The following is a 50,574-nucleotide window of genomic DNA, read 5'->3' as shown; positions in this document are numbered from 1 at the left end:
ACTCCCCACCCCCCACTATCGTATTATCCATCACACACGCCTCGTGCTCTTGCCGGCCGGCACACCGCGGCGGGGCTTTAAATCAAAAATTAATGTCCGGCGCGGGGGGGAGCGCCCGCCCGCCCCCCCCCGCCCTGAGGGGTCTACTCCTGCGAACGCCCGGCGTCCAGAGGCCCGGCACCAGGAGGTCGGCCCGGAGGTCGGATCCGGAGGCCGGGCCCTTCGGATCAGGCGCCGAAGGCCTTCGCCTTGCCCTTCACCGGCTTCGCGCCCGCGCGCAGGTGCACCGGCACGAGGTCGAGGGCCGGCTCGCTGTACCCCACCGAGACGATCCGGTCGCCCCGGTACGTGAACGTGGTCAGCGAGGCCAGCGTGCACTGCCGGCGCCGCGGGTCGTGCCACAGCCGGCGCTTCTCCACGAAGCTGCGCACGATCCAGATCGGCAGCTGGTGGCTCACGCACACCGCCTCGTGGCCGCGCGCCGCGTCCTTCGCCGCGTCGAGCGCGCCCATCATCCGGACGACCTGCTCGATGTACGGCTCGCCCCAGGACGGCTTGAACGGGTTGGTGAGGTGCTTCCAGTTGCCCGGCTTGCGCAGCGCGCCGTCGCCGACGCCGAAGGTCTTGCCCTCGAAGACGTTCCCCGCCTCGATGAGCCGCTCGTCCGTGACCAGGTCCAGGCCGTGCGTCTTGGCGATCGGGTCCGCCGTCTCCTGCGCCCGCTCCAGCGGGGAGGCCACGACATGGGTGATGTCCCGGCCCGCGAGGTGCTCGGCGACCCGGTCCGCCATCTGCCGGCCGAGCTCGGACAGGTGGTAGCCGGTCCGGCGGCCGTACAGCACGCCGTCCGGGTTGTGCACCTCGCCGTGCCGCATCAGGTGGACGACGGTGATGTCGTCGGCGCCCGGGGTGCCGTTCGCGGCGCTCACGCGGTGGCCTCCGCGGCGGCGCGGGCGGCGGCCGGCAGCGCGGCGGCGATCCGCTCGACGGCCCGCTCGTCGTGGGCGGTCGACACGAACCAGGACTCGAAGGCCGACGGCGGCAGGTAGACGCCGTCCGCGAGCATCGAGTGGAAGAACGCGTTGAAGCGGAAGGCCTCCTGCTTCCTGGCGTCCTCGTAGTTCCGCACCTCGGTGGAGGTGAAGAACACCGAGAACATGTTGGACGCGGTCTGCAGCCGGTGCGCCACGCCCTCCTTCGTCAGGGCGTCCGTGACGAGCCCCTGGATCTCGGCCGAGACGGCGTTCACCTTCTCGTACGCGGCCTCGTCGAGCAGCCGCAGCTGCGCGAGGCCGGCGGCGGTGGCGATCGGGTTACCGGAGAGCGTGCCCGCCTGGTAGACCGGGCCCGCCGGGGCGAGGTGGCCCATGACGTCGGCGCGGCCGCCGAAGGCCGCGGCCGGGAAGCCGCCGCCCATGACCTTGCCGAAGGTCATCAGGTCCGGCCTGACGCCGTCCACGCCGTACCAGCCGGCCCGCGAGGTGCGGAAGCCGGTCATGACCTCGTCGGAGATGAACAGCGCGCCGTTCTTCGCGCAGGCGTCCTTCAGGCCCTGGTTGAAGCCGGGCAGCGGCGGGACGACGCCCATGTTGCCCGGCGAGGCCTCGGTGATCACGCAGGCGATCTCGCCCGGGTACCGGTGGAAGGCCTCCTGCACCGCCTCCAGGTCGTTGTACGGCAGCACGATGGTGTCGCCGGCCTGCGCGCCGGTCACGCCGGGCGTGTCGGGCAGTCCGAAGGTGGCCACGCCGGAACCGGCCGCGGCGAGCAGCGCGTCCACGTGGCCGTGGTAGCAGCCCGCGAACTTGATCACCTTGGCGCGGCCGGTGAAGCCGCGGGCGAGCCGGATGGCGGACATGGTCGCCTCGGTCCCGCTGGAGACCAGCCGCACCTGCTCGACCGGCTCGATCCGCGCGACGATCTCCTCGGCGAGCGCGACCTCGCCCTCACCGGGCGTGCCGAAGGACGTCCCGCGCGCCACCGCCGTCTGCACCGCCGCGGTCACCTCGGGGTGCGCGTGGCCGAGGATCATCGGTCCCCACGAGCAGACCAGGTCGACGTACTCGCGTCCGTCGGCATCGGTGAGGTACGGACCGGTACCGGACACCATGAACCGGGGCGTTCCGCCCACGGCCCGGAAGGCCCGTACCGGTGAGTTCACGCCGCCGGGCGTCACAAGGGAGGCGCGGTCGAAAAGCGTCTGTGAGACTGGGGCTTCGTATGAATACGGCACTGTGATCCTGACCTGATCCTGACCTGCGAGGACGACGTCGAGTACGTGGGGACGGTGTGGGCACCCTGTGAATTACGCCGGGGCGTGTCTCCGTCGCGTCTGCGAAACTGGGGCGTCATAAGGATGGCTCACGGAATCCATGGTGTCAGAGGCCACGGCGATCTTGCGGACAGGTGTTTCACCGTACGACCGTGGGGGAGGTCACTGTCACGATGATCGGGCCGCACGCGGAGACGGCGGCCGGAACAGCAGTCGGGTGGAGATATGCATCGCGGTGGCGGACCGGGCGAGGGGACTGACGACCTGGGTCCCGACCCTGTCCGGAGGGGGAGGCACCGGCGCCGGAGGACGGAAGAGCCGAGGGCCAACGAGCCTCGGACGGGCGGTGAGCCGCGCGCCGACGCGCGCGGCGGTGACGCACGTGGTGACGCCCGCGGCGAGGTGCGTGGTGACGCCCGCGCCGAGTCGCGTGGCGAGCCGCGGGCCGGCGAGCCCCGGAGGCCGGACGGCCCGCTCCCGGGCGGTACGGGCCCGGCGACGCACGGGCCCGCGCAGAGCCCGGCCCAGAACCACAACCAGAACCAGAGCCCTGGCCCCGGCTCCGGCCCGGCATCCGGTGCCTCTGCCGGTCCTGCCCCCAGTCCCGCCCCTGGCCCGGGTCCGGTGCCAGGTCCGGGTCCGGGTTCGGCCCCGGGTCCGGTGCCGAGCCCGGTCGCGGACGAGTCGCGGCTCGGCCGGGCACGCGCCCGGCGCGCCGCCCGGGCACGCGAGTCCGGCCCGGTCGAGGGACCGGCGACGCCGGGGAACGGGGGCGGCCGCTTGGGCGTGACCTACAAGTACTTCGGCGCGCCCAACAGCGCGACCGCGGCGCAGGTCCCGATCTCGATGCGCCCCGAGGAGCTCGGCGGCGACGAGCTCGGCATGGGCGGCATGTTCACCAAGATCAAGCCGGAGACCATAGCCGCGATGGTCCTGACCGGCATCCAGGGCATGCCGCTCCACAAGGTCCCGCCGCTGGAGCTGGTGGTCCTGCACCCCGACTACGCCGTGGTGAAGCTCCCCATGACCGTCGTCGACCCGCTCCGCGGCATCGGCGAGGAGTCGGTCGGCGCCGCCGCCTTCATCTGGTCCACGGTCCCCGACCGCGGCGGCCCGCAGGACGCCTTCAACGTCTACCAGCTGCTGCACGAGTGGCAGGACTTCAGCCACCGGCTGCACGAGGCGGGGCACCAGCCGTACTGCCTGGTCTGGCCGTAGGCCGGCGCCCCTCCCCTCCGGGGGCCGGCCGCTAGGCGCCCTTGCCGTGGGCCTTGCCCGTGGCCTTCCGCGCGTCGTCGACGATGCCCTCGGCCAGCTCGGCGGCGAGCAGGAACGGCAGGAAGCGGTTGCTCGGCGTCTCGTGGTCGCGGTAGCGGGCGAACGGCAGCAGCGAGGCGAACAGGGCCCACCGGTACTCGAGGTCGGTGAACGCCCAGTTGGGCTGCTCACAGCCCTTGAGGATGGCCCGCAGCCGCTTCACACAGGTCAGGACCCGCCGTACCTCCGGGTCGGCCTTCTCGGGGATCTCGGGGTCCCACAGCGACTCCGCGCGCAGCGCGTCCGCGAACCACGGCCGGATCTCGGCCAGCTGCTCGGGCGTCCAGGCGAAGGTACGGGACCACAGCGCGGACTCGAGACGGGCGAAGTCCTTGCAGATGTGGCCGCGGTGGGTGGTCTCGAAGTCGATGATGTAGAGGTCGGGGACGTAGAGCTCGCGCTCTTCCCGGCCCGTGCCGCCCACCAGGACGTTCTCGCAGTGCAGATCGCCGTGCGAGACACAGGTGAGGTAGGAGCGGGTGGTCAGGCCCTCGTCGCGGTTGTACAGCAGCCATTCGAACAGCTCGGACGGGTCTTCCTCGGCCTCCGCGGGCTCCCCGGCCCCTCCGGTGCCGGTGCCGGGCCTGGCCACCTCGGCGATGTGCGCCACCAGCCACAGCGGGTTGGTCAGGTCCGCGTCGCGGTCGGTGAACATCGGGCCCGCCGCGAAGGAGGACCCCGCGAACAGCGCCCCCAGGGTGCGAGGCCGCCAGGTGAGCCCGCCCTCGACGCCGAAGACCTCGGCGACCTCGGCCGCCTCGAAGTGGTCCAGCTCCGTGCCGGCGTCCTTGCCCGGGGCGTAGCCGGTCCGCTCGTAGTCGTCGGGCCGCAGCGCCGGGTACTCGCCCCGCAGGTCGCCCATGGCGCGGCTCGCGTTGCTCAGCCACGGCCCGAGGGCCTCCAGGAGGAGTTCCCTGACCACCTTCCGGAGCGCCTTGTCCTCCAGGCCCTCCGTCTTGACCAGCCAGGCCCGCAGGGTGGTGGGCTCGTCGCGGTTGCGGAACACGTACGAGGTGAGGATGCCCTGGTAGCGGACGCCGTTGGTGCTGTTGATGACGGTCGCGGTGGACACCGTGCACTTGCTCGACCGGACGGCGGGATGCAGCAGTTCGCCGTACGCGTCGAAGTTCCGCTTCTCCCGCTGCACCTTCGCGGCCTCGTCGATCTTGAGGACGCCGATGGGCCCGAAGACGTTGGACGCGAGGAAGGTCGGCACGGGCCGGTCGGCGAACAGGGCGCCCTGCATCACGGCGCCGTTCGCCTTCGGGGCCAGCTCGACGGCCATGCCCTGGAGCAGCCGGCTCGGCAGCTCGACGACGGCGTCCCGCTCGTTCAGCGACATGGAGGTGGATGCCGCTCCCCGCGCCGAACCCGGCTCCCACGCGTTGCGGATGACGCGGACGCCACGGGCGGCGCCGAGCATGTCGAGGGCGCGCTCCCGCCAGAACTCCTGGACCTCGTCCTTGGTGTCCGGGCCGCTCGACGACTCGTTCTGCTTGGAGTAGTACAGGGCGGCGAGGAGGCGCTCGAGCCCCTCGGCCTTCCAGTTGGAGAGCAGCAGCAGGATGAAGGCGATGCTGTTCCAGCGCTCGGGCTCGCCCGCCCACTGCCGCAGCAGCTCCTCCGCCCACGTCGCGGGATTGGGGTAGCCGCCGGTCGCCGCCTGGTTCTTGACCCTCCGGTGGGCCCTCATCCCGCCTGGCTCGACCGGTTCGGGACCGCCGACGAGCAGCTGGATGCCCACGGCGTGCCGCAGCCACCGGCACACGAAGTCGATTTTGGACAGGTGGTACTCCTGGAGCTCGCCGACGGCGACGAGCGTGGTCGCCTCCGAGACGGCGAGCAGCAGTTCACGCTGGTCGTTGTTGTAGCGATGCTCGACCTGGAGGGTCTGGAGGTAGCCGAGGACGTCGGCGACGATCTGGTGGTCGTTCTCCGGCAGGTGCACCCGCAGGGAGAGGTTGTGCAGTGCGGTCGCCAGCCACTGCAGCCGGATCCGCTGCCCGTCGTAGGCCGTCCCGCCGCGGGTGAAGTTGTAGAGGGTGCGGGAAGCGACCTGCCGGACCTCCTTCGCCCGTTCGTGCAGCGGCGCGAAGACGTCGGTCGGTACGGAGGCGCCGGCGAGCGTCTTCCTGAGCAGGCTCAGGTCCTTCTCGAGGATCGTCCTGAGCCGGTCGGCGGCCATCGGCGCGTTCCGGCCGATCATCCCCGTCACGTGCCCGGCGAAGGCGTCGAACAGGTCCTCGGCGGGCGTCCCGTCCTCTCCGCCTGCCCGCCACTCCTCCAGGAGCTGCTCCCAGGTGACGTAGTCGCGGGATCCCGGTCCTTCGCCGTAGCCGTCGTCGGAGAAGTCGTCGGACGGGCGGCGCCACGAGGACGGCGGGACCGCCCGGGACGCCGGGAACGACTGCGGGGCGGAGGCCTGCTGCGGCAGCGGCGGCACGGAAGCCTGCTGCGGCAGCGGCGGAGCCTGCGAGGCGGGCGGCGGGGTCGGCGGGTCCTGCGGCGCGGGCGGGGCGGACTCCTCCGGTACGGACGTGCGGACCGGCGCCGTCGCCGCGGGAGCCGTCACGGCGGGCCGCAGGGCGTCCAACTGCCCCAGGAGCGCGCGGCACTGGGAGATCGACCCGGCGTACCTTTCCTGGTTGCGGAAGCCGTAGAGGCGAACCGCTATGTCGAGCAGCTCACGCGCCCGCTCCTGGTCGGTCCTCACGTAGTGGTTCTCCGCCACGGCGAGCGCCGTATTGGCGATCTTGAAGGCCGGGCCGACCAGGTTGCCCTCGGAGATCTCCGGCCCCGCCTGCGCCATGACGATGCGCGACTTGGCGAAGCGCGGGGCCAGATGCGGCTCGGCACGCACGGCCTCGTCCATGGCCGCGTAGACCGTCGTTAAGTAGTTCTCGAAGTCGTCCGCCGAGATGAATGGCGCCATTGCCACCATGCCCTTCCGTGCCGCGTGCGCTGGTTCGTTGCGCAAGGATCTATCGCAGATCCCGGAGGCACGGGGAGGCGCCATCGCGCCACGAGGGCGCAGGTTTCCCGGCGGCGCCCCCGGCCCGGCCCGGGACGTCCCGCGGGCCGTCCGCAGGGCCGTCCTCAGGCCATCCCGATGCGGCCTCAGGACACCGGCGTGAGGTCCTCCCGGAACCTCTTCTCGCCCGTCAGGAACGCCGACTGGGGCAGCACGACGTGTGCCTGGGCCCGCCCGCGGGCGATCTCGGCGCGGCTGGCGCCGATCACCGTCTCCGCGTCGCCGTCACCGGCGAGCTCGAGCAGCGCCTCGCGCAGCCGAGTCGCCTCCGGCTTGTCCAGGACCAGGTCGTAGACCTCGAAGAAACGGATCTGCCGATACGTCTCACCCGGAACCTTCAGCGGCCCGTCGATGACGCGGCGAACTGACCGAAAACCGACCTCCCGGGCCAACGGGATCAGTTCCTCGTGCCCCACCTCGCCCAGTTCCTCGACGAGTTCACGCCGCAGGCAGTCGGCCGCCGTCTCCCGGTCGACCTCCTTGTGCAGCCAGCGGGCGAAGCCCAGGACGCGCAGCGCACCCAGGAAGCCCCGCAGGTCGTGCCGCATCACGTCCCGGCTGCGCCCCTCCGGCTCGAAGCCGAGCCGCTCCAGGACACGCTTGGCCGACTCCTGGTACTTCACGACGCCGCCGGGCGGACCGAACGCGCCGGGCCGGTTGGCGGAGGTGAACAGCACGTAGTGGTCCTCCTCATGGACCCGCAGCAGCACCGCCACGGAGACCCGCGCCCGGCCGAACGGCGTGAGCAGCAGCCGCAGCAGCGTCAGATGCCTCCTGTTCTGCCACAGCAGCCGGCCCACACCGGTCAGCAGAGCCACGACGATGCCGCCAACGATCTTCTCGACCACGGGGTGCCCCCTCCGTCACACACCGCACCACGCCACGCCTCATCCCGAGCCCACCAATGTACGCGTGTGGCCGCGTGTCGACGGACCTCTCGGGGACTCTCGGAGACCTCGCAGGCGTTTCGCCGCACTTCCCGCTCTCATAAGTGCTGAAGTTAGGACGAATCGGATGTAATGCGTGCGCGGAGTACGTGTCAGCAGAGAAAGGACCCGATGTGGCGATCCCCGACGTCCTGAACACCGTGCGCCCCCGCCCCATGAAGATCGGCGAGGTCGCCGCACGGACCGAACTGTCCCTGCGCACCATCCGCCAGTACGAGGACAGCGGCCTCGTCGTCCCGTCCGCCGCGTCCGAGGGCGGCTTCCCGCTCTACACGGACGCCGACGTCGCCCGGCTGATGGTGATCCGCCGCATGAAGCCGCTCGGCTTCACCCTCGACGAGACCCGCGAACTCCTCGACGCCGTCGACCGCCTCGCCGCCGACGCCCCTGACACGCCCGCCGAACTCGACCCGGACACCCGCACCGCCCTCGTCGCCCGCGTCCGCCGCTACGAGCGGGCCGCGGCCGAACGCGTCGCCGAACTGCGCGCCCAGCTGGCCCGGGCGGAGGAGTTCGCGGACTCACTGCGGGCGCGCGTGCCGTAGGCGGCGCGCGGGCGGTAGACGGCGCTCGTGCGGTAAACGGGCTGCTCTGCCGTAGACGGGTGGTCTGCCGTAGGCGGCGCTCGGGTCGCAGGCGGCGCTCGTACGGCAGCGGCCGTCCCCGGCGATGCCCCTAGAGGTGGCCCCTAGAGGTGGTCCTCCAGCGCCGCCGTCAGGTCCTGGAAGAAGCGGGCGTACGCGGCCGGGCTGGGCGGCGTCTCCGGATTCCAGGGAGCGAGCCGGGCGCCCGGCGGGACCACCTGAGGCGGCACCGCGTTGGCCCGGCTGTCGAAGAGCACCAGGCCCGGCGCGAGCCCGAGGGCGTGCTCCCAGTCGGTGGTCAGCCAGCTCGCGCCCGGCCCCGGGCCCGGATCCACGAACCGCACCCCCAGCTCGGCGAGCCGGGCCAGCTCCGGCCAGGCGTGCGGCCGCGCCAGATGCACCTGCTCGGGACCGGCGCCGGACAGCGCGAGGACGCTGAGCCCGGTGCGCCCGGCGGCGCCCCGCAGCGCCGCCTCCGCGTCGTCCACCCGCCCGGTCGCCGCGGCCGTCGCCCCGAGGGCCCGGGCCAGCTCGCCGAACCGCGCCAGGATCGCCGACAGCGCCGGCTCGTTGCCGACGGACAGCGCCACGAGCGGCACCCCGAGCCGCCCGGCGAGCGCCTCGTCCAGCGCGTACGGGCTCTTGCCGTCGTACGTCACGTCCAGCACGAGGTCGACGCCGCCCAGCTCCCGTATCCGCGCCTCGTCCAGGGCCCGCCCGGCTCCCAGGTACGGGACGCCCGCCTCGGCGAGCCCGCCGGCCTTGGCCGGATCCAGCAGATCGCCGTCGTGCCCGGAGCCGTAGACCGCGACCGGCCGCACGCCCAGGTCGAGCAGGGCGGCCCCGGCCCGTACGTAGGCCAGCACCCGCTCCGGCCGGCGCACGGCCGCCGACGACGCGCCCCGGTCGTCCGTGAACTCCCACCCGCCGGGGCCGCCCGACGCACCGGCGCCGCCGGACATACCGGCCGCACCCGCCGCATCCGCCGAGCCCGCCGAGCCCGCCGTACCCCCCGTATCCGCCCCATCCCCGCCCGACATGTCCGTGCCCGTTGCGTCCGCCATCGCGGCTGCTCCCTCCCCGGCCGGAAATCTCCGTCCCCGCCACCTTGAAGCGGTTCCCAGGCCCGCACAAGAGGGCCTTCCCGGGGGCGCGGGGCGGGACCTTGGTCCCGGACCCCTCTGCCGAAAGACCCCCAGGGTGGTGTTAACTGAACGGGTCGGGAGGAAGCAGCAGGAATCGTCACGCCGTACGGGCGGGCGAGCGGGCGCCGCCATCTGCCAGTGGTAAGCCGCCGCCGTCGCCGTCGCCGTACGGGCACATGCCCCCGGAGTCAGCCATGACCTTGCCCGGCCAGTTCTCGGACCCCCGTGTGATCACCCTCGTCGGTCTGTTCGCCGTCTCCGCGGCCGTGTGGATGGCCGTCGGCATGCGGGCCCGCGCCCGCCGCACCCGCGCGAACGTCCCGCTGGAGCGGGTCTGGCACCCGCAGGAGACGGTCGAGCTCACGCCGGCCGAGGAACGGACCTTCGGCCAGGTCGTCTCGCGTCTGTCGCTGAGCGCGGCGGGCCGGCTGCGGTAGGCGGGAGCGCCTTCGCCTCCCTCCGACCGGTCTCCTGCGAGCACGCGAGACGGCGAGCGCGGCGAGTACGACTACCGCGGCAATAACGCGGCGGGTACGGCGGTCAGACCGTGGCCGCCCAGAGCCTCGGATCGCGCCCCGTCACCGCGAGCAGCCGCTCGAACGGGGAGGCGCCCTCGGGCAGCTCCACCTCGGCGCCGAAGACACCCATCTCGCGGGCCATCGGCGCCATCCGGGCCACCTCCCCGGCGAGCTCCGTCACGACCGCCGGGTCCGGCTCGTAGTCCCGTCCGGTGGCCCGGGCCAGGTCCCAGACGTGCACGGTCAGGTCGAGCAGCACCATCGCGCCGACCGTCCGCGCCGGCATGTCCATCGCACCGGTCGTCCCGTCCTCCGCACCGGGCTCGGCCCAGGCGGCGGCCAGCCGCCCGGTCTCCTCCGCGAAACGCGTCCGCCACTCCGGATCGGCGAGCCGGTCGGGATCGGCGCCGGAGAAGTCGGACGGCTGTTTGGCGGCGAGCAGCCGGAAGTTCTCGACGACCCGGAAGAGGTGGTTGAGCAGCCCGCGCACGTCGTACTCGGCACAGGGCGTGGGCGCTGCCAGCTCCTCGTCGGCCGTGTCCCGCACCAGGGGCACGGCGAGGGCGGCGGCGGAGCCGAGCAGAGGGGCGATGCGGTGATCCTGCTGTTGCTGATCGTCGTACGTCATGGATCCGACGTTAGGCGGGGCGCCGGCGCCGGTCTTGAAGAAACACGCCAGTGGCGCCCGGCCCTGCGGAGAGTCCGCCTAGCATCGGAGAATGACCGACTCCGGTCCCGCACCGCGCCGTGACACCCGGGGCATCGTGGACCCGGCCGAGCTGCTCGCCCGCGTCCGTTTCCGCCGGCACGCACCGGCGCCGGAGCTCCGCCCGTACCTGGAGCATTACTGGCTGATCGACTGGGACCTGGCCGAGCCGTACGCGACCCATGTCGTCCCGCACCCGTCCGTGAACGTCGTGTTCGAGCGGACGGCCGAGCCGGGCGTCGAGGGCCGGGCCGCCGCGAACTCGGCTGTCGTCTCGGACTCCGCGGTCGTCTCGGGCATCGGACTGGAGCTCTTCACGAAGAAGCTGACCGGCAAGGGCCGGGTCTGCGGCGTGCAGTTCCGGCCGGGCGGCTTCCGCCCGTTCGCGCCCGCGTGGCCGGTCTCGCACTGGACGGGCCGGATCGTCCCGCTGACCGAGGCCTTCAGGAGCGAGGGCGAGGGCGAGGGCGAGTGCGGGAGCGAGGACGGGGGCGAGGCTAAGAACGGGGACGAGGCCCCCAAGGGCACGGGAACGGTAGCGGGCACGGGCGGGGACGCGGGCACGGGCGCCGGAACGGGCACGGGCGGGAGCAAGGGCGGGGACGCGGGCACGGGCGCCGGAACGGGCACGGGCGGGGGCACGGGCACGGGCGGGGGCACGGATACGAAGCCCGCGCCACCGTCCGGGCTCCTCGCGCGCGTACTGTCCCCCGACGAGGACCACGCGCGCGTGGCGGCGCTCGACGCGTTCCTGCTGGCCCACGGTCCCGCCGCCGATGCTGCGGCCGAGCAGGCGATGGCCCTGGTGGACCTGGTCCGCACGGACCGCACTGTGCGCCGGGTGTCCGCACTGGCCCGGGCCGCCGGGCTCTCGCCGCGCTCGCTCCAACGGCTGTTCGCCTCCCACGTCGGCGTCGGCCCGAAGTGGGTCATCCTGCGCTACCGCATCCACGAGGCCCTGGAACGCGCCGAGTCCGGCTCCGCGGCAGCGCCGCCGGACTGGGCCGCGCTCGCCGCCGACCTCGGCTACAGCGACCAGGCCCATCTCGTACGGGACTTCACGGCGACGATCGGGGTGCCGCCGACCGCGTACGCGAGGGCGCTGTCAGTGCCCTGACCTAGGGTGCGGCCCATGAAGACGAGCGACGACGACACGGGCGGGACCGGTGGGACCGGCGGGGGAACGGTCCGCCTGGAGCCGTGGTCGGACGAGGACTTCGCACTGCTCAAGGCGGTGAACGCGCCGGAGTTGACGGAACATCTGGGCGGCCCGGAGAGCGAGGAGCAGCTCGTGGTCCGGCAGAGGCGGTACGTCGAGCTGAGCGCCGACCCCGACCGCCCCGGGTGCATGTTCCGGGTCGAGGCGCTGCCGGAGGGCCGCCCGGCCGGCGCGATCGGCTTCTGGGAGACGACCTGGGAGGGCGAGCCGGTGTACGAGACGGGCTGGACGATCCTGGCCGGTTTCCAGGGCCGGGGCGTGGCCACGGCGGCGACGCGCGCGGTGATCGTCAGGGCGCGGGCGGAGGGCCGGTTCGGGTCGCTGTTCGCCTTCCCGTCGACGGAGAACGGGCCCTCGAACGCGGTGTGCCGGAAGGCCGGCTTCACCCTGCTCGGCGAGCGGGACTTCGAGTACCCGCCGGGCCGGCCGATGCGCTGCAACGCCTGGCGCCTCGACCTGGCCCCGGCCGGCCTCACGGCAGGGGCTTGAGCTCCCGGGTGAAGTGGAAGGCGACGATGTCGAAGCGTTCGCGCAGGTAGAAGCGGTGGGCTCCGGTGCGGTGGGTGCCGGAGTCCAGGTTGAGCTCGTAGCAGCCGGCTTCGCGGGCGTGCGCCTCAAGGTGCGCGACCAACGCGTGCCCGACGCCGCCGGAGCGGGCGTTCTCGCTGGTCACCAGGTCGTCGACGTACAGCTTCTTCACCGAGCTGGTGTTGACGATGATCCGCCATCCGGCGGCCCCGACGCAGCGCCCGTCGTCGGCGTACGCCGCGCTGAAGCGCAGACCCTGGGCGTGCCCGGTCGCGTAGATGTCGCGGAACAGCTCCGCCGTGAGATGCGGCCGCAGCTCGCGGAGCACCGGCAGCAGCTCGGCCTCCAGACGCGGGTCACCGGGCTCAAGGTCAACGATCTTCATACGCTGACCGTACCGCGCACCCGGCGGAGGAGGGACGCCCGGGCAGCGGGCGGCCTGCGACGGCCCCGCAGCCCAGGCGGGCGGCAGAGATCGCGGGCGGGATCGCCAGGCGGGCGGCCGACGGGCAGGCCTATCGACAAGCAGGCGGCGGGAGCCGATGGGGCAGCCGGGGCACCGAGCCAGCGGCCCTGCCCGCGAGCGGGCGGGCGACTCGGCCGCGCACCAAGGCCGGCGGCAGAGGTGGGCGGCCCGGCCGGCGCGGCAGTTGATCGGCGCGCAGGCAGCCGGTTCCGCGGGCGGACGGAGAGCGCGAATGCCGGGTCCGCGGGCGGACGGAGAGCGCGAATGCCAGGCAGGCGGCGAGAGCCGCCGGGGCGGCCGGTCGGCAAGCCGACGGCCCGGCTGGCGCGGCGGGGCAGTTGGTCGGCGAGCAGGCGGCGGGGTCCGCGGGCGGGCCGGTCGGCAAGCGGGCGGCCTGGCCGGGGGCGGGCGGCGCCACGGCCGGGCACGGCAGACAGGCAGGCTGGCGGGGCGACCGGTCGGCAAGCCGGCGGCCCCGCCGATGAGGCGCGGCAGTTGGTCCGCGCGCAGGTGGCCGGGTCCGCGGGCGGGCCGGTCGGCAAGCGGGCGGCCTGGCCGGGGGCGGGCGGCGCCACGGCCGGGCACGGCAGACAGACAAGCCGGCGAGGAGCTAGCCAGCGAGCAGGCAGCCTGGTCCGCGGGCGGGCCAGTCGGCAAACGGGCGGCCTGGCTGCGAGGCGGGCCGGCCAGGCACGGCAGGCAGACATAGAGGCCAGCCGACGGGGCAGCCAGTCGGCGAGCGGGGCGGTCTGGCCGGGGGCCGGCGGCGCCACGGCCGGCCACGCCAGGCAGGCGGCCCGGACGACGGGCGGCCGACGGCCGACGGGCTGGTCGGCGGCGCGCTGCGGCCGGCACGCCCGGCGGCAGCGCCCGGGCTTACCCGGCCACACCCGCGCACGGCGCCGGACCCACCCGGCCACACCTCGCGGGCGGCCCCGCCGTTACCTGGCACACTCAGCGGCCGGCGCCGCCATCCCTGGCCGTACCTAGCGGGCGACGCCGCCATGCCTGGCCGCATCCCGCCGCCGACTGCGGAATTGCCTGGCCGCATCCCGCCACCGGCTGCGGAATTGCCTGGCCGGGAAGTGACGCGCGGTGCCATCCTGGCTGCGTGAACGGACCGGAGATCCAGATCAGCTTCGCCCCCTCCCTGCGGCTCTTCGTCTCGGCGGAACGGCGCGCCGGGCACACGGCCGTCGCCACGGACGGCGCCTCGTCGCTCGGCCATGTCGTGGAGTCGCTCGGCGTCCCGCTGACCGAGACCGGGCGGCTGCTCGTGGACGGCCGGCCCGTGGCGCCCTCGCACGTCCCCGCGGCCGGCGAGACCGTCGACGTGGAGGGCGTCGAGCGGCCCCAGCCGGTCCCGGGCGCCCCGCTCCGCTTCCTCCTGGACGTCCACCTCGGGACGCTGGCCCGGCGGCTCCGGCTGCTCGGCGTCGACGCCGCGTACGAGAGCGAGGACATCGGCGACCCGGCCCTGGCCGCGCTGTCCGCGAAGGAGCGGCGCGTGATGCTGTCCCGGGACCGCGGGCTGCTGCGCCGCCGCGAGCTGTGGGCGGGCGCCTACGTCTACAGCGACCGGCCCGACGACCAACTGCGCGACGTCCTGGAGCGGTTCGCGCCGCCGCTCGCGCCGTGGACCCGCTGCACGGCCTGCAACGGACCGCTCGCGGAGGCCGACAAGGACACGGTGCGCGAGCGGCTGGAGAAGGGCACGGAGAACACGTACGACGTCTTCGCACAGTGCACCGAGTGCGAGCGGGTCTACTGGCGGGGCGCCCACCACGCACGCCTGGAGGCGATCGTGACGGACGCGGTCCGGGAGTTCGGCGGCACGCCGGCCACTCGCTGACCGGCCACTTGCTGACCGCCGACCCTCCGACTCGGCACTCGGCACTCGGCACTCGGCACTCGGCACTCGGCAACCCTGCGACCCGCCACCCGCTGACCGGCGCTGACCGGCTTCCTACTTGCCCGGCTTCCTACTTGCCCGGCTTCCGGCCGACCGGCCTCCCGCCGACCGGGCTCCTCCCGACGGGCGCTGACCGGACTCCCGCTGCCCAGCCGCCCGCGGAGCGCACCCCCCCGGGGGCGCACCTTCGCGGAGCCCCCCGCGGACCGAGGACCACCCACTGACCGAGGCCGCCGCGGCCCCAGGGGCCCACCGCGGACCCGGGGCCACCACGGACCGGGCCACCCACTGACCGGCCGGCCAAGCCGGCCGCCGTCGTCAGTCTGAGTCGAACTCTCCGGCGCGCAGCCGCTCGATCTGGGCCGTGCTCAGTTCGATCGTGCGCCGCATGTAGTCGGTGAGCAGGGCGATCTCGGCGTCGTCGTACGCGTCGAAGAGCTCGCCCCAGGTGCGGTTGAGCCGCCGCCAGAACGCGCCGAGTTCGGCCATCTTCTCGGGCACCGACGCCACCATGACCCGGCGCCGGTCCTCGGCGTCGCGCTCGCGCCGTACGTATCCGGCGCGTTCGAGCCGGTCGACGAGCCGGGTGGCGGAGCCGGTGGTCAGGCCGGTGAGTTCGGCGACGCGCCCGATGGTGACCGGCTCCGCCTCCAGGCTCAGCAGGCTGAGGCATTGGACGTCGGTCGGATGCAGGCGCAGATGGTCGGCGACGGCCTGGTTGAACAGGGCGTACGAGGCCATGTAGCGACGTGCCTCGCCCTGCATGTCTGCCATCAGCGCGTCGCGCCCTCCGGCTTTCTTCTGCGTCATGCAGAAAGCGTACGGTGCAGCGAACGCACAGGGCAGCGTGCGCGCCAGCGACAGCCACAGCGCACCCGACCGGCAACGCACGCGACAGCGACAGCGTCGACATCGGCATCGGCGTCGGCAGCGGCAGCGACCGCTGCCGGGCTCACGGCGCCTCGGCGGTCAGATACCGCTGCACCGTCGGGCCGAGCCAGGCCACCACGTCCTCGCGGTCCATCTCGACGAGCGGCCCGAAGCGGAGCACGTAACGGGTGAGCGCCATGCCGAGTATCTGGGAGGCGACCAGCCCGGCTCGGCGCGGCGCGTCCGCGGGGTCGGGGCAGACGCCGGCGACGACCGGCCCGATCTGCTCCGCGAAGAGCCGCTGCATCCGCTCGGCGCCGGCCTCGTTCGTGACGCCGACCCGCAGCAGTCCGGTGAGGACGTCGTCACGCTCCCAGCGGTCGAGGAAGTGGGTGACCAGGGCGGCGCCGGCATGGCGGGCGGGCAGCGAGCCGAGCTCGGGAATCTCCAGCTCGATGGTGGAGGCGGCGGCGAACAGCCCCTCCTTGTTGCCGTAGTAGCGCATGACCATCGACGGGTCGATCCCGGCGTCGCGCGCGATGGAGCGGATCGTCGCGCGCTCGTACCCGTCCGCGGCGAAGCGCTCGCGGGCGGCGTCGAGGATCGCGGCGCGGGTGGCGTCGGAGCGGCGTGCGGTCGTCATGCCAACAAGTGTAGGCCAACAGGCGTTGACACCGCACCACGACCCGGTCTACATTTGCCAACAAGCGTTGACCAACACGCGTTGGCCAACGGACGTAGGCACCCTGGAGGCAGCGATGAGCACGACGGGCACCCCTGGAACCCCCACCTCCCCCGACAACACCCCCGACAACACCCCCAACAGCTCCCCTGGCACCTCCTCCCACCCCTCTCCCCATGCCTCCCCGAGCACACCTCCGACGCCTCCGAACCTTCCGACCCCCTCCGACACCGACGTGCTCGTCGTCGGCGCCGGCCCCACCGGCCTGCTCCTCGCCGGAGACCTCGCCGCCGCAGGACTCCGCGTCACGGTTGCCGAGCGCCGCCCCGAGGGCCGCTCCAACCTGACCCGCGCCTTCGGCGTCCACGCCCGCACCCTGGAGCAGCTCGACGCCCGCGGCCTCGCGGACGAGCTGATCGCCACCGGCACGCCGATCACCGACCTGCGCCTCTTCGGCCGGCTGTCCCTCGACCTCTCCCGGCTTCCCTCCCGCTTCCCCTTCCTGCTCATCACCCCGCAGTACGAGGTCGAGCGCCTGCTCCACCGCCGCGCGCTGTCCACAGGTGTGGAATTCCGGTACGGGACGGAGCTGCACGGCCTGAGCCAGGACGCCGACGGGGTCACCGCCGAGCTGACCGGACCCGACGGTCCGGCGACCCTGCGGGCCCGCCACCTCGTCGGCACCGACGGCGTGCGCAGCGCGGTCCGCTCCGCACTCGGCCTGCCCTTCCCCGGCGCCTCGGTGATCCGCTCGATCGTGCTCGCGGACGTACGGCTCGCCAAGGAACCCGGCCGGCTCCTCACGGTCTCCGCCTCTCCCTCCGGAGACGCCTTCGCCTTCGTCGCCCCCTTCGGCGACGGCTGGTACCGGGTGATGGGCTGGGACCGCCGCCGGCAGGTCGCCGACGACACCCCGGTGGACCTCGACGAGGTCAAGGCGATCGCCCGGAAGGCCCTCGGCGACGACTTGGGCATGCACGACGCCCGCTGGATCTCCCGCTTCCACAGCGACGAGCGCCAGGCGCCCGCCTACCGCCGCGGCCGGGTCTTCCTCGCCGGCGACGCCGCCCACGTCCACTCCCCCGCCGGCGGCCAGGGCATGAACACCGGCCTCCAGGACGCCGCCAACCTCTCCTGGCGCCTCACCGCCGTGCTGCGCGGCGAGGCACCCGACCCCGAGGCCCTGCTCGACGGCTACCAGGCGGAACGGCACCCGGTCGGCAAGAAGGTGCTGCGCAGCAGCGGCGCCATCGTCCGGCTCGCGATGGCCCGCACACCGCTCCAGCGGACCGCCCGCGACCTCGCCGCCCGACTGCTCGGCGGCATCCGCCCTGCCGCCGCCCGCGCGATGGGCCAGATCAGCGGAATCGGCATCGCCTACGGCCCCCGGACGCGCCGCGTCCCCGACCTCAAGCTGCGCGAGGGCCGGCTGTACGAGCTGCTGCGCGCAGGCGAGTTCGTCCTCATCACCCCCGAGGGCACCACCCCGACCCTGCCCGGCACGGCCCCCGTCGCCCCCGACCGCGTCATACACGCCACCTGGGCCAACCCGACCCGCCGCGACACCCTCCTGATCCGCCCTGACGGCTACACGACCCCGCTGTAGCCGAAGGGCCAGGGCGGGAAAGGAAGAGGTGAGAAGGCGCACTGGAGGCGTCGGGACGCATCCGGAGGGTGGAGTGGGCACGCCGGAAGCGTCGGGTGGGCACGCCGGAGGCCCGGGGCGGGCACCCGGCGGCGAGGTAGGCGCGCCGGAAGGCATCGGGAAGGCACCCAGGAGGGCCGAGAAGCCCCCAGCGGCGCCCAACCGGGCCCCCGCGAGGCGCGAGCCGCCCAGGGGCCGGGAAGCACCCAGCAGGCCGGAAAGCACCCAGCGGGCCGTGAAGCACGCACCCAGCGGGCCGGGATGCGCCAGCGGGCCAGGAGGCACACACGGCGCCCCGTATGGCCGCCCGGGCAGCTACTCGCGCCTCCTCCTCCCCCCGCCCCCGGCTGGTTGGTCGTCGAGGGCGCGCCGCTAGTCCTCCAGGACGTGCCGCAGATAGCTCCGGGGGTCGGCCAGGTAGCGGCGCCAGTGGTCGACCACGCCCAGCTCCGCCCAGGCCACCCGGCGCATCCCGTGCTCGCCGACCTCCACGATGTCGGCGCCCGGCAGGGCCGTCAGCAGCGGCGAGTGCGTGGCGCACACCACCTGGCCGCCCCGCTTCACCAGCTGGTCCACATGCCCCAGCAGCTCCAGGCACGACGTGAAGGACAACGCGGCCTCCGGCTCGTCCATCACGTACAGCCCGGGCTGCAGGAACTTCTCCCGGAACGCCGCCAGAAAGCCCTCGCCATGACTCACCGCATCGGGCGCGAAGCCCTCCCGGTCCAGCGCGTCGAGCGCCGTCTCGGCCCGCAGGAAGAAACCCTTGCGCGCCGCGCGGCTCCCCAGCATCCGGCGCCCGCGCGGCGCGGCGTCGAAGCGGATCCGCTCGCCCAGCACCGACCTGCCCCGCGAGGTGGCGTAACGCCAGTCGTGCGAGCCGCCCCAGGAGTCGAGGCCGAAGCCCTCGGCCAGCGCCTCGACCAGGGTCGACTTGCCGGATCCGTTCTCGCCGACCAGGAAGGTGACGGGCGCCTCGAAGCGCAGCCCCTCGGCCATGAGCTGGCGCACGCACGGCACCGACCAGGGCCACTCCCCCTCGTCATAGGAGGCGACATGGGCGTACGCGCGTTCGACGATCACGGATCGAGTGTCACACGACGCCCCCGCACGACGGCTCGCCAGAACCAAGCCCCCCGGAGCCGGCGCAGGAGCCTGCCCCGGAACCGGAGCCGGAGCCGAATCCGGCCCCGCAGCCGGTCAGAAGACGTACGGGTCACCGGTGGCGAGGACCAGGACGTGGTGCCGGTCGTTCCGCGAGTTCGCGTCCGCGACGCCGTCCCGCCAGACCGTACGGATGTCCACCGTCAGCTCGTCCGGCCGCCCCACCGTCCGCAGATCAAGGGCCAGCTCGTCGGCCACACCGGCCGCCCGCAGCTCACCCGTACGGCAGGACACCACCCGGTCGCTGCTCCACAGACAGGACGGCGGCAGCTCCTGGCCACCCGCCATGGGCGCGGAGAAGGCCAGGCGGACGGTCGCCTGGGAGACGTCCGAGGGCCCGTGGTTCTCGCTCACCAGCCAGACACCGAGCCGCCCGTCCCAGAGGGAGACATGCCCGTGGTGGGCCAGGTCCGCCTCGGCCCCGGCACCCGCCGCCACACCCGTACCCGCACCCGTACCGGCCACCAGGGCGGCCGTCAGGGCCGCACCGAACAGGACCTTGCGCATCACACTCATGTCCAGAAGATACCCATTACTCCCCATATTTTCTGACTACCAGTCAGCCGCGTGTCCCGACCCACGGCCCACCCACGAACACACCCCGCTCCCCACCCGCTCCCCGCCCGCGCCCTGCCCACTCCCCCACGGGCCGCCCCGCCCCCGCGCCAACCGACCACCGGGCCACCGGACCACCCCGCCTATCCTGACCACGCGATCGAACGATCGACACCCACGACCATCCGCGCGAGGAGCCCGTCATGACCGCCCCCGGCAAGCCCATCGCCGTCGTCACCGGAGCGAGCAGCGGCATCGGCGCGGCCACCGCCCGGCAGCTCGCCGCCGCCGGCTACCGCGTCGTCCTCACCGCCCGCCGCAAGGACCGCATCGAGGCCCTGGCCGCCGAGATCAACGAAGCCGGCCACCAGGCCACCGCCTACGCCCTCGACGTCACCGACCGCGCCGCCGTCGACGAGTTCGCCACCGCCTTCCCCACCCTCGGAGTCCTCGTCAACAACGCCGGCGGCGCGCTCGGCGCCGACCCCGTCGCCACCGGCGACCCGGACGACTGGCGCCGCATGTACGAGGTCAACGTCATCGGCACCCTCAACCTCACCCAGGCCCTGCTGCCCGCCCTCACCGCCAGCGGCGACGGCACGATCGTCATCGTCTCCTCCACCGCCGGCCACGCCACCTACGAGGGCGGCGCGGGCTACGTCGCCGCCAAGAACGGCGCCCGCGTCCTCGCCGAAACCCTCCGCCTGGAAATCGTCGGCACCCCGGTCCGCGTCATCGAGATCGCTCCCGGCATGGTCAAGACCGAGGAGTTCGCCACCACCCGCTTCCGCGGCGACACCGACAAGGCCGCCAAGGTCTACGCCGGCGTGGCCGAACCGCTGTCCGCCGACGACGTCGCCGACACCATCACCTGGGCCTGCACCCGCCCCCCGCACGTCAACATCGACCTCCTGGTCGTCCGCCCCCGCGCCCAGGCCTCCAACACCAAGGTCCACCGCGAACTCTGACCGGCGTACGCCCACCCGTTCGGGTGAACCACCCCGAACACCCCATCGGCGGACGAACCCGCGACCTACGGTCGAAACAACTCCATACAGAACGGCCCTCGGCCGGGACGGCAATCCCCACCGAGGGCCTCACCATCAGGAAGGGGCAACTTCCCATGGCTGAACACGACCCTAGCGCGCCCACACTCTTCGACCTCGCCGCGCCCACCCCGTCCTTCATGGACCTGGAGACCCCCGACTACGCATATATGTTCGGCTTCCTCCAGGCCGACGGACACCTGGCCCAAGGGCCGGGACGCAAAGGCAAGCTGTCTGTCGAGATCAACGCGCGGGACATGCACCTCCTCCACGAGTTCCAGCGCCTGACCCCGTACTACAGCTCCATCAGGGAACGGGTCCGCACCACCAACTTCGCCGAGCAACACCACTCGGCTACGTGGACCCTGTGCTCGCTCGAGGCCCGGACCATCGTCAATCAGCTCGGCATTCCCTACGGCAAGAAGTCCCGGGCCGTCCGACCGCCCCGCGTCGAGTTCTCCCGGCCGGACTACATCCGCGGCGTCATCGACGCCGACGGGTCGCTCGGCTGGACGGCCGACGGCATCCCGTTCCTCTCCTTCACGTCGGCCAGCACGGCGATGGCCGCGTACGTGTGCCATTACGCAAAGAAGATCACGGGCAGCGAACGCATCCCCAGCCGCAACGCCCGCGACCAGGTCTACGTCGTCACCTACTTCAAGGAGCAGGCACAGCAGCTCGCCAAGCACCTCTACTACCCCGGCAGCCTCGCCCTGGAGCACAAGAAGGCCAACGCGGCCGCCATCCAGACCTGGGTCCGGCCGGCGAACATGCGGTTCGCACCACCGCGCCGACGCTGGACCGAGTCAGACGACTGCGAACTGCTGCGCCTCAACGACCCTGCGGCCGCAGCCATCGCCCTCGATCGGACTGAGCAGAGCTGCGCCATGCGCCTGTGGCGCCTGCGGACGGGACAGACTCCAAGTCCCGCCGAATAGCCCAGCCTCAAACCAGGAACGGGGCGCCGCGCGGACGCGGCACCCCGTTCCTGGTTGTTCTCCTCACCCCTTCACGCAGATGACCTGCCTCAGCTTCGCAACCACCTCAACCAGGTCCCGCTGCTGCTCCATGACCTTCTCGATCGGCTTGTAAGCGCCCGGGATCTCGTCCACGACGCCCGAGTCCTTCCGACACTCGACGCCCCGGGTCTGCTCCTCCAGATCCCGGGTCGAGAAGCGCCGCTTCGCCGCGTTCCGGCTCATCCGGCGCCCCGCACCGTGTGAGGCCGAGTTGAACGACGCCTCGTTACCGAGCCCCTTCACGATGTACGAGCCGGTGCCCATCGAACCCGGGATGATGCCGAACTCGCCCGAGCCGGCCCGGATCGCGCCCTTGCGGGTGACGAGCAGGTCCATGCCCTCGTACCTCTCCTCCGCCACGTAGTTGTGGTGGCAGGAGATCACCGGATCGAAGGTGACCTTCGCCTTCCGGAACTCCCGGCGGACGACTTCCTGGAACAGCGCCATCATGATGGCGCGGTTGTACTTCGCGTACTCCTGCGCCCAGAACAGGTCGTTCCGGTACGCCGCCATCTGCGGGGTGTCCGCCACGAAGACCGCGAGGTCGCGGTCGATCAGGCCCTGGTTGTGCGGCAGCTTCTGCGCCACGCCGATGTGGTACTCGGCGAGCTCCTTGCCGATGTTCCGCGAACCAGAGTGCAGCATGAGCCACACCGAATCGGACATATCAACACAAAGCTCCACGAAGTGGTTGCCTTGGCCAAGGCTTCCCATCTGCCTTTCGGCTCGCTCGCGACGGAACTTCACCGCATCAGCGACCGAATCGAACCGCGACCACAGGTCCCCAAACCCCGCAGTGGAAAACTGGAACAGGCGACTCGGATCCACCATCTCCCGGTGCATCCCTGCCCCCACCGGAATCGCCTGCTCGATCTTCGACCGCAGCCGTGAAAGATCACCCGGCAGGTCGTTCGCCGTCAGCGAGGTCTTGACGGCGGACATGCCGCAGCCGATGTCCACGCCCACCGCAGCAGGGCACACCGCGCCCCGCATCGCGATCACCGAGCCGACCGTCGCGCCCTTGCCGTAATGCACGTCCGGCATCACGGCCAGGCCCTTGATCCAGGGCAGCGTGGCGGTGTTCTGGAGCTGCCGCATCGCGCCGTCCTCGACCGAGCCCGGATCCGTCCACATCCGGATGGGCACCTTCGCCCCCGGCACCTCTACGAACGACATACCTACCCACTTCCCCCGAAAAGTCTGATAACGCAAAAACCGGAGCCAAAGCCCGTACAGGTGACTACGGACCGGCGTCGACAGCCGCGCTTGCGATAGACATTGTGTTCACCGCGCCATGCGGAGCAGCAAACAGTTTTCGGGGGGACGCCCCCCGGAGAAGGGAGCCTGGGATCGTGCAGCGCAAGGCGTACGCACCGGGTCGCGCGCCAGGTCGGTCCGGGTCCGCGGCGCTCTCCGCGGCGGCTCTCGCCCTCGGTCTCGGGATCGGGCTGTCGGGCTGTTCCTCCGGTGCCTCTCCGGACGCAGAGGCGGTCGACTCGAAGGCGGGTCCGGCCGCGCCGGCGGCGGCTCCGGGGCGGTATCGCACGCTGTTCGAGCCGTGCGGCGCCGTGCCGTCGTCCACGCTGAAGGATCTGTTGCCGGGGGCGGCCGCGCTGCCCGAGCCCGAGCGGGACCGGACCTATCGCGGCACTGCGGCGCCCACCTTCGACACCGACCGGCGGGTGGGCTGCGGCTGGAAGTCCGATGCTCCCGATGCCACTCACCGGCTGACGCTCGACGTGGAGCGGGTGGTGTCGTACGACCCGGCGGTGAGCGACGACGACCGGGCGCAGGAGGTGTACGGCCGGAAGCAGGCGGCGGCGGGCATCGCGGCGGCGCCGACGGCTCCGGCGACCACGTCGCCCGCTCCGTCGGGTGGCGGCACCCCGCCCGGGAAGGCGCACGGCACCGGCTCCGGTGCCCCGGCGTCGGCGGGGGCGGGTGCGGGTGCGAGCTCTCCGTTGGCCGGTCATCAGCCGCAGGGCCCCCTGGCGCCTCGGCCGACGCAGGTGACTCCTTCGACGGGCGGCGGGACGGCCACGGCGCCTGCCTCGCCGGGCGCGCCGGTTGTGCCGGGCTCGCCGGGTGTGCCGACCACGGGTCTGGAGGACCGTGTCCTGGACGGTCTCGGCGATGTCGCGTTCCTCAAGGACACGCTCGCCACTCCGGGGCCGTCGGGTGCCAAGCGGCTCGTGAGCGTGGTGTTCCGCACATCGAACGTCATCGTGACGGTGTCCTACGAGGAGCAGACGACCACCTCCGCGGAGGTGCCGGACAGCAGGGAACTGCAGGAAAAGGCCCGGAACCTGGCGCGTCTGCTCGCGGAGCGGCTGGAGGAGTAGCCGTGTGGACCCGCTCCGTGAGCGGGTTCGGACCACGTAACGTGTCGGCGTATCCCGCCCGTCGGCAGCCTGCCGTCGGCCGCCCGGGCGACGCCGGCCGCCCGGACCGTACGACAAGCGACTGAAGGAACCATGCAGCGATCAGCTCAGCGACTCTCCCGCATACTCGCCTGTGCCGCCGTTCCGGTGATGCTCGTCGCCGCCGGCTGCTCTTCCGGGTCGGATTCCGGCGACAAGGGCTCGGGGGACAAGGCCGCGTCGTCGGCCTCCGCGACGCCGAAGGCGACGCAGTCGACGAAGACGGTGGAGCCGGCGAAGTTCGCGAAGCTGCCGGAGATCTGTGCGTCGCTGTCGGCGAAGACCGTCGAGGGCCTCGTGCCGAAGGTGAAGAACAAGAAGGGCACGGAGGCGGCCTCCAGCGACGCCGGCAGTCGTGGCGGCTGTTCGTGGAACGGTCTGGAGGACAAGGGCACGAAGGGTTCGCAGTACCGCTGGCTGGACGTTTCCTTCTACCGTTACGAGTCGGATGCCACGCTCGGCAGCGGTCAGGAGCGGGCTGCGGACAGTTATGCCAAGGAGCTGGCCAAGCTCCAGGCCACGGCGGGTGCGAAGAAGCTGCGGACGACGCAGGCCTCCGGTGTGGGTGACCAGGCGGACACGGTCACGTATGAGCTGCGGAAGACGGACGAGGACTTCCGTTACGCGTCGGTGGTGGCGCGTACGGGCAATGTCGTGGTGCTGCTCTCCTACAACGGTGCCGGTTACGCGGGCGCGGACACCCCGTCCGAGAAGTCGATCCAGGAGGGTGCGCTGAAGGCGGTGAAGGAGGCGGTCGCGTCGGTCGCGGCGGCCAACAAGTAGCCGACCTGGAAGCGTTTGTCCGTTTTGGCGCGGAGCCCGGCCCTCCCCAGAGGGCCGGGCTTCGCGCACATGTGCCAGTCTGTGCCCGCGAGATGTCGATTGACGGGAGGGATCGCGGGTGGCCGCGATGCAGCTGACACGCACGCACCGGATACTCATCGGCCTGGTCGTCGCGGGCGCGGTGATCATCGCCGGTATCGGTTTCGCCGGCTCGTACGCCGCGGTGCGCGAGCTCGCCGTCGACAAGGGCTTCGGCACCTTCTCGTACTTCTTCCCGATCGGCATCGACGCGGGCATCTGTGTGCTGCTGGCGCTCGACCTGCTGCTGACGTGGATCCGGATTCCGTTTCCGTTGCTGCGGCAGACGGCCTGGCTGCTGACGGCGGCGACGATCGCCTTCAACGGTGCGGCGGCCTGGCCCGACCCGCTGGGTGTGGGCATGCACGCGGTCATTCCGGTGCTGTTCGTGGTCGCGGTGGAGGCGGCGCGGCATGCGGTGGGGCGGATCGCGGACATCACGGCCGACAAGCACATGGAGGGTGTGCGGCTGACGCGGTGGCTGCTGTCGCCGATTCCGACGTTCCGGTTGTGGCGGCGGATGAAGTTGTGGGAGCTGCGCTCGTACGAGCAGGTGATCAAGCTGGAGCAGGATCGGCTGATCTATCAGGCGCGGCTGCAGGCGCGGTTCGGTCGTGGGTGGCGGCGCAAGGCGCCGGTGGAGGCGTTGATGCCGCTGCGGCTGGCGCATCTGGGTGTGCCGTTGTCGGAGACAGCGCCGGCGGGGCTGGCGGCGGCGGGGATCGAGCCGGTGTTGTTGCCGCCGTCTCCGGTGGCGGCCCAGGGCCAGGTGCAGGTGCAGGCCGGGCTCCCGGTGCAGGTTCCTGCCTCGGTGTCGGCGGGGGTGACGCCGGAGCTGGAGCAGTCGCGCCCGCAGGCTCAGGTGCCGGGTCAGGTGCAGCCGATGGCCGGCCAGGTGCCGGGCCAGGTGCCGGGTCAGGTGCAGCCGATGCCGGTGCCGGGCCAGGTGCCGGGTCAGGTGCAGCCGATGCCGCAGTCGGCGGCGGAGGGCACGGACGGCGGCAACCCGTGGTTCGTGGCGCAGCAGGTGTCGCCGGAGGCGTACCAGGGGACGTACGACCCGCAGATCGTCGAGGGTCTGGAGCCGATTCCGGTGCCGATCCCGCAGGGTCCGGACGATGTTCCGCCGCCGGGGCCGGAGCAGTTCGAGGAGTATCAGGAGTTCGTGGACGAGCAGCCGTCCGTGGACGAGTTCGCCGAGGCGGCGTACAAGGCGATGTGGAACTACGTCGAGGAGAAGCAGGAGTTCCCGAACTCGGAGCAGCTCGACATATGGCTGAGTGACACGTACAAGGTCACTCACCCGCGTAGCGCGTCGATCCTGCGGGAGCTGACGCCGCAGCTGCGCCGTCGTATCGAGGAGGAGTGGGCGGAGACCCACACGCCGTGAGGCGCGGCGCTTGCGGCGCGGATACGGATACGGGAACGGAAACCGCCCTCCTCCGAGTGCTTCGGAGGAGGGCGGTGCCGTTTCTCGGGGCTCAGGCGCCGAGCAGCTTGCGGACCCGGTCGGCTCCGACCGCGAGCAGCAGCGTGGGCAGGCGGGGGCCGGTCTCGCGGCTGACGAGGAGCTTGTAGAGCAGGGCGAAGAAGGAGCGCTGGGCGAGCTTGAGCTCGGGGGTGGGCTTGGCTTCGGGGGTGAGGCCGGCCATGACCTTCGGGACGCCGTAGACGAGGGTGGTGAGGCCGTCGAGGGACCAGTGGCTGTCCAGGCCCTCCAGGAGCAGCCGCAGCGACTCGCGGCCCTCGTCGTCGAGGGAGCCGAGGAGTTCGGTGTCGGGCTCCTCGCGGACGATGGTGCGCTGGTCGGCCGGGACCTGGGTGGTGATCCAGTTCTCGGCGCGGTCGAGGCGGGGGCGGACCTCGTCGAGGGAGGTGACCGGGTTCTCCGGGTCGAGCTCGCCGAGGATGCGGAGGGTCTGCTCGTCGTGGCCGGCGGTGATGTCGACGACCGAGGCGAGGGTCCGGTAGGGCAGGGGGCGGGGGGTGCGCGGCAGCTCGCCGGCGGCGGTGCGGGCGGCGCGGGCGTAGGCGGCGGCGTCGGCGGGGAGGACGGTGCCGTCGGCGACCTTGGCCTCCAGCTTGTCCCACTCGTCGTAGAGCCGCTGGATCTCCTGGTCGAAGGCGATCTTGAAGGACTGGTTGGGCTTGCGGCGTGCGTACAGCCAGCGCAGCAGCTGCGGCTCCATGATCTCCAGGGCGTCGGCCGCGGTGGGGACGCCGCCCTTGGAGGAGGACATCTTGGCCATGCCGCTGATGCCGACGAAGGCGTACATGGGGCCGATGGGCTGTACGCCGTCGAAGATTCCGACGATCTGTCCGCCGACCTGGAAGGAGGAGCCGGGCGAGGAGTGGTCGACGCCGGAGGGCTCGAAGATGACGCCTTCGTAGGCCCAGCGCATGGGCCAGTCGACCTTCCAGACGAGCTTGCCGCGGTTGAACTCGCTGAGCTTGACGGTTTCGGCGAAGCCGCAGGCGGAGCAGGTGTAGGCGAGCTCGGTGGTCTCGTCGTCGTAGGAGGTGACGGTGGTGAGGTCCTTCTCGCAGCGGCCGCAGTACGGCTTGTACGGGAAGTAGCCGGCGCCGCCGCCGGAGCCGTCGTCCTCGGCGGCCGCGCCGGAGCCTTCGGCGGCCTCGAGCTCGGCCTCGTCGACCGGCTTCTGGGACTGCTTCTTCGGCGCCTTCTTGGTGCGGTACTGGTCGAGGATGGCGTCGATGTCGCCGCGGTGGCGCATGGCGTGCAGGATCTGCTCGCGGTAGGCGCCGGAGGTGTACTGCTCGGTCTGGCTGATCGCGTCGTATTCGACGCCGAGCTCGGCGAGCGCCTCGACCATGGCGGCCTTGAAGTGCTCGGCCCAGTTGGGGTGGGGCGAGCCGGCGGGGGCCGGGACGGACGTCAGCGGCTTGCCGATGTGCTCGGCCCAGGTCTCGTCGATGCCGGGGACGCCGTTGGGCACCTTGCGGTAGCGGTCGTAGTCGTCCCAGGAGATCAGGTGCCGGACCTGGTGGCCGCGGCGGCGGATCTCGTCGGCGACCAGGTGCGGGGTCATGACCTCGCGCAGGTTGCCGAGGTGGATGGGGCCGGACGGGGAGAGGCCGGAGGCGACGACGACCGGTTTGCCAGGCGCACGTCGCTCCGACTCGGCGATGACCTCGTCCGCGAAACGGGAGACCCAGTCGGTCTCGGTGCTGCTCTGAGCCACGATCGGTTCGTCCTTCTTCCTTGGTCCTTGCTGACCTTGTTTCCCTCGCATCAGCCATTCTCCCAGACGGAAGGAGACACTCCGAGGTTGTCCACAGGGGAGAAAACACGTTGCCCACGCATGGGACACTTGACAAGCGAAATAGCCCGTAAGACTCCCATCACAGGAACGGAAGCTCATGGCCTCGGTCCCTTCCCTCGCTTCGACCGTGCAGCAGCGTCTCGCGGAAGGCCTTTCGGCAGCCCTGCCGGAGGCCGGTTCCGCCGATCCGCTGCTGCGACGAAGCGACCGGGCCGATTTCCAGGCCAACGGCATCCTGGCGCTCGCCAAGCAGCTCAAGGGCAATCCGCGTGAGCTGGCGACGAAGGTCGTCGAGGCGATCCCGGCCAACGACGTCCTGAAGGACATCGAGGTGTCCGGGCCTGGCTTCCTCAACATCACCGTCTCCGACGCGGCGATCGTGAAGACGCTGGCGGCGCGTGCCGCGGACGACCGCCTCGGCGTGCCGTTCAACGCGTCGGCCGGCACGACGGTGATCGACTACGCGCAGCCGAACGTCGCCAAGGAGATGCACGTCGGCCACCTGCGTTCCGCGGTGATCGGCGCGGCGATGGTGGAGATCCTGGAGTTCACGGGCGAGACGGTGGTGCGCCGTCACCACATCGGCGACTGGGGCACCCAGTTCGGCATGCTCATCCAGTACCTGATCGAGCACCCGCACGAGCTGGACCACAAGGCGGAGGGTGCGGACGGGGAGGTCTCCGGCGAGGAGGCCATGTCCAACCTCAACCGGCTCTACAAGGCGTCCCGTGCGCTGTTCGACTCCGACGAGGAGTTCAAGACGCGGGCGCGCGCCCGGGTCGTCGACCTCCAGGCGGGCGACGAGGAGACGCTGGCCCTGTGGCAGCGGTTCGTCGACGAGTCGAAGATCTACTTCTACTCGGTCTTCGAGAAGCTCGACATGGACATCCGTGACCCCGACATCGTCGGCGAGTCCGGCTACAACGACATGCTTCAGGAGACCTGCCGTCTGCTGGAGGAGTCGGGTGTCGCGGTCCGGTCCGAGGGCGCGCTGTGCGTGTTCTTCGACGACGTCAAGGGCCCGGACGGCAACCCGGTCCCGCTGATCGTGCAGAAGTCCGACGGCGGTTTCGGTTACGCGGCGACGGACCTGTCCGCGATCCGCGACCGGGTGCGGAACCTGAAGGCGTCGACGCTGCTGTACGTGGTGGACGCCCGTCAGTCGCTGCACTTCAAGATGGTCTTCGAGACGGCCCGGCGGGCCGGCTGGCTGAACGACGAGGTGAAGGCGCACCAGCTGGCGTTCGGCACGGTCCTCGGCAAGGACGGCAAGCCGTTCAAGACCCGTGAGGGCGAGACGGTGCGGCTGGTGGATCTGCTGGACGAGGCGATCGAGCGGGCGACGGCCGTCGTGTCCGAGAAGAAGGAGAAGGCCGGTCTCAGCGACGAGGAGGTCGTGGAGAACGGCCGGTACGTCGGCATCGGCGCGGTGAAGTACGCGGACCTGTCGACGTCGGCGGTGCGGGACTACAAGTTCGACCTGGACCAGATGGTGTCGCTCAACGGCGACACGTCCGTGTACCTGCAGTACGCGTACGCCCGTATCCAGTCGATCAAGCGGAACGTCACGGACGCCGAGCCGACGGCCCACCCGGAGCTGGAGCTGGCCCCGGCGGAGCGGGCCCTCGGCCTGCACCTGGACCAGTTCGGTGCCGCGCTGGCCGAGGTGGCGGAGGAGTACGCGCCGCACAAGCTGGCCGCGTACCTCTACCAGCTGGCGTCGCACCTGACGGCCTTCTACGACCAGTGCCCGGTCATGAAGGCGGAGACGCAGGAGCTGAAGGAGAACCGGCTCTTCCTGGTGGACCTCACCGCCCGGACCCTCCACCAGGGCATGGCCCTGCTGGGCATCCGGACGCCCGAGCGCCTCTGACGTCCACCGGTGCGTCCGGTGTGACGTGAGCTGACGGCCCTGCCCTGCGGCAGGGCCGTCGCTGTGTCACTGTCTGATCCACTCGCCCTTGTCGGGCCAGTAGCCGTACGTCGGCCGCCCCTCGATCGCGCTGGTGCGGAAGGGCTCCCCGCCGTCGTCGACGCGGATCCGGCCCTTCTTGTCGCCGCTGCTCCAGTCGAGCTCCAGGTACCAGGCGGTGGCGTGCTGTTCGGTGTGCACGTCCAGGTTGAGCACCTGGGGATCGCCGGTGGCGACCTTGTACGGGAAGTCCTTGGCCGGTACGACGCCGTCCCCGTCCTGTCCGGCGACCGGCTTCGCGTACGGGCGAGGCGCGTCGAGGTCGACGTCGAAGGTCTGCGGGGTGATCCCGCTGCCGCAGCCGTCGCCCATCGAGTACGCGGTGCGGTCGAGGGGCTTGTCCCGTTCCACGACTCGTACGTGGAGCTTGGCGAGCACCACGGGCGCCTGGGTGCGGCCGGTGACGGTGAGCTGGAGCTGCATGTGCCCGCCGTCGACGCCGCCGAGCGACCGGCCCCAGGTGCGGTTGTCCTGGGGCGGGGGAGGCGGCGGGACGTGGCCGGGGTCCTGGTCGAGCAGGAAGTACTGGCCGCAGGGTTCGGCCCAGTTGTACGAGCTGATGCCGACGCTCAGGGGTGCGGGAGCCGTGGTGGCGGGCGCGGCGGGCCTGTCGTCGTCGGGGGCGGTGTCACCGACGCGTCCCACGAGGTAGGCGCCGGGGACGGCGAGGACGACGACCGCGGCGGCGGCGACGGCGCCCTTGAGGCGGCTACGGGAGGGCCCGGAGGGTTGGCCTGGTCCGGAGGACCGGCCGGGTTCGGTGGGCTCCGAGGCGACGAGCAGGGTGGTCGCGGGCTCGGCGGGTTCGGTGCGCTCACGGGACTCCGCGGGCTCTGCCGACACCGCCGGCTCAGCCTGCGCGCCGGGCTCCGGCTCGGCGGTCCTCCCTCTCCTCCGCGCGTCGTCGGCGACGATCCAGGCGCGGTGCAGCTCGACGAGCTCGTCCCGGGTGGCCCCGCAGAGCCGCCCGAGCCGTTCGACGGGCGCGAAGTCGGCCGGGACGGCGTCGCCGTTGCAGTAGCGGTGGAGTGTGGAGGTGCTGACGTGCAGTTGCCTGGCCAGTGCCCCGTAACTGAGCCCGGACCGCTCCTTCAGACCCCTCAGCAGCCCGGCGAGGCCGTTCGCCCCATCCATCGGATCCCCCGTTCCGCATCCCGGGAACGCATTCCAGGGGACGGTCGTTTCCCCAGGTCACAGTATGTGAACGCGTTCCACCGTTCCCCATTGTCCCGTGCCGGTTGCGGGTGGATCACCCGGCACCGCAAGCTCTGAGCCATGCCGGACAGCCGCGTCATCGACGCAGTGGCCACGGCGGTGCTGATCGTCTGCGCCACGGTCGTGATCGTTCTGCTCAACCACCGCTGACACAGACCCCTGCCGCCTGACGCACAGACCACTGCCGCACACCGACCACTGACCACACCACGGGGGAAATCCACCATGCGCATCGCCGCCCGCCGTCTCGCCCTGCCCGCCGCCGCCCTCGCGGCGGCGCTCGCCCTCACCGCCTGCCAGTCGGACGACGCCCCGGCGGCGTCGCCGAAGGCACCGGACGCGTCGGCGTCGGCGGTCCAGAAGACCCCAGGGGCCACGGAGCCCACCGACGCCGCACCCACGCCGACGAAGACGAACGCGCCGAAGCCCCCCGCCGCCGGGACCGCCAGGCCCACGACGTCCGCCAAACCCACCACGCCCGCCGGGAGCAGCACCTCCGCCAAGGCCGTCACCTGCACGGCGGCGAACACCAAGATCGTCGCGAGCAGGGTGAGCCGGCCCGTCAACCACCTGCTGCTGACCGTCACCAACGTCGGTGGCCGCCCGTGCAACGCCCTGGGCGCGCCGATCGTCGGCTTCGACGACCCGCAGGCGCCGATCGCGGTCGTGGAGGACAGCAGGCCGCAGGCCGTCGTCACCCTGGCTCCTGGCGAGTCGGGCTACGCGTCGGTGATCCTCACCGGGGAGCCGGGTACCGACACGCACGGGCGCACGGTGCGGAAGATCCGCGTCGATCTGACCCCGGGGAGCGGCACGACGGTGGCGGCGCCGAGCGGCACGTTCGCCGACGCCGGCGCCGCCGTGTCGTACTGGCAGCGATCTCTTGAGGACGCCCTCACATACTGACCGAGGGTCACCGAGGGATGGGGTGGGAGGTCCGGCCCGACACCTCGTCGATCTCGGCGTGCGCCTTCTGCAGCATCTGCGAGGCGATGTCCATCAGCGCGCGGGCGCCGGCGATCTCCTCGCCGACCCTCAGCTGCTCCGGGTCGGAGGGGTGGCGATTGGCATTGCCGTGTCCGCGCATCTCGGTGCCGTCGGTGAGCCGCACCATCGCCGCGGCCCGCGTCCGGTCGCCCTCTTCCTTGAATTCCATCTCGACGTGCCAGCCGACGAGTGTGTTCATCATGAGGACCACCTCCAGAGAGGTACCTGTCGGGTACCTCTCCAGGGTGCATCCCAGGGTGGGCAGTCCGCGCGCCCAGAGCCCGCCGGGCGGGCGCGCCGGGGCCCGACGGGGCCGGTCTCAGAGGCCGCGGGCGAGCTTCTGGGCGACTTCGGTGGCCCAGTAGGTGAGGATCATCTGCGCGCCGGCCCGGCGGATGCCGGTGAGGGTCTCGAAGATCGCCTTGTCGCGGTCGATCCAGCCCTTCTCCGCCGCCGCCTCGACCATCGCGTACTCGCCGCTGATCTGGTACGCGGCGACCGGCACGTGCACCGACTCGGCGACCTTGGCCAGGACGTCGAGGTAGGGCCCGGCGGGCTTGACCATGACCATGTCGGCGCCCTCCTCGAGGTCGAGGGCGAGTTCCCGCAGGGACTCCCGCACGTTGGCCGGGTCCTGCTGGTAGGTCTTGCGGTCGCCGGACAGGGAGGAGGCGACGGCCTCGCGGAAGGGTCCGTAGAAGGCGGAGGAGTACTTCACGGTGTACGCGAGGATCCCCACGTCCTCCTTGCCGATGGTGTCCAGGGCGTCGCGGACGACGCCGACCTGGCCGTCCATCATCCCGGAGGGGCCGACGACGTGGACGCCGGCGTCAGCCTGGACCTGGGCCATCTCGGCGTACCGCTCCAGAGTGGCGTCGTTGTCGACGCGGCCGTCGGCGTCGAGGACGCCGCAGTGGCCGTGGTCGGTGTACTCGTCGAGGCACAGGTCGGACATGATCACGAGGTCGTCGCCCACCTCGGCCCTGACGTCGCGGATGGCGACCTGGAGGATCCCGTCCGGGTCGGTGCCCGCCGTGCCGGCGGCGTCCTTCTTGTCGTCCTCGGGCACGCCGAACAGCATGATCCCGGAGACGCCGGCCTCCACCGCCTCGACGGCGGCCTTGCGCAGGGTGTCCCGGGAGTGCTGCACGACGCCGGGCATGGCGGCGATCGGCACGGGCTCGGTGACGCCCTCCCGCACGAACGCGGGCAGGATCAGATCGGCCGGATGCAGTCGCGTCTCCGCGACCATCCTCCGCATGGCAGGCGTCGTCCGCAGCCGCCGCGGCCGCGCCCCGGGAAAGCTTCCGTACGAGTTCATGCACCCGAGGCTACGCCCGCGCGGGCCGTGCCCTTACCGACGCCTTGTGGGCATGCGGGAGGGCGTAAGCGCGCGGGGCGCGGGCCCTGTGAAGGACCCGCGCCCCGCGCGTACGGCTGATCTCGGAACACCCGCCCCGCGCGCACGACCGTTCCCGGCCACCCGCGCCCCGCGGCGTACGACCGTTCCCGGCCGTTACGTCGTGCGGCGCCGCCGGGCGCCCGGCCGTCGCTCGCTGGGGCGCGTCACCGGGTCGCCGGCCTCGAGGGCGGCGGCGCGGCGGCGCAGGCCGAACTCGGCCAGGGCCTCGGCCAGCTTGTGCACGGACGGCTCCGGCGACAGGACGTCGACCCGCAGGCCGTGCTCCTCCGCGGTCTTCGCGGTCGCGGGGCCGATGCAGGCGATGACCGTCACGTTGTGCGGCTTGCCGGCGATGCCGACGAGGTTCCGCACGGTCGACGAGGAGGTGAAGAGCACGGCGTCGAAGCCGCCGCCCTTGATCGCCTCGCGGGTGTCGGCCGGCGGCGGCGAGGCGCGCACGGTCCGGTAGGCGGTGACGTCGTCGACCTCCCAGCCGAGCTCGATGAGGCCGGCGACGAGGGTCTCGGTGGCGATGTCGGCGCGCGGCAGGAAGACGCGGTCGATCGGGTCGAAGACCGGGTCGTAGGGCGGCCAGTCCTCCAGGAGGCCGGCCGCGGACTGCTCGCCGCTGGGCACCAGGTCGGGCTTCACGCCGAAGTCGACGAGGGCGGCCGCGGTCTGCTCGCCGACCGCGGCGACCTTGATGCCGGCGAAGGCGCGGGCGTCGAGACCGTACTCCTCGAACTTCTCGCGGACCGCCTTGACGGCGTTGACGGAGGTGAAGGCGATCCACTCGTAGCGGCCGGTGACGAGGCCCTTGACGGCCCGCTCCATCTGCTGCGGGGTGCGCGGCGGCTCGACGGCGATCGTCGGTACCTCGTGCGGCACCGCGCCGTAGGAACGCAGCTGGTCGGAGAGCGACGCGGCCTGCTCCTTGGTGCGCGGCACGAGCACCCGCCAGCCGAACAGCGGCTTGGACTCGAACCACGCGAGCTGGTCCCGCTGCGCGGGGGCGCTGCGCTCGCCGACCACGGCTATCACCGGCCGGTGGCCCTCGGGCGAGGGGAGCACCTTGCCCTGCTTGAAGACCTGGGCGATCGTCCCGAGGGTGGCGGTCCAGGTGCGCTGCCGGGTGGTGGTGCCGGCGATGGTCACGGTGAGCGGGGTGTCCGGCTTACGGCCGGCCGCCACCAGCTCGCCGGCCGCCGCGGCGACCGAGTCCAGGGAGGTGGACACGACGACGGTGCCGTCGGAGGCGCCGACCTCGGCCCAGCAGCGGTCGTCGGCGGTGCGGGCGTCGACGAAGCGCACGTCGGTGCCCTGGGCGTCGCGCAGCGGCACGCCGGCGTACGCGGGCACGCCGACGGCGGTGGCGACGCCGGGGACGACCTCGAAGGGGATGCCGGCGGAGGCGCAGGCGAGCATCTCCTGGCCGGCGTTGCCGTCGAGGCCGGGGTCGCCGGTCACCGCACGGACGACCCGCTTGCCGCCCCGCGCGGCCTCCATGACAAGATTGGTCGCATCCCTCAACACGGGGACACCGACGGTTGTTGACGCCTCGTCGACAACCGTCAGCTCAGGCGTGCTCACGCCCGCGCGCGCATGGCCGCGGACGACTTCGAGCACCTCCGGCTCGGCGATCAGGACGTCCGCGCCTGCCAGGGCTTCGACGGCCCGGAGCGTCAGCAGTCCGGGGTCGCCGGGGCCGGCGCCGAGGAAGGTGACGTGACCGTGGCCGGGGAAGGCGGCGGACGCGGGGCTGGTGGTCGGGCTGGTGGGGCTCAAAGTGCTCGCTCCCCCATAAGACCGGCCGCACCCTTGGCGAGCATCTCGTCCGCGAGTTCGCGTCCGAGTGCCACCGCCTCGTCGTAGGAGGTGGGTACGGGACCGGTGGTGGACAGCTGCACCAGCGTGGAACCGTCGGTGGTGCCGACGACGCCGCGCAGGCGCATCTCGGTGACAACCTGCCCGTGACCGGGGCCGTCGGCCGGCAGGTCGGCCAGCGCACCCACGGGTGCGGAGCAGCCGGCCTCCAGGGCGGCGAGCAGGGATCGCTCGGCGGTCACGGCGGCCCGCGTGAGCGGGTCGTCGAGTCCGGCGAGCGCGGAGACGAGGTCGGCGTTCGACGCCGGGCACTCGACGGCCAGGGCCCCCTGGCCAGGGGCGGGCAGGACCGTGTCGACCGACAGGGGGTCGACCGACAGGGAGCCGGTCAGCTCCTCGGTCCCGCCGATGCGGTTGAGTCCGGCCGCGGCGAGGACCACCGCGTCCAGTTCTCCCTTGGATACGTAGCCGACCCGGGTGTCGATGTTGCCGCGGATCGGTACGGTCTCGATGGTCAGGCCGTGGCTGCGCGCGTACGCGTTGAGCTGGGCCATGCGTCGCGGGGAGCCGGTGCCGACGCGTGCGCCGGCGGGCAGCGTGTCCAGCGTGACGCCCTGCCCGGCGACGAGGACGTCGCGCGGGTCCTCGCGGCGGGGGATCGCGGCCAGCACCAGGTCGGGGTGCTGGGCGGTCGGCAGGTCCTTGAGGGAGTGCACGGCGAAGTCGACCTCGCCGGCGAGCAGCGCGTCGCGCAGCGCGGCGACGAACACGCCGGTGCCGCCGATCTGCGCGAGGTGCTCGCGCGAGGTGTCCCCGTACGTCGTGATCTCCACGAGCTCGACGGGCCGGCCGGTCAGCTGCCGGACGGCGTCGGCCACATGTCCGGACTGGGCCATGGCGAGCTTGCTGCGCCTGGTCCCGAGCCTCAGTGCCCTCTCGGTCATACTCGCCCTCGGTTCTTGACGTCGCCGTCGTTTCGGTCGGCCCGGCTGACGGAGGCAACCGTCTCCGGGTCGAGGTCGAAGAGTGTCCGCAGTGCGTCCGCGTACCCGGCGCCGCCGGGTTCGCTGGCGAGCTGCTTGACGCGCACGGTGGGCGCGTGCAGGAGCTTGTCGACCACCCGGCGCACGGTCTGGGTGATCTCGGCGCGCTGCTTGTCGTCGAGGCCGGGCAGCCGGCCTTCCAGCCGGGCGACCTCGCCGGCGACCACGTCGGCGGCCATGGCGCGCAGGGCGACCACGGTCGGCGTGATGTGGGCGGCGCGCTGGGCGGCGCCGAAGGCGGCGACCTCGTCGGAGACGATGGTGCGCACCTGGTCGACGTCGGCGGCCATGGGGGCGTCGGCGGAGGCCTCGGCGAGCGATTCGATGTCGACGAGCCGGACGCCGGGCATGCGGTGGGCGGCGGCGTCGATGTCGCGGGGCATCGCGAGGTCGAGCAGGTAGAGGGGCCGGTCGCGGCCCTGCAGGGCGGTCTCGACGGCTTCGCCGGTGAGGACGAGTCCGGTGGCGCCGGTGCAGGAGACGACGACGTCGGCACGTGTCAGTTCGTCGCCGACGGCAACCATCTCGACCGCGCGTGCGGCCACTCCGGTGCCGCCGGGCTCGGTGAGGATCTCGACGAGGCGGTCGGCGCGGGCGGCGGTGCGGTTGGCGACGACGATCTCGTCGACGCCGGCGCGGGCGAGGGTGGCGGCGGCGAGCGAGGACATGGAGCCGGCGCCGATGACGAGGGCGCGCTTGGCCTTGGCCCAGTCCGCGACGTCGGTGCCGTCGGCCAGCTGCTCCAGCCCGAAGGTGACGAGCGACTGGCCGGCCCGGTCGATGCCGGTCTCGCTGTGGGCGCGCTTGCCGACCCGCAGGGCCTGCTGGAACAGGTCGTTCAGGAGGCGTCCGGCGGTGTGCAGCTCCTGGCCGACCGCGAGGGCGTCCTTGATCTGGCCGAGGATCTGGCCCTCGCCGACGACCATGGAGTCCAGGCCGCAGGCCACCGAGAAGAGGTGGTGGACGGCCCGGTCCTCGTAGTGGACGTAGAGATAGGGGGTGAGCTCTTCGAGGCCGACGCCGCTGTGCTGGGCGAGCAGCGTGGACAGCTCGGCGACACCGGCGTGGAACTTGTCCACGTCGGCGTAGAGCTCGATGCGGTTGCAGGTGGCCAGGACGGCGCCCTCGGCGGCCGGTTCGGCGGCGAGGGTGTCGTGGAGCAGCTTGGTCCGGGCGTCCGCGGAGAGGGCGGCCCGCTCCAGGACGCTGACGGGGGCGCTGCGGTGGCTGAGGCCGACGACGAGGAGGCTCATGCCGGCATCACGGCGGGCATGTCCCCGTCAGGTCCCTTGCGGCTCGCGTCCTCGGCGGCGCGGGCGGCCGGCGGTACGGCGGCGGTCTCGGCGCCCTCGCCGGCGGCGGTCTCGGCGCCCGGCTCCTCGCCGGCCTTGCGCTGCTCGTGGAAGGCGAGGATCTGCAGCTCGATGGAGAGGTCGACCTTGCGCACGTCCACGCCGTCGGGCACGGACAGCACGGTCGGCGCGAAGTTGAGGATCGAGGTGACGCCGGCGGCCACGAGCCGGTCGCAGACCTGCTGGGCGACGCCGGCCGGCGTCGCGATGACGCCGATGGAGACGCCGTCCTCGCTGATGATCTTCTCGAGGTCGTCGCTGTGCTGGACGGGGATGCCGGCGACCGGCTTGCCGGTCATGGCGGGGTCGGCGTCGATCAGCGCGGCGACGCGGAAGCCGCGGGAGGCGAAGCCGCCGTAGCCGGCGAGCGCGGCGCCGAGGTTACCGATGCCGACGATGACGACCGGCCAGTCCTGGGTCAGGCCGAGTTCGCGGGAGATCTGGTAGACGAGGTACTCGACGTCGTAGCCGACGCCGCGCGTCCCGTACGAGCCGAGGTAGCTGAAGTCCTTGCGGAGCTTCGCGGAGTTGACCCCCGCCGCGGACGCGAGCTCCTCCGAGGAGACCGTGGGCACGGAGCGCTCCGACAGTGCCGTGAGGGCACGCAGATACAGCGGAAGGCGGGCGACGGTGGCCTCGGGAATTCCTCGGCTACGGGTCGCCGGTCGGTGAGTTCGGCCAGTTGCCACGGTGCTCCTGCGGGATGAGCGGGGCTGCAGGCGGCCGTGTGTCCCAGGACCGCCCCGTCGAATGCAGGCTATGTCTTTGTGAACGCGTGCACAAAGATGGTGTCCGTTTTGTCCGCCCAAAGTGACCGGGGTCACGCGGCCGGATCGTGGCGGTACGGAACCGCCGACGGCCTCAGAGCGTTGGGAACCCGAAGGGGGCAAAACCGCACACTCTCCTTTGGAAGCCGCCCCCGAAACCCAACAAAACGTCCACGATGGTAGCCCCCTTTCGGTCAGGCACCCAGTTCACGCCGGAGCCGCCCGGCGTCCACCCGCCAGAACGTGTGCTGCTCCCCGTCGACCAGAACGACCGGGATCTGCTCCCAGTACGCGCGGTACAGCTCCTCGTCCTGGGTGATGTCCTTCTCCTCCCAGAGTGCTCCCGTCTCGGCGCAGACGGTCTCGATCACCGCCCTGGCGTCGTCGCACAGATGACACCCCGGCCTGCCGATCAGCGTCACCGTGCGCGGCCCGCTCTCCCGCGCGGCGCTCTTCTTCCTCGTACGTCCGAACATGCCGTCCATTCTGCGGCCCGGAGCCGGCGGTACGCGTAACAGAGGAGTCCGTCACTGTTCACACCACGGCATCCTCACAAGTCGGGAAGGACCGAACAGACTGGCTATGCTCACCGCATGGCCCCTCCCGGATGGCTCACCCACCGTAGGCGCTCCGCCACCGCGCGCAGCGTCCTGGCAGGCGAGGCCGCCGCGGAGGCGGCGCGCAAGACCTCGCAGCAGCTCGAACAGGAGCGGGAGGAGGCCTTCGCCGCCGAAGCCGCGGCCGCGGAGCCGGAGTTCCCCGTCGTCGGCGACACCAGGGCCGCCGCCTTCTTCGACCTCGACAACACCGTGATGCAGGGCGCCGCGATCTTCCACTTCGGCCGCGGCCTGTACAAGCGGAAGTTCTTCCAGCGGCGCGAACTCGCCCGGTTCGCCTGGGCCCAGATCTGGTTCCGGCTGGCCGGCGTCGAGGACCCGGAGCACATGCAGGAGGCCCGCGACAGCGCCCTGTCCATCGTCAAGGGCCACCGCGTCTCCGAGCTGATGGAGATCGGTGAGGAGATCTACGACGAGTACATGGCCGACCGCATCTGGCCCGGCACCCGCGCCCTCGCCCAGGCGCACCTGGACGCCGGCCAGAAGGTCTGGCTGGTGACCGCCGCCCCGGTCGAGACCGCCACGATCATCGCCCGCCGCCTCGGCCTCACGGGCGCGCTCGGCACGGTCGCCGAGTCGGTCGACGGGGTCTACACCGGCAAGCTGGTCGGCGAACTGCTGCACGGCCCCGCCAAGGCCGAGGCCGTGCGCGCGCTGGCCGCCGCCGAGGGCCTGGACCTCGCGCGCTGCGCCGCGTACAGCGACTCGCACAACGACATCCCGATGCTCTCGCTGGTGGGCCACCCGTACGCGGTCAACCCGGACACCAAGCTGCGCAGGCACGCCAGGGACCGTGACTGGCGGCTGCGCGACTACCGCACCGGCCGCAAGGCGGCCAAGGTCGGCATCCCCGCCGCCGCGGGCGTCGGAGCCCTCGCCGGCGGCACCGCCGCGGCGCTCGCGCTGCACCGCCGCCGCCGCTGAGCCCGGCACACGGCGCGCCGCCGACGGATTCCGGAACGGGTCCCGCGGACGGATTTACCGATCATGCCGATACGTTTCGGCTGCGATCGGGCGAGACAACCCGCGACCAGCGACCCTCACCCGTCCGTGGTCGAACACGCCCCGCACACGGCATGCCCCGGGCATTCCGCACTCCCTACCCGGCAGCGGCCCCGGTCACTCCCCTCTACCGCACTTGAGCACAAGCGGGCCCCCGGTTGATCACAGTCGGAAGCAATCCGATCAACAACCGGTCATCAAGTGCGAGTGATCACGACCACAAGCAGTAACAGATCAGACTGAATCGATGATTTGAGCAACTGGGTGTAGCGCTGCCTGTACTAAGCGTTATTCTCCTCAGACGCACGACGGACCCGCACTTCGCCACCATGAGTGAACGGTCCCGCACTGCACGTGATGGAAGCTCTGCCTCTGGGAGTCCCGTGTACCCACACGTCGGGGTTGACGCCTCGGGCCTGGCTACGCTGCGCGCAACGGTCCTCGACCACTTGCGCGGCTTCGTCCCCACCGCGTACGCCGGCTCTGTCCCCGCTTTCGGCGGACCGGCCTTCGCCGGGCCCGCCTTCGCCGGGCCGGCACCCGCCGGTCCTTGCTATGCCCTGGCCGAAAGCGGCGCCGCCGTCGGCAGACGCGGCACCCGGGGCGGCGCCGGCACCTCGACCGCCGCCCGCCGGCCCACCGCGGACAGCGACAGCGCCCGGATGATGGACCTGGTCGAGCGCGCCCAGGCCGGCGAGGCCGAGGCCTTCGGCCGGCTCTACGACCAGTACAGCGACACGGTCTACCGCTACATCTACTACCGCGTCGGCGGCAAGGCGACGGCGGAGGACCTCACCAGCGAGACGTTCCTGCGCGCCCTGCGCCGGATCTCCACCTTCACCTGGCAGGGCCGCGACTTCGGCGCCTGGCTCGTCACCATCGCCCGCAACCTCGTCGCGGACCACTTCAAGTCGAGCCGCTTCCGCCTAGAGGTCACCACCGGCGAGATGCTCGACGCCAACGAGGTCGAGCGCAGCCCCGAGGACTCCGTCCTCGAGTCCCTCTCCAACGCCGCGCTCCTCGACGCCGTCCGCCGCCTCAACCCGCAGCAGCAGGAGTGCGTGACGCTCCGCTTCCTCCAGGGCCTGTCGGTCGCCGAGACCGCCCGGGTCATGGGGAAGAACGAGGGAGCGATCAAGACCCTCCAGTACCGGGCCGTCCGCACCCTGGCCCGCCTCCTCCCGGACGACGCCCGCTGAGCGCTGCGCGCCCCCCACACGCGCCGCCGCCACCCGCACCCTTCGTCGCCGGCATCACGGTCCCCGCACGCCCGCTTCTCCCCTGTCCCCAGCTCCCCGCTCAACTCACAGTCGGTGACGCCTCGATGACGCACTGGTCCGATCATCTTTCGCGCGTAACCCAAGTGCCGCGCCGCTCGTTGTGCGAAATGCAGGCTCCCTGTGGTCACGCCATGTCCACTTCCACTCACTCTTTCGTGTGGATGCGTTCAAGGTGTGCAACCTTCCGAACCCCTCGGGGAGTCGACCGTCATGACGAGAGGAGGTGCCGCCAGTGATCGCGAACGTTTCGGCGCACCGGCGGGCGAACGCCTTCGCCCAGGCCCTGGAGGATCGGACGTCCGAGGGCGCGGCGGCCGAGCAGCCCGAAGCACCGGCCGAACCGGCCGAGCACGGACGGCTGTTGGCCCTGGCGAACGGTCTCGGCGAGCTGCCGAAGCCGGAGATGGACCCCGAGGTCAAGGTGGTGCAGCGAGCCCAGCTCGTCGCCGCCATGGAAGCGATGCTCGCGGAAGGAAGCGCGGCAGCGGGCCCTACGGTGCCGGAGCAGCGGACCGCCGGAGCCAAGGGAGCCCACCGGGCCTCCCCGCTCCGGAAGTTGCGGCCACGCTCCCGCTGGTCGAAAGGCCTCGCCGCGGGCGGCCTCACCGTCGGTGTGGCCGCCGGAGCGTTCAGCGGCGTGGCCGCTGCCAGCTCCGACGCCCTGCCGGGTGACTCGCTCTACGGCCTCAAGCGTGGCATGGAGGACATCAAGCTGGGGATGGCGGACGACGACGCCGACCGCGGCGGCCTCTACCTCGACCAGGCGTCCACGCGCCTGAGCGAGGCCCGACGGCTGATGGAGCGCGGCCGGGCCGGCGACCTCGACCACGAGTCGCTCGGCGAGATCCGCCGCGTCCTCGACGGCATGAAGCACGACGCCTCCGAGGGCCACCGCCTGCTCCGCCAGGCGTACGAGCGGGACGGCGAGATCGGCCCCATGGCCCGCCTCAACTCCTTCGCGCAGGCGCACCGCGCCACCTGGGACGGGCTGCGCGACCGCCTCCCGGTCCAGCTCACGGACGTGGGCAACGCGGTGAACGACGTCTTCGACGCCATAGACGAAGAGGTCGAGCCGCTCCAGTCCGTCCTCCCGCGCACCCCCGAGCGCGGCCCCATCGGTTCCGGCGGCCCGAGCACGCCGAGAAACACCTCACCGGCCACACCCCAGAGCCCGCACGCCTCGTCCGCCACACCGTCCCACGGCGGCACGCCCACGCAGCCGAAGCCCTCGGGCTCGGGCACAGGCACGCCCCAGGACGAGGGGCTGCTGGGCGGCACCGGCGACCTGCTCAACCCGCCGCACACGGGCCCGAGCACCGACCCGTCCGGCTCGGAGTCGACCCCGCCGGTCCCGGACGTCACGATCCCGCCGATCCTCCCGGGCCTGCTCCCGGGCCTGGGCATCGACAGCAGCGACGCGAACTAGCACCGCGGCACGGGATGGGGCGCCACCCACCAGGGCGGCGCCCCATCCCGTACGGCTGCCTCGTGGCCGTCCAGGAGAGGAACACCGTCCGCCGGCGCCCGGTGCCGCCTGCCTCGTGGCCGTACGGTCAGAAGAACACCGACCGCCGCTGCACCAGCAGCTTGGCCCCTCCTTCTCTGCCGCCCTCGCGCCCCTCGGCCCCAGGGGGCCTCACGGGCTTCGCACGGCTGCGCCGGACTCCGTCCGCCGACGCTCGGTGCCGGCTGCCTCGTGGCCGTCCGTCAGAAGAACACCGACCGCCGCTGCACCAGCAGCTTGGCCCCTCCTTCTCTGCCGCCCTCGCGCCCCTCGGCCCCAAGGGGCCTCACGGGCTTCGCACGGCTGCGCCGGACTCCGTCCGCCGACGCTCGGTGCCGGCAGCCTCGTGGCCGTACGGTCAGAAGAACGCCGTACGGTCAGAAGAACACCGACCGCCGCTGCACCAGCAGCTTGTACAGCGTGTGCTGGATCTGTTCGCGGACCTGGTCCGTCAGGTTGAACATCAGCATCGGGTCCTCCGCCGCCTCTAGCGGATAGCCGTCCGTCGGGATCGGCTCGCCGAACTGGATCGTCCACTTCGTCGGCAGCGGCAGCGCGCCCAGCGGCCCGAGCCACGGGAAGGTCGGGGTCAGCGGGAAGTACGGCAGGCCGAGCACCCGCGCCAGGGTCTTGGCGTTGCCCAGCATCGGATAGATCTCCTCCGCGCCCACGATCGAGCACGGGACGATCGGCACCCCGGCCCGCAGGGCCGTCGACACGAAGCCGCCGCGCCCGAAGCGCTGCAGCTTGTACCGCTCGGCGAACGGCTTCCCGATGCCCTTGAAGCCCTCCGGCATCACGCCGACGATCTCCCCGGCCCGCAGCAGCCGTTCCGCGTCCTCCGAGCAGGCCAGCGTGTGCCCCGCCTTGCGCGCCAGCTCGTTCACCACCGGCAGCATGAAGACCAGGTCGGCGGCGAGCAGCCGCAGATGACGCCCGGCCGGGTGATGGTCGTGGACGGCGACCTGCATCATCAGGCCGTCGAGCGGCAGGGTCCCCGAGTGGTTGGCCACCACCAGGGCGCCGCCCTCCTTCGGGATGTTGTCGACGCCCTTCACCTCGACCCGGAAGTACTTGTCGTACACCGGGCGGAGCAGCGACATCAGGACCTGGTCGGTGAGCTCCTTGTCGTAGCCGAACTCGTCGACCTCGTAGTCGCCCGTGACCCGCCGCCGCAGGAACGCCAGCCCGCCGGCGAGCCGCCGCTCCCAGCCGCCGGGCGCGGGCGCCGGGGCCGGCTCCTCGAGCGGCTGCCGCTCGGCCGGCTGCTGGGCCGGCAGCGCCCGTACGGAGGCCTCACCGTCGCTCCTGGCGGGCCTCCGCCGCGCCCGGGACCGGTCGTCGTCGAAGGGGATGACCTTGGCGTCCGCCATGGCGATCTGGGCTCCTATTCCGCGGTCGTTGAGGTCGGTTCGGGCGCGAGCCGCTCGGCGAGCCGGTCCACGGCCCCCGCGAGCAGCTCCGGCGGCAGCAGCCCCGGCCCGCGGCTGTCCGCGAAGTCCGCGAAGGCCTCGGCGGTGGTGCGGCGCGGCGAGAAGCCGAGGGTCTCGCGCATCTGGACGGTCGACACCACCCGGCCGTGGGTGAGGAGCCGGATCTGCTCCGGCGAGAAGTCGGTGACGCCGACCGTACGCAGCGCCTGCCCCACCCAGGTGACGGCGGGCAGCAGCACCGGCACCGTCGGCCGTCCGAGCCGCCGCGCGCACTGGGACAGCAGCAGCACGCCGTCACCCGCGATGTTGAAGGTGCCGCTGTTGAGGGTGGCCCGGCGCGGCTCGCGCGAGGCGAGCTCCAGGACGTCGATGACGTCGTCCTCGTGGACGAACTGCAGCCGCGGGTCGTAGCCGAAGACCGTCGGGAGCACCGGCAGGTCGAGGTACTCGGCCAGCGGGGAGTCCACCCGTGGCCCGAGGATGTTCGCGAACCGCAGCACGCACACCGCCACGTCCGGGCGGCGCCTGGCGAAGCCCCGTACGTATCCCTCGACCTCCACCGCGTCCTTCGCGAACCCGCCGCTCGGCAGCGACTTCGCCGGCGTCGTCTCGGTGAACACCGCCGGGTCACGGGGCGCGGAGCCGTACACGCTGGTGCTGGACTTCACCACCAGCCGCTGGATCCGGGGCGCCTTCTGACACGCGCCGAGCAGCTGCATGGTGCCGATGACGTTGGTCTCCTTGACCGACGTACGGCCGCCGGAGCCCAGCGCCGTCCCGGTGACGTCCATGTGCACGACGGTGTCCACGTCGTACCGGGCCAGGACCTTGGCGACGGCCGGCTGCCGGATGTCCGCCCGGACGAACTCGGCGGCGCCGAGCGGATGCGGTGAGGGCACCGCGTCCAGGGCGATCACGCGCTCCACGTCGGGGTCCCGCTGGACGCGCCGGACGAAACGCGCACCGAGGTGCCGGGCCGCACCGGTGACGAGCACGACCTTGCCCAAGAGAAGCGCCTTCCGTCGGTCTTCCATCGGTGTTCCGCTGACCGCCACCGTAGCGCCTCCACATTTCGGCGCAATAAAAGCGTGGCCCTCCACCGGAAAACGGTGAAGGGCCACACCTGACGCTGTACGCGGTCGTCGCCGCGTCGCTTACTTCTTGTTGCGACGCTGAACGCGCGTGCGCTTGAGCAGCTTGCGGTGCTTCTTCTTCGCCATCCGCTTACGCCGCTTCTTGATAACAGAGCCCACGACTACCCTCGCTCACTACTCGGAACATCCCCGCGCCAGCGGGGATCGGTGCGGGGCGTCTGGGCCCACACGACCTACGAGGGGCTAGCCTACCGCCCCGAGCGACCGGCTCGTAAACCGAGGGCGGCATCGGGCTTCCGGCCCGCTTTCCGGCCGCGCGCCCGCTACGCGGTCGCCACCCCCACGAACGACTCCCTGAGGTATTCGTGCACCGCCTGTTCGGGCACCCGGAAGGACCTGCCCACCCGGATCGCCGGCAGATGACCGCTGTGCACCAAGCGGTACACGGTCATCTTCGAGACGCGCATCACCGAGGCGACCTCCGCCACGGTCAGGAACTTCACCTCGTTGAGAGGCCTGTCGCCAGCAGCCATGACCCACCTGTACCTTCCGCCGCGACGCCCACCGGCTTCCCCTCCGGTGACTCTTCGTCGCCGAGCGCTCACGCCCAGAGTAGGGGCGGGTGGTACGAGTGGGGAAGAGGAGCAGCCATCGGCCGTTTACCGTGACAGACACGCTCGATTGAGTACATAGCGAGTGAGTGGACGGTAGTAGTCCGAGCGCACCCCGTCATCAAGCGGAACGGCGACCGACACCTGCCCCTCCGCCTCCCCCACGAACAACGCGGGATCGTCCGTGTCGGCGAGCCCGATGGCCTCGATACCCAGCTGACCTGCCCCGCAGACCCAGCCGTGGTCCCCCACCACCAGCTCCGGAAGCGGCCCGCCGGCCTCGAACGCGCTCTCCAGGGCCGCCCTAACCGGCAGCGGCGAGTGGGTGTGCGCCCCTGACTCACGCCCTGCGGGCGGCAGGTCCGCATCTCGCACCAGCGCGACGCCCCGTACGTAGTCCAGAAGGTGCGTGCGTACGCCGAACCGGGTCGTTATGTCGACACATCGCCCCTGCGCCGGGGTGAGAACAAGACATCCCGCCGCCGACAAAGCGTCTGCGAGGGCGGCGTAGAAACCGAGCAGCCGGTGCGGATGCCCCGTCCCGAAGAGCACCGGAGCCCGCCGCCGCGCCGCCGCCGCGAGCCGCTCCGCGAACGCCGCGAGCGCGCCGAGCGTCCGCTCCGGATCGATCACGTCCGGCCCCGAGCGGTGCTCCGGGTCGTCCGACACCCCGCACTTGTCCGCCATCAGGCGCAGCAGTTCACCCTCGTCCCAGCCCCACGCCGGATCGAGCCCCAGCGTCACCCGCGGGTCACGAGCGGCGAAGAGCCGGTAACTCCGCAGGCTCACCTCCCGCGAGGTCGCCACGGTCCCGGCCAACCCGGCCGCCAACAGATGCGCCCGCAGCGCCCCGGTACTCAGCACCCTGCCGATGCTGCCGGAACGACCCTGCACCGGAGTCAAAACCCGCTGGATGACGCACAGTCGGCGTAACGGCCACCCGCCCCGTACGCGCCGCCCGTACGAACGGATCAGGCCAGCGGCGGGTCGGACGAGGGGGGGGCCGGTCACGCCACCGGCCGGTCAGGCGAGGCGCACGGTCTCGCCGGTAGCCGGCCGCACCGACACCCGGCCAGGCCGACGGCCGTCCGGTCAGGCGAGAAGTCCGCGCAGTGGGAAGACCGCGCGCCGCGTCGCGAGCACCGCCTGGTCCAGCCGGTCCGCCGGGTCGTAGCCCTCCGCCCAGTCGCGCCAGCCGACCGGCCACCGCCCGTCCGTCATCCGCAGCGGACCCGGCTGTCGCGTCCGCGCGTACACCTCGTCCCGCCACGCGGCCGGGATCACCGACTCCGGATCGACCGGCGCGTGCGCCGCGATCCCCACCAGATGCGTCCACGACCGCGGTACGACGTCCACCACCGCGTACCCGCCGCCGCCGAGCGCCACCCAGCGCCCCTCGGCGTACTCGTGCGCCAGCTCGTGACACGCCTCCTGCACCGCCCGCTGCGCGTCCAGCGACACCGCCAGATGGGCCAGCGGATCCTCGAAGTGGGTGTCCGCGCCGTGCTGCGTCACCAGCACCTGCGGCCGGAAATCGGCGAGCAGCTCCGGCACCACCGAGTGGAACGCCCGCAGCCAGCCCGCGTCCCCGGTCCCCGCCGGAAGCGCCACGTTCACCGCGCCGCCCTCGCCCGCGCCCGCCGCGCCCGTCTCCTCCGGCCAGCCGGTCTGCGGGAACAGCGTCCGGGGATGCTCGTGCAGCGAGACCGTCAGCACCCGCGGATCGTCCCAGAACGCCGCCTGCACCCCGTCCCCGTGGTGCACGTCCACGTCCACGTACGCGACCCGCTCCGCGCCCAGCTCGAGGAGCCGCGCGATCGCCAGGGCCGCGTCGTTGTAGATGCAGAACCCGGACGCGGCACCCGGCATCGCGTGATGCAGACCGCCCGCGAAGTTCACCGCGTGCGCGGCCTCCCCGCGCCACACCGCCTCCGCCGCGCCCACCGACTGCCCGGCGATCAGCGCCGACACCTCGTGCATCCCCGCGAACGCCGGATCGTCCACCGTCCCCAGTCCGTACGCCTGGTCCGCCGACCTCGGGTCCGCCGAGGCCGCGCGCACCGCCGCCACGTAGTCCTCGCGGTGCACGAGCCGCAACGTCGACTCCCCCGCCGGCTTCGCGGACACCACGTCCACCGCCCGGTCCAGCCCGTACGCCCGCACCAGGCCCATGGTCAGCGCGAGCCGCACCGGGTCCATGGGGTGCTCGGACCCGAAGTCGTACCCCGTGACAGCTTCATCCCACATCAACAGTGCGCGGCCGCTCATGCGAGCCACCGTATCGGGCCTTCTCCGGCCCGAACGACGTGGCATACACCACCGTCACCAGGACCAGCACCATCGGCACCAGCATCGCCCCGCGGTAGCTCCACGCGTCACCGAGCGCACCCACGAGCGGTGATCCGATCAGGAAACCCACGTAGTTGAAGACGTTGAGCCGCGCCACCGCCGCGTCGCTCGCCCCCGGGAAGAGCCGCCCGGCGGCCGCGAAGGTCTGCGGCACGACCACGCTCAGCCCGAGCCCCAGCACCGTGAACCCGGCCATCCCCGCCCAGGCCCCCGGCGCCACCGCCACCACCGCGAACCCGAGCGCCGCGAGTACCGCTCCGGCCCGCACCACCAGGACCGCCCCCAGCCGCCGCACGCCGAAGTCCCCTACGGCCCGCCCGAGCAGCGTCGTCACCATGTACGCGTTGTACGGCACGGTCGCCAGCTCCTCCGAGCTGTGCAGCACGTCCTGGAGGTACTTCGCCGACCAGTTGGAGACGGTCGAGTCCCCGATGTACGCGAAGGTCATCACCATGCACAGCGGCAGCAGCATCCGGAAGGCGACCCCGGACGCCGCCCCTTCCTTCCCCGGTGCGCCGACGGACGCGGGCTCCCGCGCCTCCCCCGCGTCCTTCGACTCCCCCGGCCTTCCCGCCTCCCCGTCCACGTACCAGCGGCTCCCGACGAACGCGGCGGGCAACAGCAGCGCCACCACCGGCAGATAGGAGACGAAGAGCGACAGGTGCCAGTGCGCCCCCGCCCAGGCGAGCGACGCACCGGCGATGCCGCCAAGGCTGTACGCGGCGTGGAAGCCGAGCATGATGCTCCGGCCGTACGCCCGCTGGAGGCTCACGCCCAGCATGTTCATGGACGCGTCCAGCGCCCCGACGGCCAGCCCGAACACGCCCAGCGCGACGGCCGCCATCCACAGCTCCGAGCCGGCCCCGACGGCCAGCAGCGCCAGGAGGACCACGGGCTGGGACCACCGCAGCACCGCGGAAGGGCCGACCCGCGCGACGATCTTCTCGGTGCCGACGCTGGACACGCCGGCCAGCACGGGCACGGCGGCGAGGAAGACGGGCAGCAGCCCGTCGGATATCCCGTACCGGTCCTGGATCGCCGGTATCCGGGTCACGAGCAGGGCGAAGGTGACCCCCTGCACGAAAAAGCCGACCGCCAGGGATCCCCGCCCACGCCGCAACCGCGCATCCGTCATGGCGGCACAGCGTAGGGCCGGGACCTACCGCTGGGTAGATGGATCACAGACCCAAAATCGACGGCAGCTCCCGCATCGAGCCGAAGAACCCGCCGGCCCCGGCGAGCTTCGCCTGGGGCGTCATCGCCGTGAACCCGTACACGTCCATCCCGGCCGCGAGGGCTGCCTGGACGCCGAGCCCGCTGTCCTCGACCACCACGCACCGCTCGGGCGCCACGCCCATGCGTTCGGCGGCGTGGAGGAAGAGGTCGGGCGCCGGCTTCCCGCGGCCGACGTCGTCGGCGCTGAACACGACCCCGTCGGGGAAATGGACGTCGAGCCCGGTCTTCCGGTGCCCGACGCGGATCCGCTCATGGCTCCCGGACGACGCCACGCAGTACGGAACGCCTTCCGCGGCGAGCTTCTTGAGCACGTCGGCGGCCCCGGCCACGGCCTCCAGCTCCCGCTCGAAGGCGGCGAACACGCGCCCGTGGAAGACCGCGTCGAAGTCCGCCGGCAGCCGCTGCCCGCTGCGCTCCTCGACGAGCTCGTGAATCCGGTGCATCGCCGACCCCATGTAGTCCCGCACGGACTCCTCGTAGGTCGTGGGATGCCCGAGCTCGGTGAGGTAGGCGGCGAGGAGGCGGTTGGAGATGGGCTCGCTGTCGACGAGCACACCGTCGTTGTCGAAGATGACCAAGTCATAATTCATGACCTGAGCCTAAACGCAGAAAAGCCCCGCACCATAAGGTGCGGGGCTTTCCCACAATGATTGTTCGGCGGCGTCCTACTCTCCCACAGGGTCCCCCCTGCAGTA

At 72.1% G+C, this 50,574-nt stretch carries 46 protein-coding genes; 17 read left to right on the top strand and 29 right to left on the bottom strand.

Features of this window, described 5'->3' with window-relative positions; all coding sequences use genetic code 11:
• Positions 1 to 227 precede the first annotated feature (227 nt).
• Complete coding sequence (locus tag ACFVGS_RS32645; RefSeq protein WP_384420911.1) at positions 228 to 875, bottom strand: histidine phosphatase family protein; 648 nt, start codon at positions 873 to 875, stop codon at positions 228 to 230.
• A gap of 50 nt (positions 876 to 925) precedes the next feature.
• A complete protein-coding gene (hemL, locus tag ACFVGS_RS32640) occupies positions 926 to 2,233 on the bottom strand; it encodes a glutamate-1-semialdehyde 2,1-aminomutase (RefSeq protein WP_384420842.1) in 1,308 nt (435 codons plus the stop codon).
• Between the two features lie 819 nt (positions 2,234 to 3,052).
• Here hemL and ACFVGS_RS32635 point away from each other — a divergent pair.
• Positions 3,053 to 3,490, top strand: a complete 438-nt coding sequence (locus ACFVGS_RS32635; protein ID WP_246094774.1) for a hypothetical protein — start codon at positions 3,053 to 3,055, stop codon at positions 3,488 to 3,490.
• Between the two features lie 31 nt (positions 3,491 to 3,521).
• On the opposite strand, the gene ACFVGS_RS32630 is transcribed toward ACFVGS_RS32635, so the two are convergent.
• Both ACFVGS_RS32630 and ACFVGS_RS32625 read right to left on the bottom strand, forming a co-directional pair.
• Entirely contained in the window at positions 3,522 to 6,521 is a 3,000-nt protein-coding gene (locus ACFVGS_RS32630; RefSeq protein WP_385695593.1) for a hypothetical protein, read from the bottom strand.
• Positions 6,522 to 6,706: 185 nt separating this feature from the next.
• Entirely contained in the window at positions 6,707 to 7,468 is a 762-nt protein-coding gene (locus ACFVGS_RS32625; RefSeq protein WP_384420845.1) for a hypothetical protein, read from the bottom strand.
• Positions 7,469 to 7,722: 254 nt separating this feature from the next.
• On the opposite strand from ACFVGS_RS32625, the gene ACFVGS_RS32620 reads away from it, so the two are divergent.
• On the top strand, positions 7,723 to 8,112 hold the full coding sequence (locus tag ACFVGS_RS32620; protein WP_384420913.1) for a MerR family transcriptional regulator: 390 nt from the start codon (positions 7,723 to 7,725) through the stop codon (positions 8,110 to 8,112).
• A gap of 143 nt (positions 8,113 to 8,255) precedes the next feature.
• Here ACFVGS_RS32620 and ACFVGS_RS32615 read toward each other — a convergent pair whose 3' ends face one another.
• Positions 8,256 to 9,113 carry an ABC transporter substrate-binding protein gene (locus ACFVGS_RS32615; RefSeq protein ID WP_384420847.1) on the bottom strand — a complete coding sequence of 286 codons (858 nt, stop codon included), beginning with the start codon at positions 9,111 to 9,113 and terminating at the stop codon, positions 8,256 to 8,258.
• Between the two features lie 377 nt (positions 9,114 to 9,490).
• Here ACFVGS_RS32615 and ACFVGS_RS32610 point away from each other — a divergent pair, with 377 nt between their 5' ends.
• Positions 9,491 to 9,733 carry a hypothetical protein gene (locus ACFVGS_RS32610; protein WP_384420849.1) on the top strand — a complete coding sequence of 81 codons (243 nt, stop codon included), beginning with the start codon at positions 9,491 to 9,493 and terminating at the stop codon, positions 9,731 to 9,733.
• 103 nt (positions 9,734 to 9,836) lie between these two features.
• Here ACFVGS_RS32610 and ACFVGS_RS32605 read toward each other — a convergent pair whose 3' ends face one another.
• Positions 9,837 to 10,442 (bottom strand): TIGR03086 family metal-binding protein, encoded by a 606-nt coding sequence (locus tag ACFVGS_RS32605; RefSeq protein ID WP_385695589.1) that lies wholly within the window; start codon positions 10,440 to 10,442, stop codon positions 9,837 to 9,839.
• A gap of 91 nt (positions 10,443 to 10,533) precedes the next feature.
• On the opposite strand from ACFVGS_RS32605, the gene ACFVGS_RS32600 reads away from it, so the two are divergent.
• A complete protein-coding gene (locus ACFVGS_RS32600) occupies positions 10,534 to 11,637 on the top strand; it encodes a DUF6597 domain-containing transcriptional factor (protein ID WP_385695587.1) in 1,104 nt (367 codons plus the stop codon).
• A gap of 15 nt (positions 11,638 to 11,652) precedes the next feature.
• Positions 11,653 to 12,228, top strand: coding sequence for a GNAT family N-acetyltransferase (locus ACFVGS_RS32595; RefSeq protein WP_384420855.1), 576 nt, complete (start codon positions 11,653 to 11,655; stop codon positions 12,226 to 12,228).
• On the opposite strand, the gene ACFVGS_RS32590 is transcribed toward ACFVGS_RS32595, so the two are convergent.
• On the bottom strand, positions 12,212 to 12,652 hold the full coding sequence (locus tag ACFVGS_RS32590) for a GNAT family N-acetyltransferase (protein WP_385695584.1): 441 nt from the start codon (positions 12,650 to 12,652) through the stop codon (positions 12,212 to 12,214). The genes ACFVGS_RS32595 and ACFVGS_RS32590 overlap by 17 nt on opposite strands.
• Before the next feature lie 1,192 nt (positions 12,653 to 13,844).
• Here ACFVGS_RS32590 and ACFVGS_RS32585 point away from each other — a divergent pair.
• Positions 13,845 to 14,585, top strand: a complete 741-nt coding sequence (locus ACFVGS_RS32585; protein WP_384420859.1) for a Mut7-C RNAse domain-containing protein — start codon at positions 13,845 to 13,847, stop codon at positions 14,583 to 14,585.
• 378 nt (positions 14,586 to 14,963) lie between these two features.
• Here ACFVGS_RS32585 and ACFVGS_RS32580 read toward each other — a convergent pair whose 3' ends face one another.
• Both ACFVGS_RS32580 and ACFVGS_RS32575 read right to left on the bottom strand, forming a co-directional pair.
• Entirely contained in the window at positions 14,964 to 15,455 is a 492-nt protein-coding gene (locus tag ACFVGS_RS32580) for a MarR family winged helix-turn-helix transcriptional regulator (RefSeq protein WP_385695581.1), read from the bottom strand.
• A gap of 142 nt (positions 15,456 to 15,597) precedes the next feature.
• Positions 15,598 to 16,158 (bottom strand): TetR family transcriptional regulator, encoded by a 561-nt coding sequence (locus ACFVGS_RS32575; RefSeq protein WP_384420863.1) that lies wholly within the window; start codon positions 16,156 to 16,158, stop codon positions 15,598 to 15,600.
• Positions 16,159 to 16,273: 115 nt separating this feature from the next.
• Between ACFVGS_RS32575 and ACFVGS_RS32570 the strand changes: the two genes are divergently transcribed.
• The gene (locus ACFVGS_RS32570) at positions 16,274 to 17,803 is read left to right on the top strand and encodes an FAD-dependent monooxygenase (protein ID WP_385695578.1); all 1,530 of its coding nucleotides are present in this window, start codon (positions 16,274 to 16,276) and stop codon (positions 17,801 to 17,803) included.
• Positions 17,804 to 18,214: 411 nt separating this feature from the next.
• On the opposite strand, the gene ACFVGS_RS32565 is transcribed toward ACFVGS_RS32570, so the two are convergent.
• A complete protein-coding gene (locus ACFVGS_RS32565; RefSeq protein WP_385695576.1) occupies positions 18,215 to 18,925 on the bottom strand; it encodes an AAA family ATPase in 711 nt (236 codons plus the stop codon).
• Between the two features lie 117 nt (positions 18,926 to 19,042).
• Complete coding sequence (locus tag ACFVGS_RS32560) at positions 19,043 to 19,522, bottom strand: hypothetical protein (RefSeq protein ID WP_384420868.1); 480 nt, start codon at positions 19,520 to 19,522, stop codon at positions 19,043 to 19,045.
• 242 nt (positions 19,523 to 19,764) lie between these two features.
• Here ACFVGS_RS32560 and ACFVGS_RS32555 point away from each other — a divergent pair, with 242 nt between their 5' ends.
• Positions 19,765 to 20,529: an SDR family NAD(P)-dependent oxidoreductase gene (locus ACFVGS_RS32555; protein WP_384420870.1), complete on the top strand. Its 765-nt coding sequence runs from the start codon at positions 19,765 to 19,767 to the stop codon at positions 20,527 to 20,529.
• Between the two features lie 155 nt (positions 20,530 to 20,684).
• Positions 20,685 to 21,545 (top strand): hypothetical protein, encoded by an 861-nt coding sequence (locus tag ACFVGS_RS32550; RefSeq protein ID WP_385695572.1) that lies wholly within the window; start codon positions 20,685 to 20,687, stop codon positions 21,543 to 21,545.
• 63 nt (positions 21,546 to 21,608) lie between these two features.
• Here the strand turns inward: ACFVGS_RS32550 and ACFVGS_RS32545 are convergent, their stop codons facing one another.
• A complete protein-coding gene (locus ACFVGS_RS32545; protein ID WP_384420874.1) occupies positions 21,609 to 22,802 on the bottom strand; it encodes an RtcB family protein in 1,194 nt (397 codons plus the stop codon).
• Positions 22,803 to 22,978: 176 nt separating this feature from the next.
• Between ACFVGS_RS32545 and ACFVGS_RS32540 the strand changes: the two genes are divergently transcribed.
• The 3 genes from ACFVGS_RS32540 (at position 22,979) to ACFVGS_RS32530 (ending at position 26,297) form a co-directional block, all read left to right on the top strand.
• Positions 22,979 to 23,968, top strand: coding sequence for a DUF3558 domain-containing protein (locus ACFVGS_RS32540; RefSeq protein WP_385695569.1), 990 nt, complete (start codon positions 22,979 to 22,981; stop codon positions 23,966 to 23,968).
• Between the two features lie 132 nt (positions 23,969 to 24,100).
• The gene (locus ACFVGS_RS32535) at positions 24,101 to 24,829 is read left to right on the top strand and encodes a DUF3558 domain-containing protein (protein ID WP_384420877.1); all 729 of its coding nucleotides are present in this window, start codon (positions 24,101 to 24,103) and stop codon (positions 24,827 to 24,829) included.
• Positions 24,830 to 24,947: 118 nt separating this feature from the next.
• Positions 24,948 to 26,297 carry a DUF2637 domain-containing protein gene (locus ACFVGS_RS32530; RefSeq protein ID WP_384420879.1) on the top strand — a complete coding sequence of 450 codons (1,350 nt, stop codon included), beginning with the start codon at positions 24,948 to 24,950 and terminating at the stop codon, positions 26,295 to 26,297.
• A gap of 91 nt (positions 26,298 to 26,388) precedes the next feature.
• Here the strand turns inward: ACFVGS_RS32530 and lysS are convergent, their stop codons facing one another.
• Positions 26,389 to 28,161, bottom strand: a complete 1,773-nt coding sequence (gene lysS, locus ACFVGS_RS32525; protein WP_384420881.1) for a lysine--tRNA ligase — start codon at positions 28,159 to 28,161, stop codon at positions 26,389 to 26,391.
• A 127-nt stretch (positions 28,162 to 28,288) separates the two neighbouring features.
• On the opposite strand from lysS, the gene argS reads away from it, so the two are divergent.
• Positions 28,289 to 30,064, top strand: a complete 1,776-nt coding sequence (gene argS, locus ACFVGS_RS32520) for an arginine--tRNA ligase (RefSeq protein WP_385695566.1) — start codon at positions 28,289 to 28,291, stop codon at positions 30,062 to 30,064.
• A gap of 66 nt (positions 30,065 to 30,130) precedes the next feature.
• Here the strand turns inward: argS and ACFVGS_RS32515 are convergent, their stop codons facing one another.
• Entirely contained in the window at positions 30,131 to 31,297 is a 1,167-nt protein-coding gene (locus ACFVGS_RS32515; RefSeq protein ID WP_385695562.1) for a helix-turn-helix domain-containing protein, read from the bottom strand.
• Positions 31,298 to 31,603: 306 nt separating this feature from the next.
• On the opposite strand from ACFVGS_RS32515, the gene ACFVGS_RS32510 reads away from it, so the two are divergent.
• Entirely contained in the window at positions 31,604 to 32,284 is a 681-nt protein-coding gene (locus tag ACFVGS_RS32510; protein WP_385695559.1) for a DUF4232 domain-containing protein, read from the top strand.
• A gap of 7 nt (positions 32,285 to 32,291) precedes the next feature.
• Here ACFVGS_RS32510 and ACFVGS_RS32505 read toward each other — a convergent pair whose 3' ends face one another.
• From ACFVGS_RS32505 to ACFVGS_RS32475, 7 genes are all read right to left on the bottom strand, one after another.
• The gene (locus ACFVGS_RS32505) at positions 32,292 to 32,564 is read right to left on the bottom strand and encodes a DUF1876 domain-containing protein (RefSeq protein WP_384420915.1); all 273 of its coding nucleotides are present in this window, start codon (positions 32,562 to 32,564) and stop codon (positions 32,292 to 32,294) included.
• Between the two features lie 120 nt (positions 32,565 to 32,684).
• Positions 32,685 to 33,686, bottom strand: coding sequence for a porphobilinogen synthase (hemB, locus tag ACFVGS_RS32500; protein ID WP_384420889.1), 1,002 nt, complete (start codon positions 33,684 to 33,686; stop codon positions 32,685 to 32,687).
• A gap of 195 nt (positions 33,687 to 33,881) precedes the next feature.
• On the bottom strand, positions 33,882 to 35,552 hold the full coding sequence (locus ACFVGS_RS32495) for a uroporphyrinogen-III synthase (protein ID WP_128976751.1): 1,671 nt from the start codon (positions 35,550 to 35,552) through the stop codon (positions 33,882 to 33,884).
• On the bottom strand, positions 35,549 to 36,535 hold the full coding sequence (gene hemC, locus ACFVGS_RS32490) for a hydroxymethylbilane synthase (protein ID WP_384420890.1): 987 nt from the start codon (positions 36,533 to 36,535) through the stop codon (positions 35,549 to 35,551). Before hemC ends, ACFVGS_RS32495 begins: the two co-directional genes overlap by 4 nt.
• Positions 36,532 to 37,887: a glutamyl-tRNA reductase gene (locus tag ACFVGS_RS32485; protein ID WP_385695556.1), complete on the bottom strand. Its 1,356-nt coding sequence runs from the start codon at positions 37,885 to 37,887 to the stop codon at positions 36,532 to 36,534. The genes hemC and ACFVGS_RS32485 overlap by 4 nt, the downstream gene beginning before the upstream one ends.
• Positions 37,884 to 38,675 (bottom strand): redox-sensing transcriptional repressor Rex, encoded by a 792-nt coding sequence (locus ACFVGS_RS32480; RefSeq protein ID WP_384420894.1) that lies wholly within the window; start codon positions 38,673 to 38,675, stop codon positions 37,884 to 37,886. Before ACFVGS_RS32480 ends, ACFVGS_RS32485 begins: the two co-directional genes overlap by 4 nt.
• A 272-nt stretch (positions 38,676 to 38,947) precedes the next feature.
• Positions 38,948 to 39,238 (bottom strand): glutaredoxin family protein, encoded by a 291-nt coding sequence (locus tag ACFVGS_RS32475; RefSeq protein ID WP_384420896.1) that lies wholly within the window; start codon positions 39,236 to 39,238, stop codon positions 38,948 to 38,950.
• 108 nt (positions 39,239 to 39,346) lie between these two features.
• On the opposite strand from ACFVGS_RS32475, the gene ACFVGS_RS32470 reads away from it, so the two are divergent.
• From ACFVGS_RS32470 to ACFVGS_RS32460, 3 genes are all read left to right on the top strand, one after another.
• Positions 39,347 to 40,294 (top strand): HAD family hydrolase, encoded by a 948-nt coding sequence (locus tag ACFVGS_RS32470; protein ID WP_384420897.1) that lies wholly within the window; start codon positions 39,347 to 39,349, stop codon positions 40,292 to 40,294.
• 461 nt (positions 40,295 to 40,755) lie between these two features.
• The gene (locus ACFVGS_RS32465) at positions 40,756 to 41,571 is read left to right on the top strand and encodes an ECF subfamily RNA polymerase sigma factor, BldN family (RefSeq protein ID WP_384420899.1); all 816 of its coding nucleotides are present in this window, start codon (positions 40,756 to 40,758) and stop codon (positions 41,569 to 41,571) included.
• Between the two features lie 313 nt (positions 41,572 to 41,884).
• Entirely contained in the window at positions 41,885 to 43,078 is a 1,194-nt protein-coding gene (locus tag ACFVGS_RS32460; protein ID WP_384420901.1) for a DUF5667 domain-containing protein, read from the top strand.
• Between the two features lie 455 nt (positions 43,079 to 43,533).
• Here ACFVGS_RS32460 and ACFVGS_RS32455 read toward each other — a convergent pair whose 3' ends face one another.
• From ACFVGS_RS32455 to ACFVGS_RS32420, 8 genes are all read right to left on the bottom strand, one after another.
• On the bottom strand, positions 43,534 to 44,529 hold the full coding sequence (locus tag ACFVGS_RS32455) for a lysophospholipid acyltransferase family protein (RefSeq protein ID WP_384420902.1): 996 nt from the start codon (positions 44,527 to 44,529) through the stop codon (positions 43,534 to 43,536).
• Between the two features lie 14 nt (positions 44,530 to 44,543).
• Positions 44,544 to 45,596, bottom strand: coding sequence for an NAD-dependent epimerase/dehydratase family protein (locus tag ACFVGS_RS32450; RefSeq protein WP_384420917.1), 1,053 nt, complete (start codon positions 45,594 to 45,596; stop codon positions 44,544 to 44,546).
• Between the two features lie 147 nt (positions 45,597 to 45,743).
• The gene (locus ACFVGS_RS32445) at positions 45,744 to 45,842 is read right to left on the bottom strand and encodes a 30S ribosomal protein bS22 (protein WP_003948845.1); all 99 of its coding nucleotides are present in this window, start codon (positions 45,840 to 45,842) and stop codon (positions 45,744 to 45,746) included.
• A gap of 164 nt (positions 45,843 to 46,006) precedes the next feature.
• The gene (locus tag ACFVGS_RS32440) at positions 46,007 to 46,216 is read right to left on the bottom strand and encodes a helix-turn-helix domain-containing protein (protein ID WP_046910004.1); all 210 of its coding nucleotides are present in this window, start codon (positions 46,214 to 46,216) and stop codon (positions 46,007 to 46,009) included.
• Between the two features lie 126 nt (positions 46,217 to 46,342).
• Positions 46,343 to 47,158 carry a phosphatase gene (locus tag ACFVGS_RS32435; RefSeq protein ID WP_384420904.1) on the bottom strand — a complete coding sequence of 272 codons (816 nt, stop codon included), beginning with the start codon at positions 47,156 to 47,158 and terminating at the stop codon, positions 46,343 to 46,345.
• A gap of 228 nt (positions 47,159 to 47,386) precedes the next feature.
• Entirely contained in the window at positions 47,387 to 48,562 is a 1,176-nt protein-coding gene (locus ACFVGS_RS32430; RefSeq protein ID WP_384420906.1) for an acetoin utilization protein AcuC, read from the bottom strand.
• The gene (locus ACFVGS_RS32425) at positions 48,531 to 49,778 is read right to left on the bottom strand and encodes an MFS transporter (RefSeq protein WP_385695551.1); all 1,248 of its coding nucleotides are present in this window, start codon (positions 49,776 to 49,778) and stop codon (positions 48,531 to 48,533) included. Before ACFVGS_RS32425 ends, ACFVGS_RS32430 begins: the two co-directional genes overlap by 32 nt.
• 43 nt (positions 49,779 to 49,821) lie before the next feature.
• Positions 49,822 to 50,469, bottom strand: a complete 648-nt coding sequence (locus ACFVGS_RS32420; protein ID WP_385695549.1) for an HAD family hydrolase — start codon at positions 50,467 to 50,469, stop codon at positions 49,822 to 49,824.
• Between the last annotated feature and the right edge of the window lie 105 nt (positions 50,470 to 50,574).

This window comes from Streptomyces sp. NPDC127114, assembly GCF_042677525.1.
Classification (GTDB): Bacteria; Actinomycetota; Actinomycetes; order Streptomycetales; family Streptomycetaceae; genus Streptomyces.
The sequence above is the reverse complement of the archived record's forward strand: the minus strand, read 5'-3'. Positions and strand labels throughout refer to the sequence as shown.

Coding starts and splice junctions, on each gene's coding strand:
- ACFVGS_RS32645 (WP_384420911.1), bottom strand. CDS start 875: ATGCGGCACGGCGAGGTGCACAACCCGGACGGCGTGCTGTACGGCCGC.
- ACFVGS_RS32630 (WP_385695593.1), bottom strand. CDS start 6,521: ATGGCGCCATTCATCTCGGCGGACGACTTCGAGAACTACTTAACGACG.
- ACFVGS_RS32620 (WP_384420913.1), top strand. CDS start 7,723: ATGAAGATCGGCGAGGTCGCCGCACGGACCGAACTGTCCCTGCGCACC.
- ACFVGS_RS32615 (WP_384420847.1), bottom strand. CDS start 9,113: ATGTCCGGCGGCGCCGGTGCGTCGGGCGGCCCCGGCGGGTGGGAGTTC.
- ACFVGS_RS32610 (WP_384420849.1), top strand. CDS start 9,491: ATGACCTTGCCCGGCCAGTTCTCGGACCCCCGTGTGATCACCCTCGTC.
- ACFVGS_RS32605 (WP_385695589.1), bottom strand. CDS start 10,442: ATGACGTACGACGATCAGCAACAGCAGGATCACCGCATCGCCCCTCTG.
- ACFVGS_RS32600 (WP_385695587.1), top strand. CDS start 10,534: ATGACCGACTCCGGTCCCGCACCGCGCCGTGACACCCGGGGCATCGTG.
- ACFVGS_RS32595 (WP_384420855.1), top strand. CDS start 11,653: ATGAAGACGAGCGACGACGACACGGGCGGGACCGGTGGGACCGGCGGG.
- ACFVGS_RS32590 (WP_385695584.1), bottom strand. CDS start 12,652: ATGAAGATCGTTGACCTTGAGCCCGGTGACCCGCGTCTGGAGGCCGAG.
- ACFVGS_RS32580 (WP_385695581.1), bottom strand. CDS start 15,455: ATGACGCAGAAGAAAGCCGGAGGGCGCGACGCGCTGATGGCAGACATG.
- ACFVGS_RS32575 (WP_384420863.1), bottom strand. CDS start 16,158: ATGACGACCGCACGCCGCTCCGACGCCACCCGCGCCGCGATCCTCGAC.
- ACFVGS_RS32570 (WP_385695578.1), top strand. CDS start 16,274: ATGAGCACGACGGGCACCCCTGGAACCCCCACCTCCCCCGACAACACC.
- ACFVGS_RS32560 (WP_384420868.1), bottom strand. CDS start 19,522: ATGAGTGTGATGCGCAAGGTCCTGTTCGGTGCGGCCCTGACGGCCGCC.
- ACFVGS_RS32555 (WP_384420870.1), top strand. CDS start 19,765: ATGACCGCCCCCGGCAAGCCCATCGCCGTCGTCACCGGAGCGAGCAGC.
- ACFVGS_RS32550 (WP_385695572.1), top strand. CDS start 20,685: ATGGCTGAACACGACCCTAGCGCGCCCACACTCTTCGACCTCGCCGCG.
- ACFVGS_RS32545 (WP_384420874.1), bottom strand. CDS start 22,802: ATGTCGTTCGTAGAGGTGCCGGGGGCGAAGGTGCCCATCCGGATGTGG.
- ACFVGS_RS32535 (WP_384420877.1), top strand. CDS start 24,101: ATGCAGCGATCAGCTCAGCGACTCTCCCGCATACTCGCCTGTGCCGCC.
- lysS (WP_384420881.1), bottom strand. CDS start 28,161: ATGCGAGGGAAACAAGGTCAGCAAGGACCAAGGAAGAAGGACGAACCG.
- argS (WP_385695566.1), top strand. CDS start 28,289: ATGGCCTCGGTCCCTTCCCTCGCTTCGACCGTGCAGCAGCGTCTCGCG.
- ACFVGS_RS32515 (WP_385695562.1), bottom strand. CDS start 31,297: ATGGATGGGGCGAACGGCCTCGCCGGGCTGCTGAGGGGTCTGAAGGAG.
- ACFVGS_RS32510 (WP_385695559.1), top strand. CDS start 31,604: ATGCGCATCGCCGCCCGCCGTCTCGCCCTGCCCGCCGCCGCCCTCGCG.
- ACFVGS_RS32505 (WP_384420915.1), bottom strand. CDS start 32,564: ATGAACACACTCGTCGGCTGGCACGTCGAGATGGAATTCAAGGAAGAG.
- hemB (WP_384420889.1), bottom strand. CDS start 33,686: ATGAACTCGTACGGAAGCTTTCCCGGGGCGCGGCCGCGGCGGCTGCGG.
- hemC (WP_384420890.1), bottom strand. CDS start 36,535: ATGACCGAGAGGGCACTGAGGCTCGGGACCAGGCGCAGCAAGCTCGCC.
- ACFVGS_RS32485 (WP_385695556.1), bottom strand. CDS start 37,887: ATGAGCCTCCTCGTCGTCGGCCTCAGCCACCGCAGCGCCCCCGTCAGC.
- ACFVGS_RS32475 (WP_384420896.1), bottom strand. CDS start 39,238: ATGGACGGCATGTTCGGACGTACGAGGAAGAAGAGCGCCGCGCGGGAG.
- ACFVGS_RS32470 (WP_384420897.1), top strand. CDS start 39,347: ATGGCCCCTCCCGGATGGCTCACCCACCGTAGGCGCTCCGCCACCGCG.
- ACFVGS_RS32455 (WP_384420902.1), bottom strand. CDS start 44,529: ATGGCGGACGCCAAGGTCATCCCCTTCGACGACGACCGGTCCCGGGCG.
- ACFVGS_RS32440 (WP_046910004.1), bottom strand. CDS start 46,216: ATGGCTGCTGGCGACAGGCCTCTCAACGAGGTGAAGTTCCTGACCGTG.
- ACFVGS_RS32430 (WP_384420906.1), bottom strand. CDS start 48,562: ATGAGCGGCCGCGCACTGTTGATGTGGGATGAAGCTGTCACGGGGTAC.
- ACFVGS_RS32425 (WP_385695551.1), bottom strand. CDS start 49,778: ATGACGGATGCGCGGTTGCGGCGTGGGCGGGGATCCCTGGCGGTCGGC.
- ACFVGS_RS32420 (WP_385695549.1), bottom strand. CDS start 50,469: ATGAATTATGACTTGGTCATCTTCGACAACGACGGTGTGCTCGTCGAC.